Annotated in this window: 54 protein-coding genes and 3 pseudogenes (2 of these 57 running past the window's edge); 25 read left to right on the top strand and 32 right to left on the bottom strand. The window is 67.9% G+C overall.

Features of this window, described 5'->3' with window-relative positions; all coding sequences use genetic code 11:
* Both ACXI0D_RS08640 and ACXI0D_RS08635 read right to left on the bottom strand, forming a co-directional pair.
* Positions 1-468: the beginning of a ribokinase gene (locus ACXI0D_RS08640; protein WP_014036012.1), read on the bottom strand. It extends 498 nt beyond the left edge of the window; only the first 468 of its 966 coding nucleotides appear in the window; its start codon is at positions 466-468; its stop codon lies off the left edge, out of view.
* Between the two features lie 25 nt (positions 469-493).
* Entirely contained in the window at positions 494-1792 is a 1299-nt protein-coding gene (locus ACXI0D_RS08635; protein WP_049444396.1) for a NupC/NupG family nucleoside CNT transporter, read from the bottom strand.
* Between the two features lie 193 nt (positions 1793-1985).
* Here ACXI0D_RS08635 and ACXI0D_RS08630 point away from each other — a divergent pair, with 193 nt between their 5' ends.
* The 5 genes from ACXI0D_RS08630 to ACXI0D_RS08610 all read left to right on the top strand — a co-directional run bounded on the left by ACXI0D_RS08630 (position 1986) and on the right by ACXI0D_RS08610 (position 7296).
* Positions 1986-2957, top strand: a complete 972-nt coding sequence (locus ACXI0D_RS08630; RefSeq protein WP_049444479.1) for an aldo/keto reductase — start codon at positions 1986-1988, stop codon at positions 2955-2957.
* 185 nt (positions 2958-3142) lie between these two features.
* Positions 3143-3337 (top strand): hemin uptake protein HemP, encoded by a 195-nt coding sequence (gene hemP, locus ACXI0D_RS08625; protein WP_005412278.1) that lies wholly within the window; start codon positions 3143-3145, stop codon positions 3335-3337.
* Positions 3338-3490: 153 nt separating this feature from the next.
* The gene (locus ACXI0D_RS08620) at positions 3491-5683 is read left to right on the top strand and encodes a TonB-dependent hemoglobin/transferrin/lactoferrin family receptor (RefSeq protein WP_424143789.1); all 2193 of its coding nucleotides are present in this window, start codon (positions 3491-3493) and stop codon (positions 5681-5683) included.
* Positions 5684-5687: 4 nt separating this feature from the next.
* Positions 5688-6287, top strand: coding sequence for a Hemin transport protein (locus tag ACXI0D_RS08615; RefSeq protein WP_049444399.1), 600 nt, complete (start codon positions 5688-5690; stop codon positions 6285-6287).
* A gap of 73 nt (positions 6288-6360) precedes the next feature.
* Positions 6361-7296, top strand: a complete 936-nt coding sequence (locus ACXI0D_RS08610) for a DUF6607 family protein (RefSeq protein ID WP_049444401.1) — start codon at positions 6361-6363, stop codon at positions 7294-7296.
* A gap of 81 nt (positions 7297-7377) precedes the next feature.
* Here the strand turns inward: ACXI0D_RS08610 and ACXI0D_RS08605 are convergent, their stop codons facing one another.
* The 4 genes from ACXI0D_RS08605 to ACXI0D_RS08590 form a co-directional block, all read right to left on the bottom strand.
* Complete coding sequence (locus tag ACXI0D_RS08605) at positions 7378-7863, bottom strand: hypothetical protein (RefSeq protein WP_458220780.1); 486 nt, start codon at positions 7861-7863, stop codon at positions 7378-7380.
* 2 nt (positions 7864-7865) lie between these two features.
* A complete protein-coding gene (locus ACXI0D_RS08600; RefSeq protein WP_049444405.1) occupies positions 7866-8219 on the bottom strand; it encodes a DMT family protein in 354 nt (117 codons plus the stop codon).
* Between the two features lie 68 nt (positions 8220-8287).
* On the bottom strand, positions 8288-10804 hold the full coding sequence (locus ACXI0D_RS08595; protein WP_049444407.1) for an ABC transporter permease: 2517 nt from the start codon (positions 10802-10804) through the stop codon (positions 8288-8290).
* Positions 10801-11448 (bottom strand): ABC transporter ATP-binding protein, encoded by a 648-nt coding sequence (locus ACXI0D_RS08590; RefSeq protein WP_049444409.1) that lies wholly within the window; start codon positions 11446-11448, stop codon positions 10801-10803. Before ACXI0D_RS08590 ends, ACXI0D_RS08595 begins: the two co-directional genes overlap by 4 nt.
* Before the next feature lie 75 nt (positions 11449-11523).
* Between ACXI0D_RS08590 and ACXI0D_RS08585 the strand changes: the two genes are divergently transcribed.
* The 3 genes from ACXI0D_RS08585 (at position 11524) to ACXI0D_RS08575 (ending at position 14396) form a co-directional block, all read left to right on the top strand.
* On the top strand, positions 11524-12168 hold the full coding sequence (locus ACXI0D_RS08585) for an arylesterase (RefSeq protein ID WP_368851389.1): 645 nt from the start codon (positions 11524-11526) through the stop codon (positions 12166-12168).
* 87 nt (positions 12169-12255) lie between these two features.
* Positions 12256-12969: a response regulator transcription factor gene (locus tag ACXI0D_RS08580; RefSeq protein ID WP_002811889.1), complete on the top strand. Its 714-nt coding sequence runs from the start codon at positions 12256-12258 to the stop codon at positions 12967-12969.
* A gap of 155 nt (positions 12970-13124) precedes the next feature.
* Positions 13125-14396, top strand: a complete 1272-nt coding sequence (locus ACXI0D_RS08575; RefSeq protein ID WP_049444413.1) for a sensor histidine kinase — start codon at positions 13125-13127, stop codon at positions 14394-14396.
* Positions 14397-14691: 295 nt separating this feature from the next.
* Here the strand turns inward: ACXI0D_RS08575 and ACXI0D_RS08570 are convergent, their stop codons facing one another.
* Positions 14692-15393, bottom strand: coding sequence for an SGNH/GDSL hydrolase family protein (locus ACXI0D_RS08570; protein ID WP_479642483.1), 702 nt, complete (start codon positions 15391-15393; stop codon positions 14692-14694).
* A 213-nt stretch (positions 15394-15606) separates the two neighbouring features.
* Between ACXI0D_RS08570 and ACXI0D_RS08565 the strand changes: the two genes are divergently transcribed.
* The 9 genes from ACXI0D_RS08565 (at position 15607) to ACXI0D_RS08525 (ending at position 22943) form a co-directional block, all read left to right on the top strand.
* Positions 15607-16002, top strand: coding sequence for a diacylglycerol kinase (locus ACXI0D_RS08565; RefSeq protein ID WP_049443619.1), 396 nt, complete (start codon positions 15607-15609; stop codon positions 16000-16002).
* 33 nt (positions 16003-16035) lie between these two features.
* Positions 16036-16785 carry a TerC family protein gene (locus ACXI0D_RS08560; RefSeq protein ID WP_005408127.1) on the top strand — a complete coding sequence of 250 codons (750 nt, stop codon included), beginning with the start codon at positions 16036-16038 and terminating at the stop codon, positions 16783-16785.
* Between the two features lie 226 nt (positions 16786-17011).
* Complete coding sequence (locus ACXI0D_RS08555) at positions 17012-18172, top strand: MFS transporter (RefSeq protein ID WP_049443621.1); 1161 nt, start codon at positions 17012-17014, stop codon at positions 18170-18172.
* A gap of 538 nt (positions 18173-18710) precedes the next feature.
* The gene (locus tag ACXI0D_RS08550; protein ID WP_014036028.1) at positions 18711-19331 is read left to right on the top strand and encodes a LemA family protein; all 621 of its coding nucleotides are present in this window, start codon (positions 18711-18713) and stop codon (positions 19329-19331) included.
* 3 nt (positions 19332-19334) lie between these two features.
* Positions 19335-20222 carry a TPM domain-containing protein gene (locus ACXI0D_RS08545; protein ID WP_101764945.1) on the top strand — a complete coding sequence of 296 codons (888 nt, stop codon included), beginning with the start codon at positions 19335-19337 and terminating at the stop codon, positions 20220-20222.
* Positions 20222-20716 (top strand): TPM domain-containing protein, encoded by a 495-nt coding sequence (locus ACXI0D_RS08540; RefSeq protein ID WP_049443625.1) that lies wholly within the window; start codon positions 20222-20224, stop codon positions 20714-20716. Before ACXI0D_RS08545 ends, ACXI0D_RS08540 begins: the two co-directional genes overlap by 1 nt.
* 51 nt (positions 20717-20767) lie before the next feature.
* Entirely contained in the window at positions 20768-21655 is an 888-nt protein-coding gene (lgt, locus tag ACXI0D_RS08535; RefSeq protein ID WP_049443626.1) for a prolipoprotein diacylglyceryl transferase, read from the top strand.
* Positions 21652-22446 carry a thymidylate synthase gene (locus ACXI0D_RS08530; protein WP_049443628.1) on the top strand — a complete coding sequence of 265 codons (795 nt, stop codon included), beginning with the start codon at positions 21652-21654 and terminating at the stop codon, positions 22444-22446. The genes lgt and ACXI0D_RS08530 overlap by 4 nt, the downstream gene beginning before the upstream one ends.
* Positions 22447-22451: 5 nt before the next feature.
* On the top strand, positions 22452-22943 hold the full coding sequence (locus ACXI0D_RS08525; protein WP_014036033.1) for a dihydrofolate reductase: 492 nt from the start codon (positions 22452-22454) through the stop codon (positions 22941-22943).
* An 89-nt stretch (positions 22944-23032) separates the two neighbouring features.
* Here the strand turns inward: ACXI0D_RS08525 and ACXI0D_RS08520 are convergent, their stop codons facing one another.
* The 10 genes from ACXI0D_RS08520 to ACXI0D_RS08475 form a co-directional block, all read right to left on the bottom strand.
* Entirely contained in the window at positions 23033-23680 is a 648-nt protein-coding gene (locus ACXI0D_RS08520; protein ID WP_049443630.1) for a DUF1287 domain-containing protein, read from the bottom strand.
* Positions 23677-24693 (bottom strand): symmetrical bis(5'-nucleosyl)-tetraphosphatase, encoded by a 1017-nt coding sequence (locus ACXI0D_RS08515; protein WP_049443632.1) that lies wholly within the window; start codon positions 24691-24693, stop codon positions 23677-23679. Before ACXI0D_RS08515 ends, ACXI0D_RS08520 begins: the two co-directional genes overlap by 4 nt.
* A 15-nt stretch (positions 24694-24708) precedes the next feature.
* Positions 24709-25092, bottom strand: coding sequence for a Co2+/Mg2+ efflux protein ApaG (gene apaG / locus ACXI0D_RS08510; protein WP_008268668.1), 384 nt, complete (start codon positions 25090-25092; stop codon positions 24709-24711).
* Between the two features lie 13 nt (positions 25093-25105).
* Positions 25106-25909, bottom strand: a complete 804-nt coding sequence (rsmA, locus tag ACXI0D_RS08505) for a 16S rRNA (adenine(1518)-N(6)/adenine(1519)-N(6))-dimethyltransferase RsmA (RefSeq protein WP_049443634.1) — start codon at positions 25907-25909, stop codon at positions 25106-25108.
* On the bottom strand, positions 25906-26886 hold the full coding sequence (pdxA, locus tag ACXI0D_RS08500; RefSeq protein ID WP_479642482.1) for a 4-hydroxythreonine-4-phosphate dehydrogenase PdxA: 981 nt from the start codon (positions 26884-26886) through the stop codon (positions 25906-25908). The genes rsmA and pdxA overlap by 4 nt, the downstream gene beginning before the upstream one ends.
* Before the next feature lie 3 nt (positions 26887-26889).
* Positions 26890-28236, bottom strand: a complete 1347-nt coding sequence (locus tag ACXI0D_RS08495; RefSeq protein ID WP_014036038.1) for a peptidylprolyl isomerase — start codon at positions 28234-28236, stop codon at positions 26890-26892.
* Positions 28233-30734: an LPS-assembly protein LptD gene (lptD, locus tag ACXI0D_RS08490; RefSeq protein WP_201370067.1), complete on the bottom strand. Its 2502-nt coding sequence runs from the start codon at positions 30732-30734 to the stop codon at positions 28233-28235. The genes ACXI0D_RS08495 and lptD overlap by 4 nt, the downstream gene beginning before the upstream one ends.
* Before the next feature lie 89 nt (positions 30735-30823).
* Positions 30824-31762 carry a histone deacetylase family protein gene (locus tag ACXI0D_RS08485; RefSeq protein ID WP_049443641.1) on the bottom strand — a complete coding sequence of 313 codons (939 nt, stop codon included), beginning with the start codon at positions 31760-31762 and terminating at the stop codon, positions 30824-30826.
* A 9-nt stretch (positions 31763-31771) separates the two neighbouring features.
* The gene (locus ACXI0D_RS08480) at positions 31772-32326 is read right to left on the bottom strand and encodes a cob(I)yrinic acid a,c-diamide adenosyltransferase (RefSeq protein WP_014036041.1); all 555 of its coding nucleotides are present in this window, start codon (positions 32324-32326) and stop codon (positions 31772-31774) included.
* A gap of 8 nt (positions 32327-32334) precedes the next feature.
* A complete protein-coding gene (locus ACXI0D_RS08475; protein WP_049443648.1) occupies positions 32335-32919 on the bottom strand; it encodes a hypothetical protein in 585 nt (194 codons plus the stop codon).
* 108 nt (positions 32920-33027) lie between these two features.
* Here ACXI0D_RS08475 and ubiH point away from each other — a divergent pair, with 108 nt between their 5' ends.
* Together ubiH and ACXI0D_RS08465 are read left to right on the top strand one after the other, a co-directional pair.
* Complete coding sequence (gene ubiH / locus ACXI0D_RS08470; protein ID WP_049443649.1) at positions 33028-34236, top strand: 2-octaprenyl-6-methoxyphenyl hydroxylase; 1209 nt, start codon at positions 33028-33030, stop codon at positions 34234-34236.
* A pseudogene (locus ACXI0D_RS08465) lies at positions 34233-35415 on the top strand (UbiH/UbiF family hydroxylase). The gene ubiH and the pseudogene ACXI0D_RS08465 overlap by 4 nt, the downstream one beginning before the upstream one ends.
* Before the next feature lie 148 nt (positions 35416-35563).
* Here ACXI0D_RS08465 and ACXI0D_RS08460 read toward each other — a convergent pair.
* The 6 genes from ACXI0D_RS08460 to ACXI0D_RS08435 form a co-directional block, all read right to left on the bottom strand.
* A complete protein-coding gene (locus ACXI0D_RS08460; RefSeq protein ID WP_049443652.1) occupies positions 35564-35962 on the bottom strand; it encodes an EF-hand domain-containing protein in 399 nt (132 codons plus the stop codon).
* Between the two features lie 64 nt (positions 35963-36026).
* Positions 36027-37094, bottom strand: coding sequence for a 23S rRNA (cytidine(2498)-2'-O)-methyltransferase RlmM (rlmM, locus tag ACXI0D_RS08455; RefSeq protein ID WP_049443654.1), 1068 nt, complete (start codon positions 37092-37094; stop codon positions 36027-36029).
* Entirely contained in the window at positions 37078-37638 is a 561-nt protein-coding gene (locus tag ACXI0D_RS08450; protein WP_004154307.1) for a nucleoside deaminase, read from the bottom strand. Before ACXI0D_RS08450 ends, rlmM begins: the two co-directional genes overlap by 17 nt.
* A gap of 98 nt (positions 37639-37736) precedes the next feature.
* Positions 37737-38459: a DUF6348 family protein gene (locus ACXI0D_RS08445; protein WP_049443656.1), complete on the bottom strand. Its 723-nt coding sequence runs from the start codon at positions 38457-38459 to the stop codon at positions 37737-37739.
* 48 nt (positions 38460-38507) lie between these two features.
* Complete coding sequence (locus ACXI0D_RS08440; protein ID WP_049443670.1) at positions 38508-39161, bottom strand: membrane protein; 654 nt, start codon at positions 39159-39161, stop codon at positions 38508-38510.
* Positions 39162-39204: 43 nt separating this feature from the next.
* Complete coding sequence (locus ACXI0D_RS08435) at positions 39205-40953, bottom strand: glutamine--tRNA ligase/YqeY domain fusion protein (RefSeq protein ID WP_479642481.1); 1749 nt, start codon at positions 40951-40953, stop codon at positions 39205-39207.
* A 259-nt stretch (positions 40954-41212) separates the two neighbouring features.
* Here ACXI0D_RS08435 and ACXI0D_RS08430 point away from each other — a divergent pair, with 259 nt between their 5' ends.
* On the top strand, positions 41213-41476 hold the full coding sequence (locus ACXI0D_RS08430) for a putative signal transducing protein (RefSeq protein ID WP_049450145.1): 264 nt from the start codon (positions 41213-41215) through the stop codon (positions 41474-41476).
* Between the two features lie 30 nt (positions 41477-41506).
* On the top strand, positions 41507-42172 hold the full coding sequence (gene msrA, locus ACXI0D_RS08425) for a peptide-methionine (S)-S-oxide reductase MsrA (protein ID WP_032968772.1): 666 nt from the start codon (positions 41507-41509) through the stop codon (positions 42170-42172).
* Between the two features lie 571 nt (positions 42173-42743).
* On the opposite strand, the gene ACXI0D_RS08420 is transcribed toward msrA, so the two are convergent.
* The 5 genes and pseudogenes from ACXI0D_RS08420 to ahpC form a co-directional block, all read right to left on the bottom strand.
* Positions 42744-43700 carry a transaldolase gene (locus ACXI0D_RS08420; protein ID WP_479642480.1) on the bottom strand — a complete coding sequence of 319 codons (957 nt, stop codon included), beginning with the start codon at positions 43698-43700 and terminating at the stop codon, positions 42744-42746.
* A 52-nt stretch (positions 43701-43752) separates the two neighbouring features.
* Positions 43753-44153, bottom strand: a pseudogene (rnk, locus tag ACXI0D_RS08415) (nucleoside diphosphate kinase regulator); the annotation flags it as partial.
* A gap of 123 nt (positions 44154-44276) precedes the next feature.
* A complete protein-coding gene (locus ACXI0D_RS08410) occupies positions 44277-45239 on the bottom strand; it encodes a LysR substrate-binding domain-containing protein (RefSeq protein WP_014646003.1) in 963 nt (320 codons plus the stop codon).
* A gap of 85 nt (positions 45240-45324) precedes the next feature.
* A complete protein-coding gene (gene ahpF / locus ACXI0D_RS08405; RefSeq protein WP_119007257.1) occupies positions 45325-46917 on the bottom strand; it encodes an alkyl hydroperoxide reductase subunit F in 1593 nt (530 codons plus the stop codon).
* A 225-nt stretch (positions 46918-47142) separates the two neighbouring features.
* A pseudogene (gene ahpC, locus ACXI0D_RS08400) lies at positions 47143-47705 on the bottom strand (alkyl hydroperoxide reductase subunit C).
* 322 nt (positions 47706-48027) lie between these two features.
* On the opposite strand from ahpC, the gene prmC reads away from it, so the two are divergent.
* Positions 48028-48885 (top strand): peptide chain release factor N(5)-glutamine methyltransferase, encoded by an 858-nt coding sequence (gene prmC / locus ACXI0D_RS08395; RefSeq protein WP_479642479.1) that lies wholly within the window; start codon positions 48028-48030, stop codon positions 48883-48885.
* A gap of 48 nt (positions 48886-48933) precedes the next feature.
* On the top strand, positions 48934-49875 hold the full coding sequence (pip, locus tag ACXI0D_RS08390; protein ID WP_479642478.1) for a prolyl aminopeptidase: 942 nt from the start codon (positions 48934-48936) through the stop codon (positions 49873-49875).
* 139 nt (positions 49876-50014) lie between these two features.
* On the opposite strand, the gene ACXI0D_RS08385 is transcribed toward pip, so the two are convergent.
* Positions 50015-50899 (bottom strand): LysR family transcriptional regulator, encoded by an 885-nt coding sequence (locus ACXI0D_RS08385; RefSeq protein ID WP_101764956.1) that lies wholly within the window; start codon positions 50897-50899, stop codon positions 50015-50017.
* Positions 50900-51004: 105 nt separating this feature from the next.
* Here ACXI0D_RS08385 and ACXI0D_RS08380 point away from each other — a divergent pair, with 105 nt between their 5' ends.
* Positions 51005-52423 (top strand): MFS transporter, encoded by a 1419-nt coding sequence (locus ACXI0D_RS08380; RefSeq protein ID WP_049443149.1) that lies wholly within the window; start codon positions 51005-51007, stop codon positions 52421-52423.
* Positions 52420-53091 (top strand): DUF7716 domain-containing protein, encoded by a 672-nt coding sequence (locus tag ACXI0D_RS08375; protein WP_479642477.1) that lies wholly within the window; start codon positions 52420-52422, stop codon positions 53089-53091. Before ACXI0D_RS08380 ends, ACXI0D_RS08375 begins: the two co-directional genes overlap by 4 nt.
* 71 nt (positions 53092-53162) lie before the next feature.
* Here ACXI0D_RS08375 and ACXI0D_RS08370 read toward each other — a convergent pair whose 3' ends face one another.
* The 3 genes in view from ACXI0D_RS08370 to ACXI0D_RS08360 are tightly spaced (each overlapping or abutting the next) and all read right to left on the bottom strand, a layout consistent with a single transcriptional unit that may run on beyond the window.
* A complete protein-coding gene (locus ACXI0D_RS08370) occupies positions 53163-53960 on the bottom strand; it encodes an N-formylglutamate amidohydrolase (protein ID WP_479642476.1) in 798 nt (265 codons plus the stop codon).
* The gene (locus ACXI0D_RS08365; protein ID WP_075675308.1) at positions 53953-54507 is read right to left on the bottom strand and encodes an NUDIX hydrolase; all 555 of its coding nucleotides are present in this window, start codon (positions 54505-54507) and stop codon (positions 53953-53955) included. Before ACXI0D_RS08365 ends, ACXI0D_RS08370 begins: the two co-directional genes overlap by 8 nt.
* On the bottom strand, positions 54504-54977 hold the 3' portion of the coding sequence (locus ACXI0D_RS08360; protein WP_479642475.1) for a 5'-3' exonuclease. 462 nt of this gene lie beyond the right edge of the window; 474 of the gene's 936 nt are visible here — the last part of the coding sequence; its start codon lies beyond the right edge, outside the window; it ends in the stop codon at positions 54504-54506. The genes ACXI0D_RS08365 and ACXI0D_RS08360 overlap by 4 nt, the downstream gene beginning before the upstream one ends.

The raw sequence follows: 54977 nt of genomic DNA, 5'->3' as shown, positions 1-54977 counted from the left end.
GACACCGGCTTCGCGGGCCGTGGCCAGCGCCGCTTCGATGGTCGGTACCGGCGATTCCAGCTGCACCAGCACCACCTTGGCGGCCGTCAGCAGGGCCTGCTGCTGTTGCAGGAAGTCGGTGCTCAGCGCGGCATTGGCGCCCGGGCCGATCACGATGGTGTTGCGGCCACGGGCATCGACGTAGATGCCTGCGGTGCCGGTCGGCTCGCTGCTGGCCTCGGCGATCAGCGCGAAGCCATCCTGTGCGGCCAGTTCGCGCGCGGTGGCGCCACCGGCGTCATCGCCCAACGCGCACACGAAGTGGGTGTCGGCGCCGGCGCGGCAGGCGGCCACGGCCTGGTTGAAGCCCTTGCCACCGGGGCCGGTGCTGTAGCGGCCGGCAATGGTCGCACCCGGTGCCGGCAGCGACTCGCACCGCCACACGTGATCGACATTGAAGGAACCGACGACAACGACACTGCTGCTCATAGGGAATCTTTTCTCAACCAAGGGTTCAACTGAAGTGCGTCAGCACGCCGGCGATGGTCGCCGTCATGAAGGTGGCAATGGTACCGCCCAGCACCGCGCGCAGGCCGAACTTGGCCAGATCGTGGCGACGTTCCGGAGCCAGGCCGCCGATGCCGCCGATCTGGATCGCGATCGAGCTGAAGTTGGCAAAGCCGCACAGCGCGTAGGTGGCGATCAGGCGACCCTCTTCGGACAGGCTCACGCCGGCCACCTGGCCGTTCACGATCTGCGACAGCTCGGTGTAGGCCACGAACTCGTTGATCACGACCTTCTGGCCGATCAGCGAGCCGACGGTGGTGGCATCAGCCCACGGGGTGCCGATCACCCAGGCAATCGGGGCCAGCACGTAACCGAAGATGGTCGACAGGTTGGTCGGCTTGCCGATGGCGGCGGCCAGGCCGGTCACATCGCCGATCCAGGTCAGCGGTGCATTCAGCAGCGCGATCAGGGCGATGAAGGCCAGCAGCATCGCGCCGATGTTCAGCGCCAGCTTCAGGCCGTCACCGGCACCGGCGGCGGCCGCGTCGATGATGTTGCTGGAGGTCTTCTCCACTTCCATCTTCACGGTGCCGCGGGTCAGCGGGGTGCCGGTTTCCGGGATCAGCAGCTTGGCCACGACCAGGGTGGCCGGTGCGGCCATGATGCTCGCCGCCAGCAGGTGCTTGGCGTAGAAGGCCTGCTGCGCCGGGTCGCCACCGCCGAGCATGCCCACGTAGGCCGCCAGCACGCCACCGGCGATGTGGGCCATGCCGCCGATCATCATGGTCAGCAGCTCGGACTGGGTCATCTTGGCGATGTACGGGCGCACGGTCAGCGGCGCCTCGGTCTGGCCGATGAAGACGCTGGCGCAGACGCTGGTGGTTTCCGCGCCGGACACGCGCATCACCTTGGTGATCGACCATGCCATCACGCGCACGATCGCCTGCATGACGTTGAGGTGGTACATCACCCCCATCAGCGCCGAGAAGAAGATGATGGTCGGCAGCACCTGGAAGGCGAAGATGAAGCCGTAGTTCTTGGTGTCCATCAACGAGCCGAAGATGAAGCCCGAACCTTCGTTGACGAAGCTGAGAACCTTGACGAAGCCCTTGCCCAGCGCATCGAACACGTCGCGGCCGCCCGGCACCAGGATCACCAGCGCCGCGAACGCGATCTGCAGGGTGATACCGGTGGCAACCAGCTTCCAGTCAACCGCGCGCTTGTTGTTGGAAAACAACCAGGTGATGCCGATCAGCACCGCCAACCCGAACAGGCCGAAGCCGATCCTGCCCAAACCTTCGACCATGTGAGTGACTCCCCTGGGGCGTCGCGAAAAACGGGAAGCCTAGTGCAGGGCAGGGGCCGGGGCAAGAAAAAGCAGCGTGCGCGCACCCATCGGTACCGATCAGGCCAGCAACGGCAAGGGCTTGCGGCCGGCGGCGGCAGGTAGAATGGGGCTCGATCCCGGCCCGGATGCGGGCCCGCAGCAGGAGATTTGCATGCAATACCGTCGCCTGGGCTCCACCGGCCTGCCGATTTCCGCCCTGTCCTTCGGCGCCTGGGTGACCTTCGGTGACCAGATCCCGCGCGACGAGGCCCGCAACCTGGTGGCTGCCGCCTGGGACCATGGCGTCAACTTCTTCGACAACGCCGAGGGCTATGCCAACGGCCGCGCCGAACAGGTGATGGGCGATGTGATCGCCGACCTGCGCCTGCCGCGCGATGGCATCTGCGTCTCCAGCAAGGTGTTCTTCGGCAGCGCCAAGGACCCGCGGCCGACCCAGCGCGGCCTGTCGCGCAAGCATGTGACCGACGCCTGCCACGCTGCGCTCAAGCGCCTGCGGGTGGATTACCTGGACCTTTATTACTGCCATCGCCCGGATCCGGACGCGCCGATCGCCGAGACCGTGCATGCCATGGATACCCTGGTGCGGCAGGGCAAGATCCTCTACTGGGGGACCTCGGAGTGGTCGGCGGTGCAGATCCAGCAGGCGCTGGACATCGCCGAGGCGCGCAACCTGCAGGGCCCGTCGATGGAACAGCCGCAGTACAACCTGCTGCACCGCGAACGGGTCGAGGTCGAGTACGCGCCGCTGTATGCCGGTGCCGGCCTGGGCACCACCATCTTCTCGCCGCTGGCCTCGGGCCTGCTGAGCGGCAAGTACGACCAGGGCATTCCGGCCGACGCGCGGCTGGGCCGCGAGGGCATGGAATGGCTGCAGGCGCTGGTGCTGGGTGACGACACCGAGGCCCGCCTGGCCCGAGTGCGCCGTTTCAGCGAACTGGCGCGCGCACTGGGGTACCCCCCGGCCACGCTGGCCATCGCCTGGTGCCTGCGCAACCCGAACGTCTCCAGCGTGATCCTGGGCGCCAGTCGGGTCAGCCAGTTGCTGCAGAACCTGCAGGCGCTGGACGTGCTGGAGCAGGTCGACGCCGCCGGCTGGGCGCAGGTCGAAGCCGTCTTCGCCTGACAACCCTTTGTAGCGTCGAGCCGTGCTCGGCGCTACAAAGGCACCGTGCCCACCATTTGATTGATGATATCTATCGAATTCGCGGATTCGATCATTAATCTCATCAATGAAATTGAGAATGGTTGTTGATTGTCAACTGAGAATCATTATCATTTAACTCGTCCCTCGCACGAGTCCAGATGCTCATGAATGCTCAACCTGTACTGCTGCGCCCCGAAACGCTGACCCTCCGCGATCGTCCGGTCCGTGTCGTTCCGCCGGAAGAGGTCATCGACAGCGAAGCCCTGCTCAAGGGCCGTCGTGAAATCCTGATCCAGCACGGCGACCGCTTCTACCGCCTGCGGCACACCAGCAACGACAAGCTGATCCTGACCAAGTAATCGCGGCCTGGTCGCCCGCCCCCCTCCCTCCTGCCGGCTGCGCCGACAGGGTGGGCGACCCGTCCGCTCCCGCTCTCTCCCCCTCGGTCTACCGCGTACACCCTCCGGGTGTGCCGGTAACCGGGGGTTCCCCTGCCTGACCGAACGAACCCGATGACCCGCCAAACCGCCCTTTGCCTTGCCGTCTGGATGGCCCTGCCGCTGTCCGCCCACGCTGCTGCCGCGGCCACCGCCGCACCCGACGCGCGCGAATTCGACCGCGTGCAGGTCACTGCCACCCGTACCGAGCGGGCGGTGAGCGATGTGGCGGCCACCGTGGACGTCATCGACCGCGAGCAGATGGACCGGCACCTGGTGCAGGACATCAAGGATCTGCTGCGCTACGAGCCGGGCCTGTCGGTCAGCCGCAGCGCCGCGCGCTTCGGCCTCGGCAGCATCCGCATCCGTGGCCTGGACGGCAACCGCGTGCGTGTGCAGACCGATGGCATCGCCATGCCGACCAGCTTCAACATCGGCTCGTTCTCCAACGCCAACCGCAACTTCACCGATCTGGACACGCTCAAGCGCGTGGAGATCGTGCGCGGCCCGGCCAGCTCGCTGTACGGGTCCGATGCGCTCGGTGGTGTGGTCGCCTTCGTCACCAAGGATCCGGCCGATTACCTGAAGGATGGCAAGGACAGCTACGTCGGCCTGAAGTTCGGCTACGACGGTGAGTGGAAGGGCCTGCTCGGTGGCGTGACCAGCGCGTTCGGCGGCGAACACTGGAGTGGCATGGTCAACATCAACCATCGCCAGGGCCAGGAAACCGACAACAAGGGCGACGTGCGCAGCCTCGACAACACCCGCACCGCGCCCAACCCGCAGGACCGCGATGGCCGCAGTGGCCTGGCCAAGCTGGTCTATGCACCCAGCGAGGACCAGCGCTTCCGGCTGACCGTGGAAGGCAACGAAGACAACACCGATACCAACGTGCTGTCCTCGATCGACCGCACCACCACCACCGGCATGAAGGCGCGCGACACGCAGAACCGCACCCGCGTGTCGTTCGCCCATGAAATGGATGCGCTGGACAAGGGCTTCGCCGACAGCCTGCATTGGCAGCTGTATACCCAGCACAGTGAAACCACCCAGATCACCGATGAGGACCGCGCCAACCGCAGTCGCCGCCACCGCGAGTTCAACTTCGACCAGCGCGTGTACGGCCTGCAGGCGCAGTTCAACAAAGCGTTCAGTACCGGCAGCGTCGAACACGCGCTGACCTACGGCTTCGAGGGCGCGCGCACCGAGATCCGCCAGAAGCGCGACGGCTACCAGGTGCTGGCCAATGGCCAGACCAGCACCACCATCCTGCCCGACGCCTTCCCGGTCCGCGATTTCCCGATCAGCAAGACCACCGAGCTGGGCCTGTACGCACAGGATGAAATGCGCATGGCCAACGGCAAGCTGTCGCTGGTGCCGGGCGTGCGCGTGGACCGCTACGAACTGAAGCCGGAGGTGGACAGCATCTTTGCCGAAGACAATCCCGGTGTTGCGGTGGCCAAGCTGACCAAGACCAGCGTGTCGCCGAAGCTGGGCATGGTCTATCGATTCACCGACGAATGGTCGCTGTTCGCGGGCTACTCGCATGGCTTCCGCTCGCCGCCGTACAACGACGTCAACCTGGGCTTCACCAACTTCGCCTTCGGTTACACCGCCATTCCCAATCCGGACCTGAAGCCGGAAACCAGTGACGGCATGGAACTGGGCCTGCGCTTCCTGTCGCCGGCGGCCTACGTCAGCCTCAGCGGCTACTACAACGAGTACAAGGACTTCATCGAGTCGCAGTCGCTGGTCGGTACCAACGCACAGGGCCTGATGGTGTTCCAGTCGCGCAACATCGCCGATGCGCGCATCTACGGTGCCGAGATGAAGGCCGGCGTCGACTTCGGCCAGATCAGCCCGGCGCTGCAGGGTTGGGCGCTGCGCAGTTCGGTGGCGTGGTCGCGCGGCGACAACAAGACCGAAGACACGCCGCTGGATTCGGTCGACCCGCTGCGTGGCACCGTCGGCCTGATGTACGACACCGATACCTGGGGCGTCGAACTGGCCGGTACCTTCGTCAAGCGCAAGGACCGCGTCACCGCGGCCACGGTGTACCGTCCGGCCGGCTACGGCGTGGCCGACCTGATGGCGCACTGGAACTTCGCCCCGGGCGCGACCTTCAACGTCGGCGTGTTCAACCTGGGCGACAAGCGCTACATCGACTGGTCCAACGTGGGTTCGACGCTGTCGCCAACCAGCCGCGTGCTGGACCGCTATACCAGCCCGGGCCGCACCCTCTCCGCAAGCCTTGCCGTTTCCTGGTGACCTCATGAGCCGAGCCTTGTCCGCACGCAGGAACGACGCCATCGCCGCGCAGGGCAGCGCGGCCTGGCCGACGCCGGCACAGCTGGCCACGCTCGGCACCGTGTTGTGCCTGTACCGCGCCGACGGCAACGAGCTCGGTGGCTGGCGCCAGGCAGTACGCGTGCATGCCTGCCAGGGCGTGGACAGCGAGGGCGTGCGCGAAAGCCTGTGTTTCCTTGATGCCCGCGGCCGTTGTGTGTGGCGCCTGTACCTGCTGCCCGACAGCGATTTCCTGGCCTGGGACCGGCTGGTCGCGGCGTTGCCGCCGGGCCCGGAACATGACAGCGATGGCAGTGTCGGCGAACGCCTGTGGCGGCGCCTGGCCGGGCACCTCGGCGGCCAGCGCTGGCGCCTGTGCACGCTGCGCCTGCATGCCGCCGACGATGGCCGCACCCTCGCTGCGAGCCTGTCGACGTTGTCCTCGCTGGGCGCAGCCACTGCGCGTCGCATCGCGCGGCTGGAAGGCGCCGAGGGCGAGCTGGCCATCGACGACTGCTGCTGCGCCGACGCCGCGCGTCGCCCGGCGCCGCGGGTTCCCGGCGACCTGCCGCTGATCCGGCTGTGACCCTTTCCTGATGGAACGCCTGTCGGCCACGGACGGCCTCTCACTACATCTGCAACCCCGAAGGAAGACCCCGATGAAGTTCCAGACAGCCAGCGTCATGCTGCTGCTCGCCGCCAGCGGCGTGGCCAGCGCGCAGCCCTCCGACATCGCCCGCGACCACGACAGCATCCTCGCCATGCAGGGCGAGTACACCGTCGATTTCGCCTTCGACGAGACCGTGCTGCTCAAGCCCGGCTACGAGCGTGCGCCGGCGATGCGCAGCGGCGGCAACGAGCTGGTCATCGTGGTCGAGGACACCCCCAGGCGCATCGTGCTGCAGCACCTGCTGCTGGACGAGAAGAGCGGCCACATCACCAAGCACTGGCGCCAGGACTGGGTCTACGAAGCGCCGAACCGCTTCGAGTTCAGTGCCGACCAGACCTGGCAGGTGCGCAGCATCCCGGCAGCCGTGAACAAGGGCGCCTGGACCCAGTGCGTGTACGAAGTGAGCGATGCACCGCGCTACTGCGGCACCGGCACCTGGACCTACACCAACAACGTGCCGACCTGGACCAGCGACCTCAGCTGGCGCCCATTGCCGCGTCGTGAATACACCAAGCGCAGCGACTACAACGCGTTGGCCGTGGTCAACCGCCACACGCTCACGCCCAATGGCTGGACCCACGAGCAGTTCAACACCAAGGTGCAGCGTAACGCCGACGGCAGCCAGGTGGAGATCGCCCGCGAGTTCGGCTTCAACGACTACGTGAAGACCACCGAGATCGACTTCACTCCGGCCCGCGACTACTGGAAGGCCACCGCCGGTTACTGGGCCAAGGTGCGCCAGCGCTGGGACGGCTTCCTCGGCCAGGCCCCGGGCGTGCACCTGAAGACCAAGCTCGACGGCATGGCGATGATCATCCCGCTGTTCACCCAGGCTGAAGAGATCCAGTCCGGCAAGAAGGTGAAGGACAAGCAGATCGACGAGGTGTTCGCCAAGTACGTTGAGAAGGCGCCGAAGGAAGGCTGATCGCCACGGCGCCGGTGGGTGCCGGGTTTGCCCGGCACCGCATCCACGCATGGCGTGGATCTACTGACCTTTGCCTCGCACTCAGGACGCCGGTCCACCCAGCGTGGTGAGGTCCAGCCCGGCGTTCTGGAACGTACGCAGCGTGGCCTGCAGGCTCGCCTCGTCATCGCGCGTACGGACGCCCATGATGGCGTCGCTGCAGCGCACGCGGTCCGTGCTGCACGCCTGCGGGTCGGGCAGCAGCAGCGCGGTCTGCGCGACCAGGATCGCCATGTGCGCCACTTCCTTTCTCGGCGTTGGTTGCCCCTGGTAGAACCGGTCGAACTCCGCGCGCAGGTCGGCCAGCACCTCGGCATCGCCACCCGCGTGCGCTGCATCGGCCGGAACCAGATAGGTCTGGCGGCCCTCATGGAAGGCGCGCATCTCATCGGCCAGTACCGTTTCCAGCACGAAGGCCTGCACCGGGTCCAGGACATGGCCCACCGCAGTACGGGCACATGCGGGCAGCATCGCCAACACCAGCGGCACGCCGACGAGAAGCGCGCGCAGGCAGAAGCCGTGTCTCATTGCTATTCCTTGAACATCAGAAACGCCGCCACCACGATCAGCCCGAACGCGGCGTAGTGGTTCCACTTCAGCGGCTGGCCCAGGTAGAACGCGGAGAACACCGCGAACACCAGCAGCGTGATCACCTCCTGCATGCCCTTCAGCTGCGGCGCCGAATACACCGCGCTGCCCAGCCGGTTGCCGGGCACCTGCAGGCAGTACTCGAAGAAGGCGATGCCCCAGCTGACCAGGATGACCATCATCAGCGGCGCGCTCTTGTACTTCAGGTGGCCGTACCAGGCGAAGGTCATGAAGATGTTGCTGCCGAGCAGCAGCAACACCGGGTAGAGGTAAGCGGCGAACGACGTGCCGGGCATCCGGGCGATCTCGTGGGGTGGGGCGCGCAGCATAGCGCCGGCCCCACCCCGTGCGTGTCACGGCCGCGTCAGGCTTCGCGCAGTGCCAGTGCCGGCGGCGTATGCAGGATCGTCCGCGTGCCCCACCAGCCGGCCAGCAGGCTCAACCCGATGCCGGCCACGCCGCCCATCAGCAGGCCCGGCCACGGCGGCAGCAACGGCAGCTCGAACACTTTCTGCGAGACCGCCACGCCGATAGCCGCGGCGGCGCCCACCGCCAGCAACGCCGCCAGCGTGCCCAGCGCGCCGAACTCCACCAGCACCGCGCCGCGCAGCTGGCGACGGGTCGCGCCCAGCGTGCGCAGCACCGCGCTGTCGTAGCGGCGTTCGCCGGCCGTGGCCTGCAGCGCGGCCAGCAGCACCAGCACGCCGGCCAGCAGACTGAACACCATCACCAGCTGCACTGCCTGCGCCACCCGTTCCATCACATCGCGCACCTGCGAGATCACTGCGTCCACGTCCAGCAGCGACAGGTTCGGCTGCGCGCGTACCAGCTCGCCCAGTCCGGCCGCCTTGCCGGCCGGCAGATGGAACGCCGACAACAGGTTGTGCGGGGTGTCGCCCACCGCATTCGGGTTCAGCAGCACGAAGAAGTTCGGCCGGAAGGTGTTCCAGTCGGCCTTGCGCACGCTGGTCACGGTGAATTCGCGTTCCTGCTCGCCCACTGCAATGCTGATGCGGTCGCCCGGGTACACGCCGTAGCGCTTGGCCCAGCCGATTTCCACCGACGCCTCTGCCGCGGTGCTGTCGGCCTTCCAGAAGGTGCCGTTGACCAGCGTGTTGGCCGGCGGGAAGGTGCTGCGCCAGCTGAAGTTCAACGGCCGGTTCTCGTCATCGTCGTCGCGCTGGGCCTCGCTGGACGCCGGCTGCCCGTTCTGTTCCGGCGAGCGGTCCACGCGCAGCGGCGGCTTGCCGTTGATCGCGATCAGGCGGCCGGTGGCCATCGGTTCGATGCTGGCGTCGCTGGCGCCCAGTCCACGCAGCGTGGCCAGCACGCTGTCGCGCTGCTCGGGCTGGATGTTGATCAGGAAGTAGTTGGGGGTATCCGCGGGCAGGCGCTCGCGCCACTGCTGCAGCAGGCCGGGGCCGGTCACTGCCAGCAACAACAGCGCGCACAACGACAGTGACAGCCCGACCAGCTGCATCACCGCCAGCAGCCGGCGCCGGGTCAGCGCGGCCAGGCCCAGCCGCCAGTTGCCATGCAGGCGGTGCTGCAGGCCGCGCAGCAGTTGCAGCAGCACGAAGCCGGCCCCACCGGCTGCCACCGCCAGTGCGGCCAGGCCGCCCAGCACCCACAGTGCCAGTTTCAGGTCGCCGGTGACCTGCACCGCCAGCAGCAGGCTGGCGGCCAACGCCGCCACATAGGCCAGCAACGAGGCTGGCGGCAGCGCGGCGAAGGAACGGTTGAGCACGCGCATTGGCGGCACCCCGCGCAGGCGCAGCAGCGGCGGCAGGCCGAAGCCGAACAGCAGCAACAGGCCGATGCCGGCGCCGGTCAGCGCCGGCATCGCTTCCGGCAGCGGCAGCCGCTGCGGTACCAGGCTGCCCAGCACCTGCACCAGACCTTCCTGCGCGGCCATGCCCAGGCCGATGCCGAGCGCACAGGCCGGTACCGCCAGCATCAGCAGCTGCAGCGCCAGGCCCAGCAGGATGTCGCGCTGGCGCGCGCCGAGGCAGCGCAGGATCGCCACCTGGTCGATGCGGCGCAGTGCGAAGCGGTTGGCCGCCAGCGCCGTGGCCACACCGGCCAGCAGCACGGCCAGCAGTGCACTCAGGCCGAGGAAGCGCCCGGCCAGGTCGAAGGCTTGGCGCACGCCACGCTGGGTGTCGTCCACGCTCAGCAGGCGCAGGCCTTTCACCTGCGGCAGCAGCCACTGGCGCAGCGCCGCGATCGGCTCCGCCGCGCCAGCGAACATCAGCCGGTAGTTGATGCGGCTGCCGGGCCCGAGCAGTCCCGTGCCTTCCACATCAGCGCGATTGACCAGCAGGGTCGGCGAGAGCGTCAGCAGGTCGCCACCGCTGTCCGGCTCGGCTTCGATGATGCCGGCGATACGCAGCGTGCCGGCGCCGAATTCGAGGTCATCGCCGGCCTTCAGCCCCAGCCCCTGCAGCAGGCGTGGGTCGGCGTAGGCCTGGCCCTTGGGCGGCATGCCGGCATCGGCGATCAGTGCACCGCCGGGCGTGGCCCGTACCCGCAGCGTGCCACGCAGCGGATAGCCCGCCTGCACGGCCTTGATGCTGGCCATCTGGCTGGCATCGCCGTTGAACAGCACGCTGCCGAAACTGGCGATGCGGGTGTAGGCCAGTCCACGCCTCTGTGCCTCTTCGGCGAATGCCTGCGGCGGGTCGTCGCGGCCGGCGATGCCGAGGTCGCCGCCAAGCATTTCCGCTGCACTGCCGGTCAGCGCCAGGTTGACCCGGTTCACCAGCGTGCCCACCGCGGTCATCACCGCCACGCCCAGCACCAGCGCGGCGAACACGGTCAGCAGGTCGCCGGCCAGGGCCTCGCGGCGCAGCGCGCGCCACGCGTGGCGCAGCACGTTCATGCCTGTGCCCCACGCTCGACCGGCAACAGGCGGCCGTCGTCGATGCGGTGGATGTACTGGCAGCGCTGGGCCAGGCGCAGGTCGTGGGTGACCAGCACCAGGGTGGTGCCGCTGCCGGCATTGAGCTCGAACAGCAGGTCGCTGATGTGCTGGCCGGTGGCGTGGTCCAGCGAGCCGGTCGGTTCGTCGGCGAACAGGATGCGCGGGCGGGTGACGAAGGCACGTGCCAACGCCACGCGCTGCTGCTCGCCGCCGGACAGCTGGCGCGGGTAGTGGCGGGCACGATGGGCCAGGCCGACCTGCGCCAGCACCTCGTCCACCCGCACGCGGTCCTCGCGCCCGGCCAGTTCCAGCGGCAGTGCGACGTTCTCGGCGGCGGTCAGTGCCGGCAGCAGGTGGAAGCTCTGGAACACGAAGCCGACTTCGCGCGCGCGCAGCTGCGCACGCGCCTCTTCATCGAGATCGCCCAGATCCTGGCCGGACAGCGCGATGCGGCCGCGGCTGGGCAGGTCCAGCCCGGCCAGCAGGCCGAGCAGGGTGGTCTTGCCGGAACCGGAGGCGCCGACGATGGCCGCGCTGGTCCCTTCATGGACGGTCAGGGTGATGTTGTCCAGTATGTGGACTTCACCCTCCGGGCCCTGCACGGATTTGCCGACCTGGTCGACGGCGATGGCGACGGACGCGCTGCGGGGGGACAGGCTGTCGATGAGGAGACTCCAATGCGCAAGACGGGATGGAGCCGGCGAGCCGGCGCGATGATGTTGCTGCTGCTAGGGTTCCTGCTGCTGCCCGGGCTGGCCTGTGCCAAAGGTCCGGCCGGCACCGTGCTGGTGCTCGGCGACAGCCTCAGTGCTGCCCACAATATCCCTGCCGACGCCGGCTGGGTCAGCCTGCTGCAGCAGCGGGTCAGGCAGCAGTCGAAAACCCCGGCGCGGATCGTCAATGCCAGCATGAGCGGGGAAACCACCGCCGGCGCGCTGACCCGCCTGCCGGGCCTGCTGGCGAAGGAAAAGCCGACCGTGGTGGTGATCGCGCTGGGCGGCAATGACGCGCTGCGCGGGCTGACCCCGGCGCAGGTGCAGGGCAACCTTGAAAAAATGGTGCAGGCCAGCCAGAAGGCCGGTGCCAAGGTGCTGCTGCTGGGCATCGACGTACCGCCCAACTATGGGCCGGCCTATCGCCAGCGCCTGGCGGCGGCCTACAAGGCGCTGGCCACGCAGTACAAGGTGCCGCTGCTGCCGTTCCTGCTGGAAGGCGTGGCCCTGCAGCCGGGCATGATGCAGGCCGATGGCCTGCACCCCACGGCACAGGCGCAGCCGAAGGTGCTGGACAACGTCTGGCCGCTGCTCAGGCCGCTGCTCTGAACCATTTGATTTCCTCTTGACGGAACTTCACATCACGTCCACCGTCGATCCGGCATGTTTCACAAAGCTGAAGTTAGAGGGAATCACATGCGTCAGACGAAGGAGACTTCCGGCTTGGTGCTGGTGGTCGAAGACAACCGCAACATCTCCGAGATGATCGGGGAATACCTGGAAGGTCGCGGCTTCGAAGTCGACTATGCACAGGACGGCCTGGATGGCTACCGCCTCGCGGCGGAAAACAGCTATGACGTCGTGGTGCTCGATCTCATGTTGCCGCGCCTGGATGGCATCGAAGTATGCCGTCGCCTGCGCAACGATGCGCGCAAGTCCACACCGGTGCTGATGCTCACGGCACGCGACACCCTGGACGACAAGCTCACCGGGCTGGGTTTCGGCGCCGATGACTACCTGACCAAGCCGTTCGCGATCCAGGAGCTGGAAGCCCGCCTGCGCGCGCTGATCCGTCGCGAACGTCGCCAGGTCGGTTCGGAGGTGCTGAAGGTGGCCGACCTGGTGCTCGACCCGGTCAGCATGCGGGCGACCCGTGCCGGCACCGAGCTGCAGCTGTCGCCGATCGGCCTGCGCCTGCTGACCATCCTGATGCGCGAATCGCCGCGCGTGGTCACCCGCCAGGAGATCGAACGCGAGATCTGGGGCAATGGCCTGCCGGATTCGGACACCCTGCGCAGCCATCTGTACAACCTGCGCAAGATCATCGACAAGCCGTTCGACCGTCCGCTGCTGCACACCGTGCAGAGCGCCGGCTACCGCATTGCCGATATCGCCCAGCCGATGGCCTGATCGAGGCCCGTGCCGGTGCAGCTGCAGGCCCGGCCGGGCAACGGCCATGCACGGAGCAGGGGATGACCGGCCGGCGTTGCCGCCGGTCATCGTCCGTGCACGACTACGGCGCAGTGCGCTGCCTATAATCGCAGCGCTCTGACCGGGACCCCGCAATGCCGCACGGCCTGCCGCGCAAGATCCGTATCGCCTTCATCCTGCAGGCAGTTCTGGCCAGCCTGGGCATCCTGCTCGGTGCCTGGCTGGTCTCGCTGGTGATCAAGCACAGCCTGGTCGGCGCGGCCCTGCGCGAGGAAGCGGCGTACTACTGGACGCTGCACGAGGCCTCGCCGGTGCAGCCGCCACCCAACACCCAGAACATCCGCGGCTACCTGCTGGAAAGCGGGCAGTCGGCGCTGTCGTTGCCGGCCAACCTGCGCAACCTGGAGCCCGGTTTCCACGAGCTGCCCAAGGATGACCAGCTGGTGCTGGTCGATGTGCGCCCGGCCGGCCGCCTGTACCTGGTATTCCTGCGATCGCGCGCGGAAATGCTGGCCTTCTGGTTCGGCATCGTGCCGGTGCTGCTGACCTTGCTGGCGGTGTATGGCGCCAGCTGGGTCACCTACCGGGCCTCCAAGCGCCTGGTGTCGCCGGTGAACTGGCTGGCGCGGCGCGTCTCGCGCTGGGACCCTGGCCACCCGGAGGCGGCCGACCTGGAGCCGAACAAGCTGCCCGCGGACATGCAGGGCGAGACCCGGCAGCTGGCGGCCGCGCTGCATTCGCTGGCCAACCGGGTCAGCGCGCATGTGGCCCGCGAGCGCAACTTCACCCGTGATGCGAGCCACGAGCTGCGCACGCCGTTGACCGTCATCCGCGTGGCCAGCGACATGGCCCTGGGCGATGAAACCCTGCAGCCGCGCCTGCGCCGCAGCCTGCAGCGCATCCAGCGTGCCGGCCGTGACATGGAGGCGGTGATCGATGCGTTCCTGATCCTGGCCCGCGAGGCCGACGTCGAACCGCAGATCGAGCTGTTCGACGTCAACGACATCGTCCGCTACGAGGTGGACAACGCCAACGAGCTGCTGGGCAATCGGCCGGTATCTGTGCACCTGCACAGCGAGGGCCCGGTGCAGCTGCACGCGCCGCCGCGGGTGCTGCAGGTGGTGGTCAGCAACCTGGTGCGCAACGCCTGCAGCTACACCGACGAAGGGCGTATCGACGTGTACGTGCTCAATGACCGGGTGGTGGTGCGCGACACCGGCATCGGCATGTCCGCCGAGGCGCTGTCGCGCGCGTTCGAGCCGTTCTACCGCGCTGAGCCAAGCCGCCCGCAGGGCACCGGCCTGGGCCTGTCGATCGTACGCCGGCTGTGCGACCGCTTCGGCTGGAAAGTCAGCCTGGCCAGCGAGCCGGGCAAGGGCACCGAAGCCACGGTGATCTTCCGGTAGTGGGCTTTGGCCGGGCTGCGCCCGGCACCCGCCGAGGCAACATCAACATCAAAAGCGGGCATTCCGAGGAGTGGCGGGGCGGCGTGGGTGTGCAGGACACGCCGTAAACCCATCCATGGGGGCTCGATGGCGCCATCCATGGCGCCAACGGTCCTGCACACCCACACCGCCCCGCCTTCGACAGTTCCCCGCGATCCGCAGTGGATCCACGCCATGCGTGGATGAATTCAGTAGATCCACGCCATGCGTGGATAGTGTTGCGGCAGCGCCGGGCCATGCCCGGCGCACGTCCGCCTCAGTTGCAGTTGACCTTCGGCGCCAACGCCCTGGTCCAGATCGCATACCCGGCCGGGGTCATGTGCAGCATGTCCTCGCGGAACAGCGTCGCGTCGGGCTGTCCATCGGCGCCGAGCATCGGCGTGTAGATGTCGGTGAAGCCGGTATTGGGCAGCTTGGCCAGCGCGGCCTTGATCAGGGTGTTGGCTTCGTTGATCGCCGGCAGCAGGTGCGCGCGCGACGGGCTCGGCTTGATCGACAGGTACTCTACCCTGGTCTTCGGCAGGTCGCGATGCACGCGCTGCACGAAGGCGACCACGTCGTCGCGCACCTGCACGGCGCTGCGGCCGCTGTTGAGATCGTTGTCGCCGGCGTAGAAGAACACCTTGCACGGCGCATAGGGCACCACGATGCGGTCGGCGTACCAGGTGCTGTCGCGCACTTCCGAACCGCCGAAGCCGCGGTTGAACACCGGTTGGCCGGGGAAGTCGGTGGCCAGGCTCTCCCAGAAGCGGATCGAGGAGCTGCCGATGAACTCGATGCCACCACGCGGCGGCGGGTTGGCTTGGTCGGCGCTGGCGAAGCGGGCCATGTCGCCGGCCCAGGCCACGTTGGACACCTGTTCGGGCACCTGCGGCGGCTTGGCCGGGCTCAGGGCCTGGGCCAGCGGTGCGGCAGTCAGCAGGCCCAGCATCAGCAGGCAGGTACGGCGACGGGACATCAGGCGCTCCAGCAGGCAAGGGGGCCTCCATCATAGGAGCACAGCCCAGCCCGGTGCTTGCCCCTGGCAGGCCGTTCAGCGGGCCGGCGCGGGGTGCGGTTGGCGGCCTTGTGGCAAAATGGCGGCCATCTGCCTATTCCTGTGCACCCATGATTCCCTGCCGTGCGTCTGAGCGGTCGCTGCGCCGCGCCCCTGTTGCTGGATGTTCCACCCGTGGCTGATCAGTTCGGCCACATGCCCCGCGGCCCGCGCCGCATCTTCCAGGCCGCCCGCTGGTCCTGGCAGGGCCTGCGCGCCGCCTGGCTGCACGAGTCCTCGTTCCGGCTGGAGGTGTACCTGCTGGTGATGCTGACTCCGGTCGCGATCTGGCTGGGCCAGACCCCGGTCGAACGCGCGCTGCTGATCGGCTCGATGCTGCTGGTGCTGGCGATGGAGCTGGCCAACTCGGCCATCGAAGCGGTGATCGAACGCTACGGCAGCGAGATTCACGAGCTGGCCGGCCGCGCCAAGGACATGGGCTCGGCGGCGGTGTTCGTGCTGATGATGAACGTGCTGCTGTGCTGGGCGCTGGTCGTGGTTCCGCACGCGCTGGCCGGCAACTACGGCTGAAACCCCATTCCCCCACTGCCTTGAAGAGTTTCCATGTCCTTTGAGTTCCTCGCCGACCCCAATGCCTGGGTGACCCTGTTCACGCTCAGCGCGCTGGAAATCGTGCTCGGCATCGACAACCTGGTGTTCATTTCCATCGCGGTCAGCAAGCTGCCGGAAGAGCGTCGCCCGTTCGCCCGCAAGCTCGGCATCGCGGTGGCCTGCATCACCCGCATCGGCCTGCTGGTGTCGTTGGCCTACCTGGCGCACATGGCAGCCAACCTGTTCACCGTGGCCGGCATGGGCATCTCCATCCGCGATCTGGTGCTGATCGTCGGCGGCCTGTTCCTGATCATCAAGGGCTGCATGGAGATCAAGGAACTGATCAGCGGTGGCGAGGACGAAGATCCCAGCACCACCAAGGCCTCGGCCGTGTTCGGCTACGTGATCGCCCAGATCGCGGTGATCGACATCGTGTTCTCGCTGGACTCGGTGATCACCGCTGTCGGCATCGCCGACCACATCCCGGTGATGGTGGCCGCCATCCTGCTGTCGGTGCTGGTGATGCTGCTGGCCGCCAACCCGCTGGGCCGCTTCATCGACGCCAACCCGACCGTGAAGATGCTGGCCCTGGCCTTCATCCTGATGATCGGTGCGGTGCTGATCCTGGACGGCCTGGACGTGCACGTGCCCAAGCCCTACATCTACGCCGCGATGGGCTTCTCGGTGCTGGTGGAGTGGCTGAACCTGCTGATGCGCCGCCGCGCCCGCGAACACAACGTGCCGGGCGCCGGCAACTGGTAAGCGCGCCACTGGCACGTGTGTCACCCAGAACCCCCGGCCTGGCCGGGGGTTCTGCGTTGTGGGGGCCCGGTTCTACAACGGCACTGCGGTTTTTGCACTTGCAGCGGGGTTCCGGCCTCCACTTGTGAACCAGGATCAACAGTGTTTTCCCGGGGCGAGGCTTAATCCGGTGTGGCAAAGCGCGCAGGCTACGCACTCCCGATTCCCGCCCCCCCAGGAAACCCCCATGAATTCCAGAGCCGCCCTGCTGGCGCTTGCCGTCGGCGCCTTCGCCATCGGTACCACCGAGTTTGCCCCGATGGGCCTGTTGCCGGTCATCGCCGACGGCGTGGGTGTCGGCATTCCCACCGCCGGCATGCTGATCACCGCCTACGCCGTGGGCGTGATGCTGGGCGCACCGGTAATGACCCTGCTGATGGGCCGTTTCGGCAAGCGCACCGCGCTGATGCTGCTGATGTCGATCTTCGTGGTCGGCAACCTGTTGTCGGCGCTGGCCCCGAACTACGGGCTGCTGTTGCTGTCGCGCCTGGTCACCAGCCTCAACCACGGTGCCTTCTTCGGCATCGGTGCGGTGGTCGCCGCCAGCCTGGTGCCGAAGGAAAAGCAGGCCGCGGCCGTGGCCACCATGTTCATGGGCCTGACCATCGCCAACATCGGCGGTGTGCCGCTGGCCACCTGGGTGGGCCAGCAGCTCGGCTGGCGCCTGTCCTTCGCCGGTACGGCGGCACTGGGCCTGGTCGCCATCGCCGCGCTGGGCTTCGCGCTGCCGGCGTCCGCACCGGGGCCGCGCCCGGACGTGCGCCGCGAACTGAAGGCGATCCTGCAGCCGCCGGTGCTGCTGGCGATGGCCACCACCGTGCTCGGCGCCGGTGCCATGTTCACCCTTTACACCTACGTAGCGCCGGTGCTGACCGAACTGACCGGTGCCTCCAACGGCTTCATCGCGATGTCGCTGGCGCTGATCGGTATCGGCTTCACCGTCGGCAACGGCATCGGTGGGCGCATGGCCGACTGGTCGCTGGATGGCGCCACCCGCATCCTGCTGGCCGTCCTGGCGGTGCTGATGTTCGTGCTGCCGCTGGCCTTCATGAGCCACGCCACCGCTGCCCTCGGTGTGCTGCTGTTCGGCGCGGCGACCTTCGCCCTCGTACCGCCGCTGCAGATCCGGGTGATGCAGGCGGCCAGCGAGGCGCCGGGCCTGGCATCGTCGATCAACGTCGGTGCGTTCAACCTGGGCAATGCCGTGGGTGCGGCGCTGGGCGGTGCGGTGATCAGCTCGGGCCTGGGCTATGCCGCGATTCCGGTAGCCGGTGGCCTGCTGGCGGCCTCGGGGTTGCTGCTGGCGTGGCTGGGGCGTCCTCGTACTGCGGTGGCCGAAGCCTGCTGAGTGATGTGGGGTTCCGGCAGGGCTTGCAGCCCTGCACCCGCCGAGGCCACTGCAACAGCAAGAGCGTGCATTCCGTGGGATGGCGGGGTGGGTCAGTTTGCGGGGGACGCCGCAAGTACGTCCATGTAGGCTCGGTCGCGCCATCCATGGCGCTCACGCCCCCGCAAACTGACCCACCCCGCCTTCGACAGTTTCCCGCAGTCTGCCGGAACGGCGTCCTGCTCCGGTAGGTGTCGACCTTGGTCGACACAAATGCCTGAAGAACCGGCTTTTGCTTTTGATTTTTCTTTTGATCTTCCCGCGGTGCGCAGGAAATTGTCCGTGGCCGGGCGGGTGGGCGTGGCGGGGGTATCCGCGCCATGGATGGCGCGGCTAAGCCTCCACGGACGAATTCACGGCGTCCCCCGCCATGCCCACCCGCCCGGACTACCCAGGCGATCCATGAGCACGCCCCACCGCGGAGGGGGCGGCGCCCGATGGCCGGTCTTTCACCCGAACCATGGCATGCTCGGCGCCAAGCCCACCCGGAACCTCCGCCATGCGCCTGTTCACCCGCGTCCTGCCCCTGATGCTGTTGGCCTCCCTGCTGTCCGGCTGCGGCTACAACGCCATCCAGCAGAAGGATGAAGCGGTCAAGGCCAGCTGGTCGGAGGTCATCAACCAGTACAAGCGCCGCGCCGATCTGGTGCCCAACCTGGTGCAGACCGTGAAGGGCTTCGCCAGCCAGGAAGAGCGCGTGCTGACCGAAGTCACCAACGCCCGTTCGCGTGTCGGCCAGATCAACGTCAACGCCGACGACGAAGCCTCGCTCAAGCAGTTCCAGCAGGCCCAGGGTGAACTCGGCAGCGCGCTGTCGCGGCTGCTGGTGGTCAGCGAGAACTATCCGCAGCTGAAGTCCGACCAGAACTTCCGCGACCTGCAGGCGCAGCTGGAAGGCACCGAGAACCGCGTCACCGTCGCGCGCGGCCGCTACATCCAGCAGGTGCAGGACTACAACACCTACATCCGCTCGTTCCCGCAGGTGATCACCGCCAAGATCTTCGGTTACAAGACCAAGCCGAACTTCACCGTGGACAACGAAGCGCAGATCTCCAATGCGCCGGCGGTCGATTTCGGCAACGCGCCGCAGCAGCAGCCGGCACCGCAGCCGGGCCACTGACCGATGCGCCTGGCCACTGCGCTGCTGGCCCTGCTGCTGTGGCTGCCGCTGGCGTCGCAGGCGCAGCAGCTGGCGCCGATTCCGGCGCTGGATTCGCCGGTGGTCGACACCACCGGCACGCTGGACGCCACGCAGAAGCAGGCGCTGGTGCAGCAGGCGACTGACCTGCAGCAGCGCAAGGGCAGCCAGCTGCAGGTGCTGGTGGTGCCGACCACCCAGCCGGAGGACATCGCGCAGTACACCACGCGGGTCTTCGACCAATGGCAGATCGGCCGCAAGGGCGTGGATGACGGCGTGCTGCTGGTGGTGGCCAAGGATGACCGGCGTGTGCGCATCGAGCCGGGCTATGGTCTTGAAGGCGCCATCCCCGATGCCATCGCCAACCGGGTCATCCAGGAATACCTGGTCCCACGCTTCCGCAGCGGCGACTACGCCGGCGGCATCACCGATGCCACGGCGGTGCTGGTCAAGCTGATCGATGGCGAAACGCTGCCGGCACCGGTCAGCGGCCATCGCGGGCGGGAGCCTGGCGGTGGCGGCGACAGCTGGTTCCTGGCGTTGTTCATCGGTGTGTTCGCCGGCAGCATCCTGCGCGGTGTGTTCTCGCGCGTGCCGCGTCCGCTGCGTGGCCTGCTCGGCGGCGCCGGTGCAGCGCTGCTGGCCTTCGTGTTCACCTCCACCGTCCTGGCCAGTGGTGTGGCCGGCATCGTGGGCCTGATCGTGGCGATGCTCTCCGGCCATCCGGGCCGTTTTGCCGGTGGCGGCGGCTGGGGCGGCGGCAGCTGGGGCGGGGGAGGCGGTTTCGGCGGCGGCGGTGGATTCGGTGGTGGTGGTGGCTGGGGCGGCGGTGGTGGCCGTTCCGGCGGCGGCGGTGCTTCGGGAGGCTGGTGATGATCCAACGTCTATGTCGCCATGTATTTTCGCCGTCGGTACGGCGCGCGTTCCCGCCCGCCACATTGCAGGCGATCACCGAGGCCATCGCGGCCGGTGAGCAGCGCCACGGCGGGCAGGTGATGTTCGCGGTGGAAGCGGACCTGCCGTTGGGTGCGCTGTGGCACAGGGTGACCCCGCGCCAGGCCGCCGAGCATGCCTTTGCGCGCCTGCGCACCTGGGATACCACCCACAACAACGGTGTACTGATCTACCTGCTGCTGGCCGACCACGCGATCGAGATCGTCGCCGACCGTGGCCTGCAGGGCCGGGTCAGCCAGGCGCAGTGGCAGCGGGTCTGCACCCACCTGCGCGAGGGGCTGCGCGGGCCGAACCCGGTCGAGGCGCTGCGTGGCGCCATTGAGGAAGTCTCGACCCTGGTGGAGGGGCACTTTCCGGCCTCGATGCGGTCAGACGATGACGGCCTGCCCAACACGCCCCAGCTCCTTGGTTGAGCCGGGGCCGCACTGGCCCGAGAATAGGCGTTCAACCGCAAGGCACCTTCCATGATCTATTTCCACGACATCGACCCCATCGCCCTCTCGCTGGGGCCGATCAAGGTGCATTGGTACGGCATCATGTACCTGCTCGGCTTCACTGCGGCCTGGCTGCTGGGCCGCAAGCGCATCGCCGACGGGCGCCTGCCGGGCGTCGATGCCAACGGCTTCTCCGACCTGCTGTTCTACGCCATGCTCGGCGTGGTGCTGGGCGGGCGCATCGGCTACATGCTGTTCTACGCGCTGGGCGATTTCCTGCACAACCCGCTGCTGCTGTTCAAGGTGTGGGATGGCGGCATGAGCTTCCACGGCGGCCTGCTGGGCGTGCTCGGTGCCTGCTGGTGGTGGTCGCGCAAGCACAAGCTGCACTTCTTCGACACCATGGATTTCATGGCGCCGCTGGTGCCGCTGGGCCTGGGCTTCGGCCGTATCGGCAACTTCATCGGTGCCGAGCTGTGGGGCAAGTACACCGACGGTACCTGGGGCGTGGTGTTCCCGTCCGGCCTGCCGGCCCCACTGAACCAGCTCGACCACGCAACGCTGCAGGCGCAGTTCGCGACCGGCGCGCTGAATCAGTTCGCCCGCCATCCCTCCCAGCTGTATGAGGCGTTCCTGGAAGGCCTGGTGATGTTCGTGGTGCTGTGGACGGTGTCGGCCAAGCCGCGTCATCGCTATCTGGTCGGTGGCCTGTTCGCACTGATGTACGGCCTGTTCCGCTTCGCCGTCGAGTTCGTGCGCATGCCCGACAACGGCGTCTACGTGGCCTTCGACTGGCTGACCCGTGGCCAGATCCTCAGCCTGCCGCTGATCGCCTTCGGCCTGGTGCTGCTGGTGATGTCGCGCCGCGCGCCGGTACTGCAGCCGCAGCTGCCGGTGGCTGCCGAGGGCAAGGCATGAAGCCCTACCTGGACCTGCTCTCGCACGTGCTGGAACACGGTGCGGAGAAGAGCGATCGCACCGGTACCGGCACCCGCAGTGTGTTCGGCTGGCAGATGCGCTTCGACCTCAACGAAGGCTTCCCGCTGGTCACCACCAAGAAGCTGCACCTGCGCTCGATCATCCACGAGCTGCTGTGGTTCCTGAAGGGCGACACCAACATCGGCTACCTGAAGGACAACCAGGTGCGGATCTGGGACGAGTGGGCCGACGAGAACGGCGACCTCGGCCCGGTCTACGGCAAGCAGTGGCGCAGCTGGGCCACTGCCGACGGCGGCGAGATCGACCAGATGCAGTGGCTGGTGGACGAGATCAAGCGCAATCCTGATTCGCGCCGGCTGGTGGTCAGCGCCTGGAACGTGGGCGAGCTTTCGCAGATGGCGCTGATGCCGTGCCACAACCTGTTCCAGTTCTACGTGGTGGACGGCAAGCTCAGCTGCCAGCTGTACCAGCGCAGCGGCGACATCTTCCTCGGCGTGCCGTTCAACATCGCCAGCTACGCGCTGCTGACCCATATGGTGGCGCAGGCCACCGGCCTGGGCGTGGGCGACTTCGTGCATACGCTGGGTGACGCGCACCTGTACTCGAACCACTTCGAGCAGGCCCGCGAGCAGCTGTCGCGTGAGCCGCGCGCGCTGCCGAAGCTGTGGTTGAACCCGGAGGTGACGGACCTGTTCGGCTTCCAGTTCGACGACATCCGCATCGACGGCTACGACCCGCACCCCGCCATCAAGGCGCCGGTGGCGGTGTGAGCGCAATGAAGCTCTCGATGATCGTGGCGCTGGACCGCAACCGCGGCATCGGCCAGGGCAATGCCATGCCCTGGCACCTGCCGGATGATTTCAAGCACTTCAAGGCGCTGACCCTCGGCAAGCCGATCCTGATGGGGCGCAAGACCGCCGAATCGATCGGCCGCGTGCTGCCGGGGCGGACCAACCTGGTGCTGACCCGCAGCGGCCAGGTGCCGTTCGAGGGCATGCGCGCGGTGGCGTCGCTGGACGAGGCGAAGGCGATTGCCGAAGGCGAGGGCACCAGCGAGCTGTGCATCATCGGCGGCGGCGAGATCTTCCGCCAGCTGCTCGACCAGGCCAGTGACCTGTACCTGACCTGGGTGGATGCCGAAGTGCCCGCCGACACGCATTTCCCCGAAGTGGATGCGCAGGACTGGCAGGAAGTGAGCAGCGAGCCGCACCCGGCCGACGAACGCCACGCTTACGCGTTCCGCTTCGTGCACTACGTGCGCCGCTGATCGCAACGCACCTGTAGAGCCGAGCCATGCTCGGCTGCTTTCCGCGGACACATCCCATAGCCGAGCATGGCCCGGCTCTACAGGATTGCCTACGGCATCCGGTAATGCCCGATGATCGCGTGCTGGAACAGCAGGTTCTCTTCGCGGGTGCCGCGCGCGATGTTGTGCAGTACCAGCGGCGTGCCATCGGCCAGCTGCCGGTCGGAGACGATGCCCACGTGCAGCAGGCCGTTGCCGTTGAGCTTCCAGGCAACGATGTCACCGGCTGCGTAGTCGGTGGCGAGGGCGGTGATCGGTTGCTGCCAGCCCTGCCGTTCGAACCAGCGCATCAGGTTCGGTACGCGACGATGATCGATGTTGCGATCCGGTCGTGACAGGCCCCAGATCGCCGGATAGGCACTGAAGTTGCCGCGCATGTCCTCGTGCACGCGTGCCTGCAGGTCCAGGCCTTGGCTGCGCAGGGCGCGCACCACCACGTCGGTGCACACGCCGCGATCCAGTGGCACATCACCGCCGGGATAGGCCAGCACCTGGTAGGCGGGATCGTAACGGGTGGTGACGCCGATCTGCGCGCGTGCTGCGGCCACCAGTGGCGGCGAAGGGGCCTGCGGCTGCGTCGGCGCATGTGCAGCACTATCCGCAGCCGTGGGAGCAGGCGGCGAGCCGGGCTGGCAGCCGCTGGCCAGGGCCAGCGGCAGCAGCAGCACCGTCCATGGTGCCCAGCTGCGCCGCGTCATGCCTGCGGCGGGGTGCTGTTGTTGTTGCCGCCACCCGTGCCGCCGCCACCACGACGGCGACGACGGCGTGGGCCACGGTTGCCCGGGTTGGCAGCGGCGGCGTTGCCGCCGCCCTGTTCCTTGCCCTGCGCCGCAGTGGCGAGGCGCTCGTGCGCCGGTCGCGCCGGCGGGCGGGCGTTGGGCACCGGTGCCGGTACATCGCGGCCCGGCACCTGCACCACGCGCAGTTCGTCGGTATCGAGCTGGATCGCGGTCAGCTTGCCGCCCCACACCGCGCCGGTGTCGATGGCGTGCACGCCCTGGGTGATGGTCAGGCCCAGCGCCGACCAATGGCCGCAGACGACCTTGAGGTCGCGCTCGACCCGGCCCGGCACTTCGAACCAGGGATACAGCCCCTGTTCCTGCGTGCCCGGCGTGCCCTTGTCCTCGATGCCGATGCGCCCCCGCGGGGTGCAGTAGCGCATGCGGGTGAGCACGTTGATGATCGCGCGCGAGCGGTCGTAGCCGGACAGGTTCGGGGCCCAGCTCGGCTTGTCGCCGTACATGTTGCGGAACAGCTTGCGGTAGCCGGCGCCGTGCAGCTGCACCTCGACCTCGGCGGCATGCTTCTCGGCCATCTGCGTGGTCCACTTCGGCGCCAGGCCGGCGTGCACCATCATCCAGCCCAGCTCGCGGTCCACGTGCACCAGCTTCTGCAGGCGCAGCCAGTCCAGAAGTTCGTCGCGGTCCTCGGCCTGCACGATGCGCAGCAGGTCCGGGTTGACCTTGCGCTGTTCCTCTTCGGTGCGTGCACCGACGGCCAGCAGCGAAAGATCATGGTTGCCCAGCACCACCACGCTGTGCTCGCGCAGCGAATGCACCAGCCGCAGCGTTTCCAGCGACTGGCCGCCGCGATTGACCAGGTCGCCACAGAACCACAGGGTGTCCTGCGCCGGGTCGAAGCGGATCTTCTCCAGCAATCGCTGGGTGACGTCATAGCAGCCCTGCAGGTCGCCGATCGCCCACACACTCATCGTTCGGCCTCCGTGTCAGTGCAGGGTACGCGGGACGGCCAGCACGAACGGTGCGACCGGCGCGGCAAATTCGGTGCCATCGTCGGCGACCATGTCGTAGTGCCCCTGCATGGTCCCGTGATCGGTCCCCAGCATGACACCGGACGTGTAACGGAAGTCTTCACCGGGGCGCAGCCGCGGCTGCTCGCCGATCACCCCGTCGCCATCGACATGCTCGACACGGCCATTGGCATCGGTGATGCGCCAGTGGCGTGCGACCAGGCGCGCCGCGACCCGCCCCTGGTTGTGGATGCGGATCGTGTAGGCGAACGCAAAGCGACCGTCTTCCGGGGCGGATTGATCGTCGAGGAAGCGCGGCGCGACTTCGACGGAGATGGCATAAACGTCAGCGTCTTCCATACCGGCAGTGTAATCAGGAGGCATTGGCCAAAGCGATGAATTCGGCCACGTCCAGCTGTTCGGCGCGGGCATCGGGACGCACGCCGGCGGCGATGAACTGCTCGGCGGACACCACGTTGTTCAGGGCATTGCGCAGGGTCTTGCGGCGCTGCCCGAAGGCGGCCTTGACCACGTCGGCAAAGCGCTTGTGGTCGTTGATGTTGATCGAGGCCGGGTCACGCGGCACCAGCCGCACCACGGCCGAATCGACCTTCGGCGGCGGCCGGAACGCGCCCGGCGGCACCACGAACAGCGAGGTCACCTGGCAGTAGGCCTGCAGCATCACGCTGAGGCGGCCATACACCTTGCTGCCGGGGCCGGCGGCCATGCGGTCGACCACTTCCTTCTGCAGCATGAAGTGCATGTCGCGGATGACCGCGGCGTGCTCCAGCGCGTGGAACAGGATCGGCGAGGAGATGTTGTAGGGCAGGTTGCCGACCAGGCGGATCGGCTGGCCGTCGGCCAGCTCGGTGAAGTCCACGCGCAGCACGTCGCGGTGAACGATGGTCAGCTCGCCCAGCGGCTCGGCGGCGGCGGTCAGCGGCGCGATCAGGTCGCGGTCGAACTCGATCACCGTCAGTTTCGGGTGCACGCGCAGCAGCGGCAGCGTGATCGCACCCTGGCCGGGGCCGATCTCGACCAGGCGGTCGCCGTCTTTCGGATTGACCGCCATCACGATCTTGTCGATGTAGTGGCGGTCGGCCAGGAAATGCTGGCCAAGCTGCTTCTTGGCCGGTGCGGTGAACACCGGGCCGGAGGGGGAATGCGGGGAATTCATGCGCCCAGTGTACGTTGCCGCGCAAGCTGCGCACACAGCGTCGTTGCCGCCTGCAGGCTGGAGGGATCGGCGATGCCGCGGCCAGCCAGGTCCAGCGCGGTGCCATGGTCCACCGCCACGCGCGGGTAGGGCAGGCCCAGGGTCAGGTTCACCGCCTGTTCGAAGCCGGAATACTTCAGTACCGGCAGGCCCTGGTCGTGGTACATCGCCAGCACGGTGTCGAAGCCGGCCAGCTTGGCGGGCAGGAAGGCGGTATCGGCCGGCAGCGGCCCGACCAGGTCCATGCCCTCCGCGCGCAGGCGCTGCAGCAGCGGGATGACCAGATCCAGTTCTTCGCGGCCCAGGTGGCCGTCTTCGCCGGCGTGCGGGTTCAGGCCGAGCACGGCGATGCGCGGCGCAGCCAGGCCGAACTCACGGCGCAGTGCGGCATGCACGGTGCGCAGCGTGTGCTCCAGGCCGGGTGCGGTGATCGCATCGGCCACCTCGCGCAGCGGCAGGTGGGTGGTGGCCAGGGCCACGCGCACGATGTGGTTGGCCAGCATCATCACCACCTTCACCCCGGCCTGGTCGGCCAGCAGTTCAGTGGTGCCGCTGTAGGCGATGCCGCCTTCGTTGATGACCGCCTTGTGCACCGGGCCGGTCACCACGCCGTGCAGTTCGCCGGACAGGCAGGCCTGGCCGGCGCCGAGCAGGGCACCGATGACCGCGCCGGCATTGGCCGGATCGGCCTGGCCGAAACGGCTGGGCGCGGCGTTGCGCACGGCACGCAGGCGCAGATCGCCGGGGACGCGTGCTTCGGCGTCCTCGGGCAGCAGTTGCAGGGGCAGGTTCAGCGCGGCCGCGGCCGCGCGCAGGGTGTCCGGGTCGGCGAAGGCCAGCAGCCGGCAATCTTCACGCGGCTGCTGGACGAGGCGGACACACAGTTCCGGGCCGATCCCGGCGGGCTCGCCCGGTACCAGAGCGAGCTCGGGGCGCATCGGTCAGGACTGCGGCGGGGTGGCGGTGTTTTCCGCGCGGTCGCCACTGCGGAAGCTGACGTAGGCTTCGCCACGCAGTTCCTGCAGGAAGCGGTTGTACTCGTCTTCCAGCTTGCGGCGGCCGATGGTCTCGCGGACCTGGGCACGCTGGTTGTCGGTGGTCACGTCGGTCTGGCGGGTCGCCACGCGCTGCACGATGTGCCAACCGGCATCGGTGCGGAACGGCTGGCTGACGCCACCGTCCTGGAGGCCTTCCACCTGCTGGCCGAAGGCCGGACCGAACGCGTCGGCCGGGAACCAGCCCAGATCACCGCCCTGGCCCTTGCTGTTGTTGTCCTCGGAGGACTCCTTGGCAACGGTCTGGAACTCGGCACCACCGGCAATGCGGGCACGCAGGGTGTCGATCTTGGCCTTGGCGGCGGCGTCGGTCTGGTGGTCGTCCACGCGCACCAGGATGTGGCGGCCGTGGAACTCGGTGACCGTGTGCTCGCCGGCGGCGGCGGAGCTGCTGTCACGCACTTCCACCAGCTTCAGCAGCTGGAAGCCGCTCGGGCCACGGATCGGGCCGACCACTTCGCCCGGCTTCATCTTTTCCATCATCTGGGCGAAGGCCTGCGGGATTTCATCCAGGCTGCGCCAGCCCAGGTCGCCGCCTTCCAGTGCATTCGGGCTGTCCGAATAGCGCACGGCCGCCGCGTTGAAGTCCAGCTCGCCCTTGTCCAGCAGGGCCTTCACACCATCGGCCTTCTTCTGGCCGGTGGCGATCTGGTCGGCGTTGGCGCCGTCGGGCAGGGCGATCAGGATGTGCGCCAGGTGGTACTGGTTGCCCACCGTGGCCTGCTGCTTCAGCGCGGCGTCGACTTCACCCTCGCTGACGCTGATGCGGCTCTGCGCGAAGCTCTGGCGCAGGCGCTGCACGGTGATCTCGTCACGCACCGAAGCACGGAAATCGTTGAAGTCGATGCCGTCATGGGCCAGGCGCTGGCGCAGGGCATCCAGGTTCGAACCATTCTGCTGGGCGATGGAATTCATCGCCTGGTTCAGCTCCTGGTCGCTGACACGGATGCCACTGCCCTGGGCGCGGGCCACCTGCAGCTTGACCAGCACCAGGCGTTCGAGCACCTGGCGGCTGAGCACGTCTTCCGGCGGCAGCTGGTTTTCACGGCCGGCGTACTGCGCCTTGATGTTGGCGATCGCACGCTGGAGCTCGCTCTGCAGGATCACGTCCTCATCGACGACGGCGGCGATGCGGTCAAGCGGCTGCGCCTCCTGGGCAAGCACCTGCAGGGGGGCGGACACGCTGGACACCGCCAGCAGCGAGGCGAGAAGAACGGGGAAGCGCTTGGTCATGGGATCAGGTTCGGATCGTAGTCATCCCGGGTCGCCCCGGTGTTGCTCGGCGGCACGAGATAGAGGTCGTCGCGGTTGTAGCCGAGGATAGCACGGCGCAGGGTGCGGTCCGTGTCCTGCCCCAGGGAGCTCAGGCCCTTGAGCACGAACTCCAGCTGGATGGCGTTGTTCATCTCGCCTTCGCGGTTGCGGACGTAGCGGCGGCCGACCACACGCACGGCCAGGCAGCAGCTGTCCCACTGGACGCCGGCGATGATTTCCAGCGGTTCCTTGTCCTGCAGCGAGTAGTAGTAGCGGCCGACCAGGCTCCAGCGCGCATTCAGCGGATACAGGAACGACAGGTCGGCCTGTTCCAGCAGCGTCCGGTCATGCTTGTTGGCGGTGGCCGGGGCGCCGGAGTTGATGCGGTAGCGGTAGCTGAGGTTGATCACGCCATCGTTGGGCATCAGGTAGCGGGCACGGACGCTGGCCAGATCCTCGCGCTTGTACTTCGGGTCCCACTGGTAGGTGGCGCCCAGGGTCCAGCGGTCGTTGATCATGTAGTTGCCGTCGGCGATCCAGGCCGACTTGCCCTTTTCCACCGGCGCGCCGCCCGGGGTGACGGTCACCCGCGACTCGTCGAAGTACTGGATCTGGCCGATCGAGGCCGAGAAGCGTTCCTTGCCGGTGGTCTGGTCGATGAAGCGGGTACCCAGTGCCAGGGTCAGCTGGTTGGCATCGTTCTGGCGATCTGCGCCGGTATAGCGCGAGTCGCGGAACAGCTGGCCCCAGCTGAAGGTGAAGTCACGGGTATCGAAGATCGGCAGGTCGTCCTGGTTGCGGTACGGCGTGCGCAGGTAGAACAGGCGCGGCTCCAGGGTCTGCAGGAAGGACTTGCCGCCGATGCGGGTCTCGCGATCGAAGAACAGGCCGGCGTCGATGCTGCCGATCGGCAGGCTGCGGCTGGGCGAGGTGTTGCCGCGCAGCTGTTCCGGTGTGGCGGTGTTCGGGTCGATGCCCTGCGAACGCAGGATCTGACCACGGATACCGTCGACGCCGTCGGCCAGGCCGCGATCCAGCTGGTAGGCGGTATAGCGGTAGGCCAGGGTCGGCGTGATGTACCAGGCCGCGCCGCTGATCGGGAACGACACGTACGGCTTCACGTCCAGACGCGAGCCACCGCTGACATTCAGGCCCTTCGTCTTCCGATCGCCATTGCGCGTGTACTGCAGGTCCGGGCCGAAACTGGCGTCGTACTTGTAGTTGATGTCGTCGTGGGTGAAGCGCACGGCTTCGGCGTAGACGCCGGTTTCCAGCCACGGCAGGACCGGCTTGTCCCAGTTGAAGTACAGGCGCGGCTGGCGGTTGTAGGGCAGCGCGCTTTCATTGAGCGTGTAGTCGGTCAGCTGCCAGCGGTCGGCCATGATGCCGGCCGTCCAGTTCTTGCCGGTGCCGTACAGGCCCACGGTGCTCTGCAGGTTCGAGGCGGTCACGCCGACCAGGCGGTTGGCGAAGTCTTCGACATAGCGCTCGTCGCTGACCCAGGCGAGGTTGGCGCGGGCCTGCCAGTGGCTGTCCACATTGTGGTAACCGCTGAACATCACCCGGCCGCGGTCGCGGTCGCGCAGCTTGTCGTTGGGGATGTAGGCGGTCAGCAGCTCGCCGCGGCCGCCGTTGTAGAGGTAGCGGAACTCGTTGTCGAGCATCAGGCCACGCCGGCTCATGTAGCGCGGCATCAGCGTGTCGTCGTAGTTCGGCGCCAGGTTCAGGTAAATCGGCTGGGTGTAGTCGAAGCCGTTGCGGCCGGACATGCCCAGCTGCGGGAACAGCAGGCCGGTCTTGCGGCGGTCGTCGATCGGGAACTTGAAGTACGGCGCCCACAGGACCGGCACCTTGCCGATGCGCAGCACGGCGTTGCGGGCCGTGCCGAAGCCTTCGTCGTTGTCCACTTCGATCTGCGGCGCCGACAGCTTCCACACCGGCTGCGACGGGTCGCAGGTGGTGTAGGTGGAGCGGTGCATCTGGCCGACCGCGCCCTGCAGGTCGACCGACTCGGCATCACCGTTGCCGCGGCGCGACACCAGCTGGTACTTGATGTCAGTGATCTTGTGGGTGTCGCTTTCCTGGTTGCCCTCGGCGCGCTTGGCGACCATGCGGATCGAGGAGTCCTGGTAGCGGACATTGCCGTCGGCGATGTAGTTGCCGGTCTCGGTATCGAAGCTGAGCTTGTCGGTGCCGACGAACTGGTCGCCGCGGCGCAGGGCCACGTTGCCTTCGTACTGCGGCACGGTGGTGGTGCCCAGCAGCTGGTCGCCCTCGATGTCGGTCGGCTGCTGCTCGCGCGCGGCGCTGGCGGCGGCCTTGTCCTGCCCCGGGACCGGGACAGGGGCATCGGTGAACGCGGGAATCACGTCGGTAGCCGGGCACAGGCCCCAGTTGAGCGGCTTTTCATCGGCCATTGCCGGCAGGCAGATGGCGATGCTCAGAGGCAGGGGAAGCAGGCGGAGGGCTCGGCGCACGCGGTTCGGATTCGGGCGAAAACGGACGGTAGCTTGCCCCATCCCTTGCATAGGGGCAATGAAGGGCGTCGGATCCTGCCGGTTCGGGTTCATCCGGAGACGTTGCCTGGAGGGGCCGGCATCAAGGCCCGGACATGGGCCACGCTGCACTCGGCAAGGGCCTGCAGGTCATAGCCGCCTTCCAGCATCGAGACCACCCGGCCGGCCGCATGGCGGCGCGCCAGCGCATGCAGTTCGCGGGTGATCCAGGCGAAATCGTCGGTTTCCAGCATCAGGTCGGCCTGCGGGTCGCGCAGGTGGGCATCGAAGCCGGCCGAGATCAGCAGCAGCTGCGGGCGGAAGTCGTCGATGGCCGGCAGCATCTCGTCGGCCCACACATTGCGGAAGCGGAAACCGCCACTGCCGGGTGGCAGCAGGATGTTCATCAGGTTGCCGGCACCACGGTCACGGCGCAGGCCCGAGTTGGGGAACAGGCCGGCCTGGTGGGTGCTGTAGTACGAGACCCGGGCGTCGTGCTGGAAGATGTCCTGGGTGCCGTTGCCATGGTGGACATCGAAATCGACCACCGCGATGCGCTCCAGCCCATGACGGTCACGGGCGTAGGCGGCGGCGATGGCGATGTTGTTGAGCAGGCAGAAGCCCATCGCGGTGCTGCTGGTGGCGTGGTGGCCCGGCGGCCGCACCGCGCAGAACGCCAGCGGGTCTTCGCCCAGCATCACCGCATCTACCGCCGCCACGCCGGCACCGGCGGCATGCACGGCGGCACTGGCCGAGCCGGGCGAGGTCCAGGTGTCCATGTCCAGCTGGCGCAGCGGCACGGTCTGCGGCTGCAGCACGAAGTCGAGCAGGGCGCTGTCGTGGACCCGGGTCAGTTCGCCGAACTTGGCCGGCGGCGCCTCGCGCCAGTCCAGCTGGCTGGGGAATGCGGCGTGCAGGGCATCCAGCACATGTTGCAGGCGTTGCGGGCACTCCGGATGGCCGGGGCCGGGGTCATGCAGCAGGCAGGACGGATGGGTGAAGACCAGCATCGTGCCGACTCAGCGCTGGCGCTGCTGTGGTTGCCACAGCGCTTCGCCGTGGCCATCGGCACGGGCCAGCACCCGGGCCAGCACGAACAACAGGTCCGACAGCCGGTTGAGGTACTGCAGCGCCTCGCTGCGCACGGCCTCGTGACGGGCCAGGGTGACCGTCTCGCGCTCGGCGCGGCGGACGATGGTGCGGGCCAGGTGGCAGCGTGCGGCGGCCTCGCCACCGGCCGGCAGGATGAATTCCTTCAACATCGGCAGGCTGGCGTTGTAGTGGTCCAGCTGCTGTTCCAGTGCCGAGACATCGGCGGCGTGGATCGCGGCGTGGCCGGGGATGCACAGTTCGGCGCCCAGGTCGAACAGCTGGTGCTGCAGATGCACCACCAGCGCGCGGACATCCTCGGGCAGCGCCGTGGCCAGCAGCAGGCCGAGCGCGGCATTGGCTTCGTCGACGGTACCGTAGGACGCCACGCGGGCGTCGTCCTTGGCCACGCGCTGGCCGTCGCCAAGGCCGGTACTGCCGTCGTCGCCGGTGCGGGTGTAGATGCGCGAGAGGCGATGACCCATGGCGCGGCTCAGTGGCGGATGTCGCGGCGTGCCTGCTGGAGCTTCAGTACCTGCTCCACGGCCAGCTGCAGGGCGGCGCCGAGCGCCACGTAGATCGCGGTGGTGCGCAGGTACGGCCCGAACCACTGTGCGTAGTTCTGTGCCCAGCCGGCCAGGGTCGGTTCGGCCACGTTGCGGCTGGTCCAGTAGAAGCCGCCCTGCGCCAGCAGGTGGCAGACCGCCACCGAGGCCACCAGCAGCAGCGCGCCCTTGGCCAGCACCGGCCAGCGTGCCCCCTGGTAGTTGCGGCCCAGCAGCATGCCGCCGGCCCACAGCGAGAAGTAGGCCGGCAGCAGCAGCCAGTAGCCCGGCGACACGCAGTAGTGCTGCCAGAAATCCAGGCCGCTGCTGCGGATCACGATCCAGTCCACCAGCACCGCGAACACCATCAGCAGCGGGAACGCCCAGCGGGTCCAGCCGGCCAGGTAGAAGCCACCGATGAAGAACACCGCCCAGGAGGCATCGGGGATTGCCGCGAAGTGGTTGACCCGGGTCGTCGCCAGCAACAGCACGAGTACGGACAGGACGAAGGCACGGTTGGCGGTGGCGGACATGGCAGCGGGCCCGGAGCGGATTCAGGTTTCATTCTAGCCCGCCACGCCGGTTGGCGCAGGTCGGGGGCGTTGGGTGTTCGGGCGGGGCGAGCGCGTATCATGAACACCATGAGTGAACGACATGACGTGCTGATCGTCGGTGGCGGCCTGGTCGGTGCCAGCCTGGCCATCGCCCTGGACCGGCTGGGCCGCGATGTGGGCCTGCTCGAAGCCAGCCCGGCCGGCGAGCTGCCGGCGGTGTTCGACCAGCGCAACCTCAGTTTCGCTGCGGCTACCGTCAACGCGCTGACCGCGCTGGGGGTCATGCAGAAGCTGGCGATGGCGCCGGGCCCGATCCGTCGCATCCACGTCAGCCGCGCCGGTGATTTCGGCCGCGTGCAGCTGGAGGCGGCCGACTACGACCGGCCGTGGTTCGGCCAGGTGGTGGTGGCGCGTGACTTCGGCCAGGCGCTGGAAGCGCGCCTGCAGGAGCTGCCGCAGCTGCGCCGTTACCGGCCGATGCGGTTCCTGGGCCTGGGCGAGGTGGTCGACGGCTACCGCCAGGTGCGGGTGGCCGACGAGACCGGCGAGCGCGTGCTGCTGGCACGGCTGGTGGTCGGTGCCGATGGCACGACCAGCGGTGTGCGCGGCGCACTGGGCATCGAGGTCGACCGGCATGATTTCCAGCAGACCCTGTTCGTGGCCCGCGTGCGCAGCCAGCGCGCGCCGGATGGCACGGCCTGGGAGCGCTTCACCGATACCGGGCCGACCGCCCTGCTGCCGCGCGGCGACCGCCACTTCGGCACCGTGCATGGCGTGGCGCGCGACCAGGCCGATGCGGTGATGGCGCTGGACGACGCGGCCTGGCTGCAGCGGCTGCAGGATGCGATCGGCTGGCGTGCCGGCCGCCTGCTCGAATCCGGCCCACGCAGCGCTTACCCGCTCATCCAGGTGCTGGCGCGCGCGCTGGCCGGTGAACGCACGGTGCTGCTGGGCAATGCCGCGCAGACCATCCATCCGCTGGGTGCGCAGGGCTTCAACCTGGGCCTGCGCGATGCGCTGACCCTGGCCGAGCTGCTGGAGGATGCGCATGAGGATGCCGGCAGCGATGCGCTGCTGCAGGCCTATGTCGCTCGCCGCCAGGAAGACCGCCGGCAGACGGTGGCGTTCTCGGGTGGCCTGGCACGCCTGACCAGCAACCCGGCACCGCTGATGCGGCCGCTGCGCAGCCTCGGCCTGGTGGCCGCACAACGCGCCTCGGTGCAGTCGATGCTGGTTGGTGGTGCGATGGGCTTCCGTGGTGAAGTGCCGCGCCTGTGCCGTGGAGAAGCCGCATGAGCCGGCGCACGCGCCTGGACGTGGCCATTGTCGGTGGCGGCGTGGTCGGTGCCGCCTGTGCGCTGGCGCTGGCCGATGCCGGCTTGTCGGTTGCGCTGGTGGAGGGCCGCGAACCGGCACCGTGGCAGGCCGCGCAGCCGGACCTGCGGGTGTTCGCCTTCGCCGCCGACAACGTGCAGCTGTTGAACCGCCTGGGGGTGCTGGCCGGCCATCGCGCAGGCCCGCGCGTGGCCCTACCGGCGCATGCAGGTATGGGATGCGGCCGGTGGCGAGGATCTGCTGTTCGACGCTGACCGCTTCGGTCGGCGTGAGCTGGGCTACATCGTCGAGAACGGCCTGCTGCAGGATCGCCTGTGGTCGGCGCTGCCGGCGGCGGGCGTGCAGCTGCATTGCCCGGCACGGGTGGAAGCGCTGGAGCAGGACGAGGATGGCGTGCGCCTGCGGCTGGATGACGGGCGCCGCCTGGAAGCGGCGCTGGCCGTGGCCGCCGACGGCGCCGAATCTACCCTGCGCCAGCTGGCCGGGATCGAGGTCGAGCGCCATGACTACCACCAGCGTGGCGTGGTGGCCTACGTGGACAGTGAGCTGCCGAACCAGGCCACGGCCTGGCAGCGCTTCCTGCCGAGCGGACCGCTGGCGTTGCTGCCGGTGGCCGAGCGCCGCAGTTCGATCGTCTGGACCCTGCCCGAAGATGAAGCGGCTCGCGTGCTGGCGTTGGACGAAGATGCGTTCAACCGCGAACTGACCCGCGCCTTCGCGGCGCGCCTGGGTGAGCTGCGGCTGGCGTCACCGCGTGCGGCCTTCCCGCTGCGTCGCCAACTGGCCCGTCACTACGTGGCCGGCCGCGTGCTGGCGCTAGGTGATGCTGCGCATGTGGTGCATCCGCTGGCCGGGCAGGGCGTGAACCTGGGCCTGCGCGATGTCGCCGCCCTGCAGCAGTGGCTGGCGCCGTCGGCCGAACGCCGCGGCCAGCCGCGGCTGTCGCCGCAGCGCCTGCAGCGCTGGGCACGCGAACGGCGCAGCGACAACCAGATCGCCGCCTACAGCTTCGATGCGATCAACCGCCTGTTCTCCAACGACGAAATGCACCTGACCCTGGCCCGCGGCCGCGCACTGGGCTGCGTCGGCAGATGGCCGCCGCTGGTGCAGGCGTTCTGGAAGCGCGCCGCCGGCGTCTGACCGGAATACAGACCGCTCTGGTAGGTGCCAACCTTGGTTGGCACGCCTCCGACATTGTGCCAACCAAGGTTGGCACCCACCGAGCGCGGGTCGTGTGCCCGGCGTCAGTAGATCCACGCCATGCGTGGATGAAGATCGCGACGGCGGATCAATCAACCAGCCAACCGGCCAGGTCGGCACGGTCCAGCTTGCCGCGGTGCCTGCGATCCAGTGAATTGAATTCATCGGCCAGTGCCGGGTTGGCCTGTGCTTCCTGGCGGCTGATGAAGCCATCGCCGTTCACGTCGAGGTCGCTGAAGCGGATGCGGTACTGGCCGATCACGCTGCTCGGCTCCAGCGAGCGAACGGTGACGTGTGCTTCGCCGGCGGGCTGCGGAATGTCGACGCTGCCGGTGACCTGGCCGGCGCCCAGCGGCTGCTGGCGGATGGCACCGCCGGTCGGGCCCAGCGGCTGGCTCTGCGCCGGTGTGGACGGGCCGTGCTGGGCCATGGCCGGCACGGCTGCCAGCAGGGTGGCCAACAGCAGGGCGGAACGCGGAATGTTCATGACAGGCTCCTTGCCAGAGGGTACCGGGAGCGTACTCCCGGCAACCTGTGCCGCCGATGACGGGTCAGCGCAGCGGCGAAGCCAATACGGTGATCTCTTCACGATCGTGATAGAGCTGCTTGGCGCGGACCACCAGTGGCTTGCCGGCCTGGTCCTGGAACAGGTCCAGGCACAGCCGGGTTTCGTCCCAGCGCTTCTTCATCGGCAGTTTCAGATTGAAGATCGCATGCCGGCACCAGCCTTCGCGGAACCAGGTGGCCATGCGCTCGGCCACGCGGCGCGGCTGCTCGACCATGTCGCAGACCATCCAGTCCAGCGGCTGTTCCGGATGCCAGTGGAAGCCATCGGCGCGCAGGTGCTCGACCAGGCCGGTATCCAGCACATGCTGGCGCAGCGGCCCGTTGTCGATGCTCAGCACGTGCATGTGCTGGCGGGTCAGCACCCAGGTCCAGCCACCCGGTGCAGCGCCGAGGTCGGCCGCGCGCATGCCCGGCCTGGCCAGCGTCTCGCGCTCTTCCGGCGTCAGCAGGGTCAGCAACGCTTCGTCCAGCTTCAGCGCCGAACGCGAAGGTGCTTCGGGCAGCAGCTTCAGGCGCGGGATGCCCAGTGCCCACGGCGCGCTGTCTGCCGGGTCGGCCACGCAGACGAAGGCATGGGTACCGTCGACGAACACCACGTGCAGGCGTGGCAGGCGGTTGTTCGGCTTGTCGCTGAGCTTGCCTGCCTTGCGCAGCGCTGGGCGCAGCGCGTTGCCGAAGGCGCGCGCCAGACCGGACAACGGTTTGCCGGCCTCCGAATCGGGGTGCTCCACCCACAGGTCACCGAAGCGCGGCGCATCGGCCAGCACCTCCAGCATCGGGGTGATGCGGTCGGCCGGATCCAGCTGCGGCAGCTCGGCCAGCACCACCAGTTTCTGCCGCGCGAAGATCAGCTCGCGCCAGCGCAGGCGCGGCGCCAGGGCAGCCGCTTCGTCGCACATGAAAAGCACATAGCCGTCATTGCGTTGGGTGCGCGCGTAGCCGGCGAAACCGGCTTCACCGGCGCGGAACTGCAGTTCGCCGGCCAGCTCGGGCTCGAAGCCCTGCCGGCACAGGCACAGCAGGCCGATGCCGGCCTCAGTAACGGGCGCCATCGCTTTCCCCATAGGCACGCAGCACGCTGCGTGCGGCGTCGCGGTTCAGGCCCTGCACCACTTCGATGCCGCGCTTGTTGAGTTCGCCCACCCAGTCGGCCGGCAGCGGGCCTTCATCGAACGGGGTCAGTTCCTCGACGTCGGCCGAGTTGGCACCGATCAGCAGGCGGTCGATGCCGGCCCACACGGTGGCGCCGTAGCACTGGCAGCACGGCTGCGAGCTGGTGGCTAGGGTGACCGGCGACAGCACTGCGTTCAGGCGCGGCGTCTGCAGGCGCTGCTGGGCCAGCATGTAGGCCATGTTCTCGGCGTGCGCCAGCGAGGTCGCGTGCGGCATCACCCGGTTCACGCCGGCGGCGATGACCTTGTCATCCGGGCCGAACACCACCGCGCCGAAAGGGCCGCCACTGGCGTGTTCGACATTCAGCCGCGACAGCTCGATCGCCAGCGCGACCTTGGCCTCATCGCCCGGATATCGACGATCCAGGTCGATCTGGTCGTGGATCCAGGCGGGAAGGGTCAGGTGGACTTGCGCGTACAGCATCGCGGGGGTGCCTCGTAATGGGATGGAAGAAGGTGCGGTTGCTTGGGAAACCGGCGCGCAGTGTAGCTGCACCGGCCTGTATCGGGTGTGGCGGTGGGTTAGTCCGGCGAGCCGGTGCGGATCACCACGTACTGCTTGCGGAACTCGAGCCCGGCCTGCGGCCAGCTGGCGGCATAGGCGCGCAGCAGGGGCAGGGCGGCGGCAAAGTCGTGACCGTTGACCCGGCAATCGGCCTCGCACAGGCCCTCGGCATCGCGCGAGGCGAACAGGCGGATGGCGAGGAACTGGCGGGCTTTCAGCAGCTCATCGAAGGCCTCCATGCTGCGCGTGAACAGGCAGCAGGGGCAGGAGCCGTGGTCGTCCTCGCTGCAGGTGGATGCATCCACTTCCTGCGCACGGTAGTGCGCCAACGGCCCCAGCACCACGGTGCGCTGATGTTCCTCGCCATCGTCACCGGCCGGATAGGTCAGGCCCATCATCGGCAGGCCCTGTGCATCTTCGGCGCCGATCGCGGTCTGCAGGGTCGCCAGGTCCACCCGCACCCAGGCCTGGAAGCCGGACAACAGCGACGCCTGCTCATCGGCACCGTTGGCGTGCTGGTACTCGAACAGGCCATCGGCGAACAACACCGGATGTTGGGCCTCGATGACGGTGGAGGTCTGCCAGCCGCCGTTGTCGCGCGCGTGCGCGGCCATCGCATGCGGGGTCAGGCGCAGGCCGCTGTCCAGCAGCAGCGCGCCACCGTCGGCGCGGCTGGCGATGCTGGCGCCCTGCAGGACCTGCTGCAGCAGCGGGAGGAGGGCGGTGGAGGTCGTGGTCATGTCAGGCCTGTGGATGGATGGGGCGGAACATCCAGGCAGGGCCTGGAACTAGCGCTCGAGCGCGTCGAGTTCGGCGCGATATCGCTGCGCGTCGGGCTGCTGCTGCGGATCGTTGCCGTGGTCGCGCAGCCAGGTTTCCAGCTCGCGGCGATAGTCCGCGCGGAAATCGGCATTGCCGGGGCTGAAGTGCAGCTTGCGCGCCGCTACCTCCACGCGCTCGCGCGCGCTGGCACGGGCCTGGGCGATGCCGTGCGGAGATTCGTTGGTGAGGATGACGAAGTTGCGCGCGAAGCCCGGCGTGTACTTCACCACGAATGGCTGGTCGCGCGCCGGGATGCGGATGGCGTTTTCCAGCGGCCACAGCGAGGCGGTGTTGGTGTGGAACACCACTTCCACATCGCGGCCCTCGGCCGTGCGCAGCACCGCTTCGTACCGCCAGATGTACTGCTCGTTGAGCGTCGAGCTGGTCCGCTCCGACTTCACGATCACCGCTTCACCGCGTTCGCCCACCACGTTGAGGAAGGTAGCGTTGAGGAAGTGGCCGAGGAACATGTTGAGCATCGCCAGCGGGAACACCACGATGGCGTAGCCCGGAAAGCGCCGCCACCACGAGACCAGCCCGGCCAGCACCATCGCTGCAAAGAACGTCAGCAGCGGATGCTGCGAGATGAACCAGAGCAGGGCGGAGAGGGCGGTGATCATCATCGGGGGCGTGCGGGCGCCATGCTGGCGCCCGCGCAGGTCCTCAGGCCGACCAGGTGTCGCGCAGGGTCACGCTGCGGTTGAACACCGGCTTGGCCTCGGTGTGGTCGCGGCGGTCGGCGACGAAGTAGCCGGTGCGCTCGAACTGGAACGACTGCTCCGGGGCGGCGCTGGCCGCGGCCGGCTCGACATAGCCGGTGACGGTGCGGCGCGATTCCGGATTGAGGTAGTCACGGTAGGTCTTGCCTTCCGATTCGTCGTCCGGGTTCGGCACCGAGAACAGGCGGTCGTACAGGCGGATCTCGGCCGGCACGCCATGCACGGCGCTGACCCAGTGGATGGTGCCCTTGACCTTGCGGTTGGCGCCTTCCATGCCCGGACGCGATTCCGGATCCAGCCAGCCGCGCAGCTCGGTGATGGTGCCGTCGGCGTCCTTGATCACTTCGTCGCAGCGGATGATGCCGGCGCCGCGCAGGCGCACTTCGCCACCCGGCACCAGGCGCTTCCAGCCCTTCGGCGGCACTTCGGCGAAGTCCTCGCGGTCGATCCACACTTCGCGTGCGAACGGCACTTCGCGGCTGCCGAAGCTCTCGTCCTTCGGGTGGTTGCTGAAGGTCAGCTGTTCTTCGTGGCCTTCCGGCAGGTTGGTCAGCACCAGCTTGACCGGGTCGACCACGGCCATGCGGCGCGGTGCAGCGCTGTCCAGGTCTTCGCGCAGCGCGCCTTCCAGCACGCTGAAATCGATCAGCGAATTCTGCTTGCTGATGCCCACGCGCTCGGCGAACAGGCGCATCGCGGCCGGGGTGTAACCACGTCGACGCAGGCCCTGCAGGGTCGGCATGCGCGGGTCTTCCCAGCCGTCCACCAGCTGCTCGGTGACCAGTGCCATCAGCTTGCGCTTGCTCATCACCGTGTAGTTGATGTTCAGGCGCGAGAACTCGATCTGGCGCGGCTTGGCCGCTTCGCGCGGCAGGCCGGCGTCGACCAGCGGCTGTGTCAGCGCGTCGTCGTGGGCGAAATCGACGTTGTCCACGCACCAGTCGTACAGCGGGCGGTGGTCTTCGAACTCCAGCGTGCACAGCGAGTGGGTGATGCCCTCGATCGAATCACCCAGCGCGTGGGCGAAGTCGTACATCGGGTAGATCGGCCACGCGTTGCCGGTGTTCTGGTGCTCGACGTGCTTGATGCGGTACAGCGCCGGATCGCGCAGGTTGATGTTGCCGCTGGCCATGTCGATCTTCGCGCGCAGGGTGCGCGCGCCATCCGGGAACTCACCGGCACGCATGCGGCGGAACAGATCGAGGTTTTCCTCGACGCTGCGGTCGCGCCACGGCGACGGGCGGCCCGGCTCGGTGAGGGTGCCGCGGTAGGCGCGCACTTCCTCGGCCGACAGGTCGCAGACATAGGCCTTGCCCTGTTCGATCAGCTTCTCGGCGGCCAGGTAATAGGCCCGGAAGTAGTCCGAAGCATGGCGCAGCTCGTTCCACTCGAAGCCCAGCCAGCGCACGTCGTCCTGGATCGCGGCCACGTATTCCGGGTCTTCCTTGGCCGGGTTGGTGTCGTCGAAGCGCAGGTTGCAGACGCCGCTGAATTCGCCGGCGATGCCGAAGTTCAGGCAGATCGACTTGGCATGGCCGATGTGCAGGTAGCCGTTCGGCTCCGGCGGGAAGCGGGTCTTGATCGCCTGGTGCTTTCCGCTGGCCAGGTCCTCGCGCACGATCTGGCGGATGAAATCGCGCTTCTCGTGGCTGTCGGCGGGGGTCTCGGGGCTGGCGGGGGTGTGCTCGGACATGAGTCTGGGGCGAAAAAGGGCAGAAAGACCAACAGTCTAGCGCGTACGGGGCAGGGCTGCCCGGTGGGGTGTGGGGATGCCGGCCCGCGGCCGGCACTACCCAACTGCACGGCGATCCACATTCCGCCGGCCCGCTGCCGGCGCTACCGGAAGGTGGATGGGTAGTGCCGGCCGCTGGCCGGCAGAACGGTCATGCGCCGTCAGCACCACCATTCAGCCCCCGGGCGTATGCTGGAACCCTGTCCCACGGAGCCACCACATGCACATCGTGTACAAGGCCGACAACCTGTTCGACGCCCACCTGGTCAAGCACGCGCTGGAAGATGCCGGCATCCCGGCCTTCGTGTTTGGCGAGCAGCTGCTGGGCGGCATGGGCGAGCTGCCGCTGTTCGGTGTGCTGCGGGTGGGAATCCCCGAAGCGGCACGCCCGCAGGCCGAGGACATCGTGGCGGCGCTGGACTTGGGCCACGCGCCGGACGCCCCCATTTCAGATGCAGACGACATAGCCGGACGTCCGGCGTAGGAGCGCATCATGTTGGGAATTGGCCAGGGCATCCTCGGCATCGGCGCCTTCAAGCAGCGCCTGCCGCGCCCGGAAGAGGCGCTGCCGGGGCGTGACCAGCCGCTGCCGCTGCACAGCAACCAGCACTTCGTGAACAGCCATCCGCTGAAGGACCGTTTTGCCGGCCTGCAGCAGATCCGTTTCGCGCTGGGCTGCTTCTGGGGCGCCGAGCGCAAGTTCTGGACCGAACCGGGCGTGTACAGCACCTCGGTGGGCTATGCCGGGGGCATCACTCCGAACCCGACCTATGAAGAGGTCTGCTCGGGGCTGACCGGCCACACCGAAGTGGTGCAGGTGGTGTTCGACCCGGCGGTGGTAAGCCTGGAGCGGCTGCTGCAGCTGTTCTGGGAAAGCCACGACCCGACCCAGGGCATGCGCCAGGGCAACGACACCGGCACCCAGTACCGCTCGGCGATCCACGCCACCGACGAGGCACAGTACGCCGCTGCGCTGGCCAGCCGCGAGGCCTATCAGGCCCAGCTGGATGCGGCCGGCTACGGCCCGATCACCACCGAGATCGTGTACCCGGCACCGGCGTACTACTACGCCGAGGACTATCACCAGCAGTACCTGGCGAAGAATCCGAACGGCTACTGCGGTATCGGCGGCACCGGCGTGAGCTGCCCGATCGGGTTGGATGTGGAGGCGCCGCGCTGACGCGCGGTGGTCCGCCTGCGGCGGGCAGAAGCTGAAAGCAACTGCCAAAGCCAAAGCGGCTCTGGGTTGCTGATGGTTTGGCGGGACGGGGGCGGCTGGCAGGACACGCCGTAAACCCATCCATGGGGGCTCGATGGCGCCATCCATGGCGCCAACGGTCCTGCCAGCCGCCCCCGTCCCACCTTCGAAAGTTTCCCGGTGACGGTGGGAAAGAGCATTGGGTTACTGACGAACTGTTGGAAAACAAAAAGGACGCGGCCTTCGCCGCGTCCTTTTTGTTTGGTCCTGCAGTGCTTTCTGTAGAGCGGAGCGATGCTCCGCTCCGAGCAAGCGAAGCGCGCGACCCGCTGTTGCTCTTCTTTCTTTCTTCCGTGGCGGGCGGCCGCCGGAAACTGTCGAAGGCAGGGTGGGTAGGCCGTGCAGGGGCGTGAGCCGCATGGATGCGGCGACCGAGCTTACATGGACGTACTTGCAGCGTCCCCTGCACGGCCTACCCACCCTGCCAACCGCATGACCCGCTCTTCGCGACCAAGCCCCCCGCCACGAGGGGCTCAGCCGTTGGCCGGAATCCTCACAGTTCCGAACGAATGCGCGCGCGCAGTGCTTCCAGATCCTTGGCAAACGCATCGATACCGGTCGCCAGCTTCTCGGTCGCCATCGGATCGGCCGCCAGGTCGGCTGCGAACTTCGCCGCATCGATCGGGGTCACCGCCACGCCATCCGCCGCACCGGCCACCAGCTTGCGCGGCAGCTCGCCGTGGTCGGCGTCCAGCTTCTCCAGCAGGTCCGGCGAAATCGTCAGGCGGTCGCAGCCGGCCAGCGCTTCGATCTGCGCGGTCGAACGGAACGAGGCGCCCATCACCACCGTCGGCGAACCACGGCGCTTGAATTCGGCGTACACGCCGCGCACGAACTTCACGCCCGGGTCTTCGTCGATGCTGGCCGGGGTCTGGCCGTTGGCCACGTACCAATCGAGGATGCGGCCGACCAACGGCGAGATCAGGAACGCGCCGGCTTCGCTGCAGGCCAGGGCCTGGGTCGGGTTGAAGATCAGGGTCAGGTTGCAGTCGATGCCCTCGGCCTGCAGGATGCGCGCCGCTTCCACGCCTTCCCAGGTCGCGGCGATCTTGATCAGGATCTTCTCGCGGGGCACGCCGGCATCGGCGTACATCTGGATGAACTGGCGGGCCTTGGCCACGGTGGCGGCGGTGTCGTGGGCCTGGTCGGCATCCACTTCGGTGGACACGCGGCCCGGCACCAGCGTGCTCAGCAGCGCGCCGACGCCGATGGTCAGGCGGTCGGCCACGGCGTGCACCACGGCTTCGCGGTCGCCCGTCTGCTGGCGGCCCCAAGCCAGTTCGCGTTCGATCAGCTCGGCGTAGACCGGCAGGTCCAGCGCCTTCTTCACCAGGGTCGGGTTGGTGGTGCAGTCCACCGGCTGCAGGCGCTTGATCGCCTCGTAGTCACCGGTATCGGCAACGACCACGGACAGTTCGCGCAGCTGGGACAGTTTGGACGGGGTACTCATTACGGCTCCTGGTGCAGGGGGATCGAATCGCGCGCGGTGCGCAGCGGTAATCAGGGTGGTCGTTGTGGACCGCGGTCACGCGCAGGCGCAGCTTGCGGCCGCCGGGCGCGTTCCAGTCGATGCTCTGGCCGATGGCCAGGCCCAGCAGGGCACTGCCGACCGGGGCCAGCACGGACACCTTGCCTTCATCGACGTTGGCTTCGCGGGGAAGACCAGGGTCAGGACGTGTTTCTCGCCCGACACTTCATCTTCGCACTCCACGCGCGAATGCATCATGACGATGCCTTCGGGAATCTGGTCCGGCGCCAGCACGGTGGCCCGGTTGAGTTCTTCAGCAAGCGCGAGCGCGGCAGGCGTCTGGCTCAGCGCAGGGGATTCGAGCATGGCATCCAGGCGGTCCATGTCGAAGGTGGAAACGGTGATCGACGGCGGCAGGCCGCTGGCGGTGTTCATGGTGAAGCTCCTTGGTTGAAAGCCATGCAAAAGGCGGCACCTGCTGGCGCCGCCTGTCTGTATTGTGGGAGACAATGCGGCCGGAATCGACTCCTGCCGATTCCGGGCCGGTACTGCGGGGGCTCAGCCGTTCAGCGCGGGGCCGGGCAGGGCCGGTGCATCGCTGCCGGCATCGAGCGCCTCCAGCGTGAACAGCGCCTGCGGCAGGCGCTTGAACTGGTCGGCCAGCTCCATCAGGAAGTCGTTCATGGCCGAGCTGCGGCGCCAGATCATGGCGATGCGGCGGCTGGGACGGCCTTCGCCGGTGAAGTCGAGCAGGCGGATGTTGTTCGAGCGCGGCACCGGCGGCTGCACCGACAGGCTCGGCAGCAGGGTGATGCCGACGTCGGCGGCGACCATCTGCCGCAGCGTTTCCAGGCTGGTGGCGCGGAACTCGGACTTCTCGTTGGCGCCGAACAGGCGGCAGACTTCCAGCGCCTGGTCGCGCAGGCAATGGCCGTCTTCCAGCAGCAGCAGCTTCTGCGTGGCCAGTTCCTGCACGTCCAGGTGTTCGCGGCGGGCCAGCGGATGGCGCCCGGACACGGCCAGCAGGAACGGTTCCTCGAACAGGAATTCGGCATGCAGCTGGTCGTCGATCACCGGCAGGGCCAGCAGCGCGGCGTCGAGCTTGCCTTCGCGCAGGCGATCCAGCAGCACGTCGCTCTTTTCCTCGACCAGCAGCAGTTCCAGCTCCGGGAAGCGCTCGCGGATGCGCGGGATCACATGCGGCAGCAGGTACGGGCCGAGGGTCGGGAAGATCCCCAGGCGCACCGTACCGGCTTCCGGATCGCGGCTGCGTCGCGCCGCTTCCTTCAGCTGTTCCACTTCGGACACGATCACCCGTGCCCGTGCCGCCGCTTCCTGGCCGGCCGGGGTCAGCATCACCTTGCGCGGTGCGCGTTCCACCAGCGGCAGGCCCAGCTCTTCTTCCAGCTTGCGGATCTGCGTCGACAGCGTGGGCTGGCTGACGAAGCAGGAGGCGGCAGCCCGGCCGAAATGCTTGTGGTCGGCCAGGGCTACCAGGTACTTCAGATCACGTAGGTTCATCCTTACACCCCAGGGGTAACGGACCGGCTGACGGCGTGGTTACCCGACAGGCAGACAATGTTCCCGGTGATCTGGGAACGGTGGATCAGGCTGCTTCAGCAACGGCACCGCTGCTGTTGCTCACCGACGAGCGGATCAGGTGGTCGAACGCGCTCAGTGCGGCGGTCGAACCGGCGCCCATGGCGATGATGATCTGCTTGTAGGGCACCGTCGTGCAATCGCCAGCAGCGAACACGCCCGGCAGGTTGGTCTGGCCGCGGTCGTCGATGACGACCTCGCCACGCGGCGACAGCGCCACCACATCCTTCAGCCACTCGGTGTTGGGCAGCAGGCCGATCTGCACGAAGATGCCTTCCAGCTCGACGCGGTGGGCATCGCCGCCGACGCGGTCCTTGTAGACCAGGCCGGTGACGCGGCTGCCGTCGCCCAGCACTTCGGTGGTCTGCGCACTGGTCAGCACGGTGACGTTGGCCAGGCTGCGCAGCTTCTTCTGCAGCACTTCATCGGCGCGCAGGCTGGAATCGAACTCCAGCAGGGTTACATGCGACACGATGCCGGCCAGGTCGATGGCCGCTTCCACGCCGGAGTTGCCGCCGCCGATCACCGCCACGCGCTTGCCCTTGAAGAGCGGACCATCGCAATGCGGGCAGTAGGCCACGCCCTTGTTGCGGTACTGGTCTTCGCCCGGCACGTTCATCTGCCGCCAGCGCGCGCCGGTGGACAGGATCACCGAGCGCGACTTCAGCACCGCGCCGTTCTCCAGCTGCACCTGCACCAGGCCGTCTTCACCGGCCGGCACCAGCGCACTGGCGCGCTGCAGGTTCATGATGTCCACCTCGTACTCGCGCACGTGCTGTTCCAGCGCCGTGGCCAACTTCGGGCCTTCGGTCTCCTTCACCGAAATGAAGTTCTCGATCGCCATCGTGTCCAGCACCTGGCCACCGAAACGCTCGGCGGCGATACCGGTGCGGATGCCCTTGCGTGCGGCATAGATCGCCGCTGCAGCGCCAGCCGGGCCACCGCCGACCACCAGCACGTCGAAAGCGTCCTTGGCGGCGATCTTCTCGGCATCGCGCTTGCTGGCATTGGTGTCCAGCTTGGCCACGATCTGCTCCAGGGTCATGCGGCCCTGGTCGAACACTTCACCGTTGAGGTACACGGTCGGCACCGACATGATCTCGCGCTGCTCGACTTCGTCCTGGAACAGGGCGCCGTCGATGGCCACGTGCTGGATGCGCGGGTTGAGCACCGCGGCCAGGTTCAGTGCCTGCACCACGTCCGGGCAGTTCTGGCAGGACAGCGAGAAGTAGGTTTCGAACTTGTATTCACCTTCCAGGTTCTGCACCTGCTCGATCAGCTCGGCGGTGGCCTTGGACGGGTGGCCGCCGACCTGCAGCAGCGCCAGCACCAGCGAGGTGAACTCGTGGCCCATCGGCAGGCCGGCGAAGGTCAGGTGGATGTCCTGGCCCGGGGTGCCCAGGTCGAAGGACGGCACGCGGCCCTGGCCATCGCGCAGGACCTGCAGCGTGATCTTGTCCGACAGGCTTTCCAGGGTCTGCAGCAGTTCCAGCATTTCCTGCGACTTGGCGCCGTCGTCGGCGTGCGCGGTGATCTGGATCGGGCGGGTCACGCGCTCCAGATAGGTCTTCAGCTGCGACTGCAGGTTGGCGTCCAACATCGGGTCATCTCCTGGCTTCAGGCAAACAGGGGGCGTGGCACCGCTGTAGAAGGTAGCGGACCAGCAGGGGGTAGGGGTGAACCCAAGACAGCGACCGTGGAAGGGGCTGGCTGGCCAAGGCGGGCGAGCGTTGGCTGTCTTGGGTTCACCCCCACGCCGGCGGGGGGACCGGCACGGGGATGAAAGGCGCGCCATGGCGTGGGGCCACGGCAGGCCGGTACTGCTTTAGATCTTGCCGACCAGGTCCAGCGACGGGGTCAGGGTCTTCTCGCCTTCCTTCCACTTGGCCGGGCAGACCTGGTTCGGGTTGGCGGCGGTGAACTGGGCAGCCTTCAGCTTGCGCAGGGTCTCGGCGACGTCACGGGCGATCTCGTTGGAGTGGATCTCCAGGGTCTTGATCACGCCTTCCGGGTTGATGATGAAGGTGCCGCGCAGGGCCAGGCCTTCTTCTTCAATGTGCACGCCGAAGGCGCGGGTCAGCTGGTGGGTCGGGTCGCCGACCAGCGGGAACTGGGCCTTGCCGACGGCCGGCGAGGTTTCGTGCCACACCTTGTGCGAGAAGTGGGTGTCGGTGGTGACGATGTAGACCTCGGCGCCGGCCTTCTTGAACTCGGCGTAGTGGTCAGCGGCGTCTTCGATCTCGGTCGGGCAGTTGAAGGTGAAGGCGGCCGGCATGAAGATCAGGACGGACCACTGGCCCTTCAGGCTGTTGTCGGAAACCTTGATGAACTCGCCATTGTGGTAAGCGTTGGCTTCGAACGGCTGGATCGGGTGTTGATGAGGGACATCATTTTTCCTCTGGTGAAGGGGAGTGGGTGAATCGACAGGAGCTAGGTTACCGATTCGCTCGCGATAAGAACAATCCATTGATTGCATCTATTTGATAGATGGAGTCTATCAAAAGCCCATGAGCCGGCACTGAACCTTGCCGCCCTCATCCTGCAACTGCCTGTGTGACAAGGGAAAGCCCCCGGAGGCGCAGAATGTGGCCGATAGCCCCTCCTTATTCCCTCCGCCAGAACCTGAACGGATTGCAGCTTTTGTAGAGCCGAGCCCATGCTCGGCTGCGGGTGGAGCAGCCGAGCATGGGCTCGGCTCTACAATTGCGGAATGTCTCTGCAACCCGAACCCACCCTGCGCCAGATCGTGGCCGAGGCCAGTGCCCGGCTCGGCGGCGTCGAGGCCCGCCATGAGGCCGAACTGCTGCTGCTGCACGTACTGGACCGCCCGCGCAGCTGGCTGTTCGCCCATGCCACCGATCCGCTGGACGCCAATGACCAGGCCGCCTTCGAGGCATTGCTGGCCCGCCGCGTAACCGGTGAGCCGGTGGCCTACCTGACCGGCCGCCGCGGTTTCTGGACGCTGGACCTGGAGGTCGACCCGGCCACGCTGATCCCGCGTCCGGAAACCGAACTGCTGGTCGAGCTGGCGCTGGAGCGCCTGCCGCAGGACCGTGCGCTGCGGCTGGCCGACCTGGGCACCGGCAGCGGCGCCATCGCGCTGGCGCTGGCCAGCGAGCGGCCACAGGCGCAGGTGCTGGCCACCGATGCCAGCCCGGGCGCGCTGGCCGTGGCCGCGCGCAATGCTGAGCGCCATGAACTGCGCAACGTCCGCTTCGCCGAGGGCGGGCACGACTGGTATGCGCCGCTGCAGGGCGTGCGGTTCGACCTGATCGCCAGCAACCCGCCGTACATCGCCAGCGACGACCCGCACCTGGCACAGGGCGACCTGCGCTTCGAACCGGCCACTGCGCTGGCCTCCGGCGTGGACGGGCTGGATGACATCCGCCGCATCGTCGACGGAGGCCAGGCCCATCTGCTGCCCGGCGGTTGGCTGCTGATCGAGCACGGTTGGGACCAGGGCGCGGCGATCCGCGCGCTGTTCGACGCCGCGGGTTTTGCGGAGGTGCAGACCGTGCAGGACCTGGAGCAGCGCGACCGGATCACCCTGGGCCGGCGTCCGGCCTAGAATGGAGGTTCTCCTGCCCCGGCAGGGCATCACCCTGGAGCTGCAAGCATGCGTACGCTGTACCCCGCCATCACCCCCTACGACGTCGGCACCCTGAAGGTCGACGACCGCCACACGCTGTACTTCGAACAGTGCGGCAACCCGGACGGCAAGCCGGTGGTGATGCTGCACGGTGGCCCGGGCGGTGGTTGCAGCGACAAGATGCGCCAGTTCCACGACCCGTCCAAGTACCGCATCATCCTGTTCGACCAGCGCGGTGCCGGCCGTTCCACTCCGCACGCGGACCTGGTGGACAACACCACCTGGGACCTCGTCGCCGATATCGAGAAGCTGCGTGAGCACCTCAAGGTTGATCGCTGGCAGGTGTTCGGCGGCAGCTGGGGCTCGACCCTGGCCCTGGCCTATGCCGAAACCCACCCGCAGCGCGTGACCGAACTGGTCCTGCGCGGCATCTTCATGCTGCGTCGCTGGGAGCTGGAATGGTTCTACCAGGAAGGCGCCAACCGCCTGTTCCCGGATGCGTGGGAGCATTACCTGAAGCCGATTCCGTCGGTGGAGCGTCATGACCTGATCTCGGCCTTCCACCGCCGCCTGACCAGCGACGACGAAACCACCCGCCTGGAAGCGGCCAAGGCGTGGGCGGTGTGGGAAGGCGCGACCAGCTTCCTGCACGTCGATGACGACTTCATCAACAGCCACGAAGACCCGCATTTCGCGCTGGCGTTTGCCCGCATCGAGAACCACTACTTCGTCAACGGCGGCTTCTTCGAGGTGGAAGACCAGCTGCTGCGCGACGCCCACCGCATCGCCAACATTCCCGGCGTGATCGTGCACGGCCGCTACGACGTGGTCTGCCCGCTGGCCAACGCCTGGGACCTGACCAAGGTGTGGTCGAAGGCGAAGCTGGAGATCACGCCGGCCTCGGGCCACTCGGCGTTCGAAGCCGAAAACGTGGACGCGCTGGTGCGCGCCACCGATAGCTTCGCCTGATCGGTAGCGCCGGGCCGTGCCCGGCGCTACCTGCCCTCATCCACGCATGGCGTGGATCTACCACAGCCCGGTAGTGCCGGCCGCTGGCCGGCAACCCCGAAACGATTGGATCGGCGTAGGCGCCGGCCAGCGGCCGGCGCTACCACTCCCCGGCCAGCAACGCGTCGGCAAGCACCTGCAGCTTCGGCGAGTGCTGGCGCGACGGCGGGTAGATCAACGACAGCGCGCGGCTGCGGCCTTCGAACGGCTGCAGCACGCGTTGCAGGCGGCCGTCAGCCAACGCGTCGGCCACCGCGAAATCCATCACCTGCACGATGCCGATGCCTGCGATGGCCGCTTCCACCAGCGGATCGCCGCTGTCGAACACCATCCGCGTCGGTGGGGTGAACTCGCGCAGTTGTCCGTCCTGCAGGAACTGCCAGTCCACCAGCCGGCCACTGCGCAGGTTGCGCACCGCGAGGCACGCGTGATCCTGCAGTGCGGCCACATCGTCCGGTGCGCCACAGCGCGCCAGATAGGCGGCGCTGGCCACCGTCACCCAACGCAGCGGACGCAGGGGGCGCGCGACAATGCGCTGGTCGGCGATGACGCCGGTGCGCAGCGCGGCATCGAAACCTTCCTCGACCAGATCGACCAGGCGGTCGCTGAGCACGGCTTCCACCTGCAGCTGCGGATGCTGTTGCAGCAACGGCGCCAGCATCGGCACCAGCACCTTGCGTCCGAACATCGATGGCGCGCTGATCTTCAGGGTGCCCGCGGGCGTGCAGGGACGGTCGGCCAACTGGCGTTCGGCATCCTCGAAACCACACAGCAGCGGCGCGACCTGGTCGACGAACTGGCGGCCATCCGGGGTCAGCGCCACGTTGCGGGTGTTCCGCTGCAGCAGCTTCACCCCCAGCGTGGCCTCCAGCCGACCAATCGCGCGGGACAGGCCGGACTGGCTCAGGCCCAGCTGCCCGGCGGCCACCGTGAAACTGCGCGCTTCGGCTACCTGCACCAGCATGCGTACCGCATTGAGGTCCATCGAGGTTCCATTCATGCTGAAAATCATGACAGATATGGCTGGATGGGGGTTTATTGATGGCTCCGCATCAATGAGACTGCGCTCCCCCGCCGCGCCAGACCGCCGATGCCTCCCCTCAAGTACCCGCGCTGGGCGCTGACCCTGCTGGCCACCGCCCAGCTGATCATTGCCCTGGACGCCACCATCATCTTCGTTGCCCTGCATGACATGGGGCGCGCGCTGCAGATCAACGCGCAGCAGCTGCAGTGGGTGGTCAGCGCCTACACCGTGGCCTTCGGCGGCAGCCTGCTGCTGGGTGGGCGCGCTGCCGACCTGATCGGCCGCCGCCGCTTCTACCGGCTGGGTATGCTGCTGTTCGCGCTGGCCTCGCTGCTCGGTGCGTTGGCGCCGAATGCCACCCTGCTGATCATCGCGCGCGCGGCACAGGGCATCGGCGCTGCACTGCTGTTCCCGGCCACGCTGGCGTTGATCAACACGCTGTATGCCGAAGGCCCGGTGCGCAACCGCGCGCTGGCGATCTGGAGCATGGCCAGCGCGGTCGGCCTGGCGCTGGGCACGCTGCTCGGTGGTGTGCTGACCCAGGCGTTCGGCTGGCCGGCGGTGCTGGCGGTGATCGTACCGTTGGCCACGGCGTGCGCGGTCGCTGCCGGTGCGTGGTTGCCGGCCGATGGCCCGCGCGTGCAGGGCCGTTCCTTCGATCTGGCCGGTTGCCTCACCGTCACCGCCGGCGGCAGCCTGCTGGTCACCACCCTGGTGCAGGGCCCGGAGTGGGGCTGGACGGCGCCAGCTACGCTCATCTGCCTGCTGCTTTCAGCCGTACTGTTGACGGTGTTCGTACAGATCGAAAAGCGCAGCCGTGACCCGCTGATGCAGTTCGCGCTGCTGCGCCTGCCCGGCCTGCGCGCGGCACTCGGCCTGACCTTCGCCTTCATGAGCAGCTACGGCGTCCAGTACTACTTCCTGGCGCTGTACTTCCAGGATGGCTATGGCTGGAGCCCGCTGCAGGCCGGCCTGGCCTTCCTGCTGCCGACATTGGTGTGCACCTTCGGCATCCGCATTGCCGAACGCATGCTGCGGCGCCGTTCGCCACGGCAGGTGCTGGCCTGGGGCTTCGCGGCCGGTGCCATCGGCATCACCGCGGTGGCGCTGGCGATGCCGCATGGCGCAGGTTACTGGCCGCTGCTGCCGGGCATCGTGGTGCTCAGCGTGGGCCAGGGCATGAGCTGGACGGCGATGTGGATCGTGGCCGGGCAGGGCGTGCCGGGGCCGCAGCAGGGAGTGGCGTCCGGCATGGCCGCCACCGCACAGCAGATCGGCGGCGCGTTGGGACTGGCGGTACTGGTGATGGTGGCCAACGCCGCGCGCGGCACGCAGGCGGCAACCAGTCCTGATGCGCTGCAGGGCATGGTCAATGCACAGTACGGCGCCGCGCTGTTCGCCGCGTTCGGCGTGGTGATCGCGCTGGGCCTGCGCCCGGCACCGGTAGACTCGGCAGTGACCGCCTGCCTGGGCAACGACGCATGATCGAACTGCTGGACCTTCAACAGACTCTGTGCGCCTTTGCGGCCTGCAACGATGACGATGCGGTGTACGCCTCCTTCGGTTGGGGGCACGCCACCGGGGGCGATCTGCTGCAGGCGCGTTTCTGGTTGCCGGCGGATGAAGACGCGGCGTTCGACGACGGCGGTGATGTCCCCGCCGAAGCGCGCGCGCTGGGCCTGTCCACCTTTCTTGAACCGGCGACTTTCGCCGACGTGCTCGACGTGCAGAAGCGGCAGCGGCCGCTGTCCACGCTGGCCGACCATGCACGGGCGCTGGCGTACTACGCCGAGTACGATGCCTTCCAGCAGGTTGAAGGTATCGACGAGGCACTGGGCGAAGCGGGTGTTGGGGAACAGGCGGCGGCACGCGAGGCCGGCATTGGTGCGGGCATCTTCGCGTCGTTTGATCTGGTGCTGGTCGCGTGTCCGGAGGCGCAGGTCAAGGCAGTGGCCCAGCGCGTGGCGCGCCTGCTGGAGATTCCGGTGGGCGACGCGCTGCCGCGCTGTCGTGGGTTGCCGCTGATGCTGGGAGAAGCACTGGACCGCAAGCGTGCGCAGGCGATCAAGGATGACTTCGCGGCCATTGACGCAACGCTGCAGGTGCGCGGTTTCAAGCCGTTCCCGTGGATGGATGTTCCCGTATTGCGTTGAACAACACCATCCACGCATGGCGTGGATCTACTGGGGTATCGCGAGTAGATCCACGCCATGCGTGGATGGGATCACGCCAGGGCCAGCAACTGCGGCTGCAACGTGCTGAAGATCCGCGCCAGCCGCTCCGCCCATGCCTGCTGCCCGGCGGCATCGGCGATCAGGTCCTGGCGGATTTCCAGTTCCACATGCACCAGGCCGCGCCCTTCGCCATGCACCGGTACCGCGTAGTCGCTGGTACTGCTGACCGAATAGGGTTCGTTGTCACCCACCACCAGGTCGCCTTCGTCGCGCAGTGCCTGCAGCAGTGCGTGCGCAAAACGCGTGTCCTGGTGGTACAGCACGCCGGCATGCCACGGCCGCTGCATGCCGTTCATCGCCGGGGTGAAGCTGTGCATCATCACCAGCAGGGTGGGGCGGCCGGCTTCACGGCGGGCATCCAGTTCCGCGTCGATGCGTGCGTGGTAGGGCGCGTGGATCGCATCGATGCGCTGCTGCCGCTGCGCCGCCGACAGCCCGGCGTTGCCCGGCACCACGGTGTGGTCGCTTACTTCCGGAATCAGCGTCGGCGAGGCCAGCGGGCGGTTGCAGTCGATCAGCAGCCGCGAATAGGTCTGTTCGATCGCCCAGGCATCCAGACGTTCGGCCAGTGCGCGGGTGGTGCCGGCAACGCCGATGTCCCAGCCGATATGGCGGTCAAGTTCGGCCTGCGCCAGGCCAAGCCTGCCCAGAGCACGCGGCACCTGCTGGCCGGCGTGGTCGGCCAGCAGCAGGTACGGCGAGGTGCCCTGCGGCCGGTGGAGGGTGTAGATCGCCGGATCGTCGGCGCCCAGCAGCGCCGGCAGCACATGCAGGTCGGCGTCAGCCACGCGGGCGCCCGTCCAGGTGATGCTCGATCATCCACAGGCCGGCCCACAGCTTGGCATCCAGCTCGTAGCCTTCGCCCATCTTCTGCACCAGCCACGCCGCTGCCTGCGCGCGCGGAATCTCGTGCACGGTGATGTCTTCGCTGTCATCGCCGCCACCTTCGCCGATCCGGCGCAGGCCGGTGGCACGCACGAAGGCAATCTTCTCGCTGCTGGCGCCGGAGGACGTCGGGCCGATCATCAGCACTTCGGCGTGGTCGGCGGTCCAGCCGGTTTCTTCTTCCAGCTCGCGCACGGCCGAGACTTCGATCGATTCGCCCGCATCGATGTCGCCGACCAGGCCGGCCGGCATTTCGATGGTGGGCGCCTGCAGCGGCACGCGGAACTGTTCGACGAACAGCACCTTGTCCTCCGGGGTGACGGCGATGATGATCGCGGCCAAGCCACCGGCATGGGTACGTTCGCTGTATTCCCAGGTGCCGCGCACCAGCATGCGCTGGTACTTGCCTTCATAGACGACGCGCGGGGCTTCGGTGTTGCGCTGGCTCATGCGGGCTCGCTGTGGGTGGGAAGAATATCGGGTACGCCGGCGGCATCGAACAGCCGGCGGCGGGTCATCGGGCCGAAGCGCAGGGTCTGGCACAGGCCACCGAGCAGCTCGGGATCGGCGGTCTGGCGCAGCAGGCCGGGTTGGCTGCCTTCCAGCGGCGCGTCCAGCGCGATGGTGGTCAGCTGGCGCCAGAGCAGGGCGTGCTCGCGCTGCTCGCGCAGGCGCACGGCCATCTGCGCGGCACCGCGCAGGCGCAGGAACGGCACTTCGTCCAGGCGTTCGTACAGCGCATCCATGCTGCCGAAGTGGGCCAGCAGCACGGCGGCGGACTTGCTGCCGACACCACTGACACCGGGAATGTTGTCCACCGCATCGCCGCACAGCGCCAGGTAGTCGGCGATCTGGTGTGCGTGCACGCCATGTCGCGCCTTCACGCCGGCCACGTCCCAGCGCTGGTTGCGCGCGTAGTC

The organism is Stenotrophomonas sp. C9D9, from assembly GCF_056491205.1.
Note: the sequence above shows the minus strand (reverse complement) of the source record. Positions and strands in the feature narration are given on the sequence as shown.

Excerpts from the sequence above, each read along its gene's own strand:
- ACXI0D_RS08635 (WP_049444396.1), bottom strand. The coding sequence starts at position 1,792 with ATGGTCGAAGGTTTGGGCAGGATCGGCTTCGGCCTGTTCGGGTTGGCG.
- ACXI0D_RS08630 (WP_049444479.1), top strand. The coding sequence starts at position 1,986 with ATGCAATACCGTCGCCTGGGCTCCACCGGCCTGCCGATTTCCGCCCTG.
- hemP (WP_005412278.1), top strand. The coding sequence starts at position 3,143 with ATGAATGCTCAACCTGTACTGCTGCGCCCCGAAACGCTGACCCTCCGC.
- ACXI0D_RS08620 (WP_424143789.1), top strand. The coding sequence starts at position 3,491 with ATGACCCGCCAAACCGCCCTTTGCCTTGCCGTCTGGATGGCCCTGCCG.
- ACXI0D_RS08615 (WP_049444399.1), top strand. The coding sequence starts at position 5,688 with ATGAGCCGAGCCTTGTCCGCACGCAGGAACGACGCCATCGCCGCGCAG.
- ACXI0D_RS08610 (WP_049444401.1), top strand. The coding sequence starts at position 6,361 with ATGAAGTTCCAGACAGCCAGCGTCATGCTGCTGCTCGCCGCCAGCGGC.
- ACXI0D_RS08605 (WP_458220780.1), bottom strand. The coding sequence starts at position 7,863 with ATGAGACACGGCTTCTGCCTGCGCGCGCTTCTCGTCGGCGTGCCGCTG.
- ACXI0D_RS08600 (WP_049444405.1), bottom strand. The coding sequence starts at position 8,219 with ATGCCCGGCACGTCGTTCGCCGCTTACCTCTACCCGGTGTTGCTGCTG.
- ACXI0D_RS08595 (WP_049444407.1), bottom strand. The coding sequence starts at position 10,804 with ATGAACGTGCTGCGCCACGCGTGGCGCGCGCTGCGCCGCGAGGCCCTG.
- ACXI0D_RS08585 (WP_368851389.1), top strand. The coding sequence starts at position 11,524 with ATGCGCAAGACGGGATGGAGCCGGCGAGCCGGCGCGATGATGTTGCTG.
- ACXI0D_RS08580 (WP_002811889.1), top strand. The coding sequence starts at position 12,256 with ATGCGTCAGACGAAGGAGACTTCCGGCTTGGTGCTGGTGGTCGAAGAC.
- ACXI0D_RS08575 (WP_049444413.1), top strand. The coding sequence starts at position 13,125 with ATGCCGCACGGCCTGCCGCGCAAGATCCGTATCGCCTTCATCCTGCAG.
- ACXI0D_RS08570 (WP_479642483.1), bottom strand. The coding sequence starts at position 15,393 with ATGTCCCGTCGCCGTACCTGCCTGCTGATGCTGGGCCTGCTGACTGCC.
- ACXI0D_RS08560 (WP_005408127.1), top strand. The coding sequence starts at position 16,036 with ATGTCCTTTGAGTTCCTCGCCGACCCCAATGCCTGGGTGACCCTGTTC.
- ACXI0D_RS08555 (WP_049443621.1), top strand. The coding sequence starts at position 17,012 with ATGAATTCCAGAGCCGCCCTGCTGGCGCTTGCCGTCGGCGCCTTCGCC.
- ACXI0D_RS08550 (WP_014036028.1), top strand. The coding sequence starts at position 18,711 with ATGCGCCTGTTCACCCGCGTCCTGCCCCTGATGCTGTTGGCCTCCCTG.
- ACXI0D_RS08545 (WP_101764945.1), top strand. The coding sequence starts at position 19,335 with ATGCGCCTGGCCACTGCGCTGCTGGCCCTGCTGCTGTGGCTGCCGCTG.
- ACXI0D_RS08540 (WP_049443625.1), top strand. The coding sequence starts at position 20,222 with ATGATCCAACGTCTATGTCGCCATGTATTTTCGCCGTCGGTACGGCGC.
- lgt (WP_049443626.1), top strand. The coding sequence starts at position 20,768 with ATGATCTATTTCCACGACATCGACCCCATCGCCCTCTCGCTGGGGCCG.
- ACXI0D_RS08530 (WP_049443628.1), top strand. The coding sequence starts at position 21,652 with ATGAAGCCCTACCTGGACCTGCTCTCGCACGTGCTGGAACACGGTGCG.
- ACXI0D_RS08525 (WP_014036033.1), top strand. The coding sequence starts at position 22,452 with ATGAAGCTCTCGATGATCGTGGCGCTGGACCGCAACCGCGGCATCGGC.
- ACXI0D_RS08520 (WP_049443630.1), bottom strand. The coding sequence starts at position 23,680 with ATGACGCGGCGCAGCTGGGCACCATGGACGGTGCTGCTGCTGCCGCTG.
- ACXI0D_RS08515 (WP_049443632.1), bottom strand. The coding sequence starts at position 24,693 with ATGAGTGTGTGGGCGATCGGCGACCTGCAGGGCTGCTATGACGTCACC.
- apaG (WP_008268668.1), bottom strand. The coding sequence starts at position 25,092 with ATGGAAGACGCTGACGTTTATGCCATCTCCGTCGAAGTCGCGCCGCGC.
- rsmA (WP_049443634.1), bottom strand. The coding sequence starts at position 25,909 with ATGAATTCCCCGCATTCCCCCTCCGGCCCGGTGTTCACCGCACCGGCC.
- pdxA (WP_479642482.1), bottom strand. The coding sequence starts at position 26,886 with ATGCGCCCCGAGCTCGCTCTGGTACCGGGCGAGCCCGCCGGGATCGGC.
- ACXI0D_RS08495 (WP_014036038.1), bottom strand. The coding sequence starts at position 28,236 with ATGACCAAGCGCTTCCCCGTTCTTCTCGCCTCGCTGCTGGCGGTGTCC.
- ACXI0D_RS08485 (WP_049443641.1), bottom strand. The coding sequence starts at position 31,762 with ATGCTGGTCTTCACCCATCCGTCCTGCCTGCTGCATGACCCCGGCCCC.
- ACXI0D_RS08480 (WP_014036041.1), bottom strand. The coding sequence starts at position 32,326 with ATGGGTCATCGCCTCTCGCGCATCTACACCCGCACCGGCGACGACGGC.
- ACXI0D_RS08475 (WP_049443648.1), bottom strand. The coding sequence starts at position 32,919 with ATGTCCGCCACCGCCAACCGTGCCTTCGTCCTGTCCGTACTCGTGCTG.
- ubiH (WP_049443649.1), top strand. The coding sequence starts at position 33,028 with ATGAGTGAACGACATGACGTGCTGATCGTCGGTGGCGGCCTGGTCGGT.
- ACXI0D_RS08460 (WP_049443652.1), bottom strand. The coding sequence starts at position 35,962 with ATGAACATTCCGCGTTCCGCCCTGCTGTTGGCCACCCTGCTGGCAGCC.
- rlmM (WP_049443654.1), bottom strand. The coding sequence starts at position 37,094 with ATGGCGCCCGTTACTGAGGCCGGCATCGGCCTGCTGTGCCTGTGCCGG.
- ACXI0D_RS08450 (WP_004154307.1), bottom strand. The coding sequence starts at position 37,638 with ATGCTGTACGCGCAAGTCCACCTGACCCTTCCCGCCTGGATCCACGAC.
- ACXI0D_RS08445 (WP_049443656.1), bottom strand. The coding sequence starts at position 38,459 with ATGACCACGACCTCCACCGCCCTCCTCCCGCTGCTGCAGCAGGTCCTG.
- ACXI0D_RS08440 (WP_049443670.1), bottom strand. The coding sequence starts at position 39,161 with ATGATCACCGCCCTCTCCGCCCTGCTCTGGTTCATCTCGCAGCATCCG.
- ACXI0D_RS08435 (WP_479642481.1), bottom strand. The coding sequence starts at position 40,953 with ATGTCCGAGCACACCCCCGCCAGCCCCGAGACCCCCGCCGACAGCCAC.
- ACXI0D_RS08430 (WP_049450145.1), top strand. The coding sequence starts at position 41,213 with ATGCACATCGTGTACAAGGCCGACAACCTGTTCGACGCCCACCTGGTC.
- ACXI0D_RS08420 (WP_479642480.1), bottom strand. The coding sequence starts at position 43,700 with ATGAGTACCCCGTCCAAACTGTCCCAGCTGCGCGAACTGTCCGTGGTC.
- ACXI0D_RS08410 (WP_014646003.1), bottom strand. The coding sequence starts at position 45,239 with ATGAACCTACGTGATCTGAAGTACCTGGTAGCCCTGGCCGACCACAAG.
- ahpF (WP_119007257.1), bottom strand. The coding sequence starts at position 46,917 with ATGTTGGACGCCAACCTGCAGTCGCAGCTGAAGACCTATCTGGAGCGC.
- prmC (WP_479642479.1), top strand. The coding sequence starts at position 48,028 with ATGTCTCTGCAACCCGAACCCACCCTGCGCCAGATCGTGGCCGAGGCC.
- pip (WP_479642478.1), top strand. The coding sequence starts at position 48,934 with ATGCGTACGCTGTACCCCGCCATCACCCCCTACGACGTCGGCACCCTG.
- ACXI0D_RS08385 (WP_101764956.1), bottom strand. The coding sequence starts at position 50,899 with ATGGACCTCAATGCGGTACGCATGCTGGTGCAGGTAGCCGAAGCGCGC.
- ACXI0D_RS08380 (WP_049443149.1), top strand. The coding sequence starts at position 51,005 with ATGCCTCCCCTCAAGTACCCGCGCTGGGCGCTGACCCTGCTGGCCACC.
- ACXI0D_RS08375 (WP_479642477.1), top strand. The coding sequence starts at position 52,420 with ATGATCGAACTGCTGGACCTTCAACAGACTCTGTGCGCCTTTGCGGCC.
- ACXI0D_RS08365 (WP_075675308.1), bottom strand. The coding sequence starts at position 54,507 with ATGAGCCAGCGCAACACCGAAGCCCCGCGCGTCGTCTATGAAGGCAAG.